The 57671-nt window shown below is 65.1% G+C and carries 50 protein-coding genes, 1 tRNA gene and 1 pseudogene (1 of these 52 running past the window's edge); 33 read left to right on the top strand and 19 right to left on the bottom strand.

Annotated features, from left to right (window positions below):
* The 3 genes from mnmG to DKM43_RS08790 form a co-directional block, all read right to left on the bottom strand.
* Positions 1-1456 carry the 5' portion of a tRNA uridine-5-carboxymethylaminomethyl(34) synthesis enzyme MnmG gene (gene mnmG, locus DKM43_RS08800; RefSeq protein WP_109798139.1) on the bottom strand. The gene continues 404 nt to the left of window position 1, outside the view, so the window shows 1456 of its 1860 coding nt (coding positions 1-1456); its start codon is at positions 1454-1456; its stop codon lies beyond the left edge, outside the window.
* 70 nt (positions 1457-1526) lie between these two features.
* A complete protein-coding gene (gene mnmE / locus DKM43_RS08795) occupies positions 1527-2861 on the bottom strand; it encodes a tRNA uridine-5-carboxymethylaminomethyl(34) synthesis GTPase MnmE (protein ID WP_109798138.1) in 1335 nt (444 codons plus the stop codon).
* A gap of 31 nt (positions 2862-2892) precedes the next feature.
* Positions 2893-3156 carry a DUF6489 family protein gene (locus tag DKM43_RS08790; protein ID WP_109798440.1) on the bottom strand — a complete coding sequence of 88 codons (264 nt, stop codon included), beginning with the start codon at positions 3154-3156 and terminating at the stop codon, positions 2893-2895.
* Between the two features lie 142 nt (positions 3157-3298).
* Between DKM43_RS08790 and DKM43_RS08785 the strand changes: the two genes are divergently transcribed.
* Both DKM43_RS08785 and DKM43_RS08780 read left to right on the top strand, forming a co-directional pair.
* A complete protein-coding gene (locus DKM43_RS08785; RefSeq protein ID WP_109798439.1) occupies positions 3299-3997 on the top strand; it encodes a dienelactone hydrolase family protein in 699 nt (232 codons plus the stop codon).
* A gap of 84 nt (positions 3998-4081) precedes the next feature.
* Entirely contained in the window at positions 4082-4465 is a 384-nt protein-coding gene (locus tag DKM43_RS08780; RefSeq protein WP_109798137.1) for a nuclear transport factor 2 family protein, read from the top strand.
* A 57-nt stretch (positions 4466-4522) separates the two neighbouring features.
* Here DKM43_RS08780 and rpoZ read toward each other — a convergent pair whose 3' ends face one another.
* A complete protein-coding gene (gene rpoZ / locus DKM43_RS08775) occupies positions 4523-4867 on the bottom strand; it encodes a DNA-directed RNA polymerase subunit omega (protein WP_109798136.1) in 345 nt (114 codons plus the stop codon).
* An 85-nt stretch (positions 4868-4952) separates the two neighbouring features.
* Positions 4953-6470: a replicative DNA helicase gene (locus DKM43_RS08770; protein ID WP_109798438.1), complete on the bottom strand. Its 1518-nt coding sequence runs from the start codon at positions 6468-6470 to the stop codon at positions 4953-4955.
* A 190-nt stretch (positions 6471-6660) separates the two neighbouring features.
* Between DKM43_RS08770 and DKM43_RS08765 the strand changes: the two genes are divergently transcribed.
* The 5 genes from DKM43_RS08765 to DKM43_RS08745 all read left to right on the top strand — a co-directional run bounded on the left by DKM43_RS08765 (position 6661) and on the right by DKM43_RS08745 (position 10199).
* The gene (locus DKM43_RS08765) at positions 6661-7143 is read left to right on the top strand and encodes a UPF0262 family protein (protein WP_109798135.1); all 483 of its coding nucleotides are present in this window, start codon (positions 6661-6663) and stop codon (positions 7141-7143) included.
* A gap of 37 nt (positions 7144-7180) precedes the next feature.
* Positions 7181-7894, top strand: coding sequence for a glycoside hydrolase family 25 protein (locus DKM43_RS08760; protein ID WP_109798134.1), 714 nt, complete (start codon positions 7181-7183; stop codon positions 7892-7894).
* Positions 7891-8328, top strand: coding sequence for a cytidine deaminase (locus tag DKM43_RS08755; RefSeq protein ID WP_109798133.1), 438 nt, complete (start codon positions 7891-7893; stop codon positions 8326-8328). The genes DKM43_RS08760 and DKM43_RS08755 overlap by 4 nt, the downstream gene beginning before the upstream one ends.
* Positions 8329-8349: 21 nt before the next feature.
* Complete coding sequence (gene dcd / locus DKM43_RS08750; RefSeq protein WP_109798132.1) at positions 8350-8919, top strand: dCTP deaminase; 570 nt, start codon at positions 8350-8352, stop codon at positions 8917-8919.
* 110 nt (positions 8920-9029) lie between these two features.
* Complete coding sequence (locus tag DKM43_RS08745; protein WP_109798131.1) at positions 9030-10199, top strand: saccharopine dehydrogenase family protein; 1170 nt, start codon at positions 9030-9032, stop codon at positions 10197-10199.
* Between the two features lie 17 nt (positions 10200-10216).
* Here the strand turns inward: DKM43_RS08745 and DKM43_RS08740 are convergent, their stop codons facing one another.
* The gene (locus tag DKM43_RS08740; protein WP_407938487.1) at positions 10217-10762 is read right to left on the bottom strand and encodes a hypothetical protein; all 546 of its coding nucleotides are present in this window, start codon (positions 10760-10762) and stop codon (positions 10217-10219) included.
* A gap of 82 nt (positions 10763-10844) precedes the next feature.
* Here DKM43_RS08740 and DKM43_RS08735 point away from each other — a divergent pair, with 82 nt between their 5' ends.
* From DKM43_RS08735 to DKM43_RS08710, 6 genes are all read left to right on the top strand, one after another.
* The gene (locus DKM43_RS08735; protein WP_109798130.1) at positions 10845-11843 is read left to right on the top strand and encodes an adenosine kinase; all 999 of its coding nucleotides are present in this window, start codon (positions 10845-10847) and stop codon (positions 11841-11843) included.
* A 90-nt stretch (positions 11844-11933) separates the two neighbouring features.
* On the top strand, positions 11934-14564 hold the full coding sequence (locus tag DKM43_RS08730) for a helicase-related protein (RefSeq protein WP_109798129.1): 2631 nt from the start codon (positions 11934-11936) through the stop codon (positions 14562-14564).
* Between the two features lie 59 nt (positions 14565-14623).
* Entirely contained in the window at positions 14624-14938 is a 315-nt protein-coding gene (locus DKM43_RS08725) for an RNA-binding S4 domain-containing protein (RefSeq protein WP_109798128.1), read from the top strand.
* Positions 14939-14952: 14 nt separating this feature from the next.
* The gene (fdxA, locus tag DKM43_RS08720; RefSeq protein WP_109798127.1) at positions 14953-15291 is read left to right on the top strand and encodes a ferredoxin FdxA; all 339 of its coding nucleotides are present in this window, start codon (positions 14953-14955) and stop codon (positions 15289-15291) included.
* A gap of 367 nt (positions 15292-15658) precedes the next feature.
* Complete coding sequence (locus DKM43_RS08715; protein WP_109798126.1) at positions 15659-16183, top strand: CarD family transcriptional regulator; 525 nt, start codon at positions 15659-15661, stop codon at positions 16181-16183.
* Positions 16184-16378: 195 nt separating this feature from the next.
* Positions 16379-17155 carry a head GIN domain-containing protein gene (locus DKM43_RS08710; RefSeq protein WP_109798125.1) on the top strand — a complete coding sequence of 259 codons (777 nt, stop codon included), beginning with the start codon at positions 16379-16381 and terminating at the stop codon, positions 17153-17155.
* A gap of 11 nt (positions 17156-17166) precedes the next feature.
* On the opposite strand, the gene DKM43_RS08705 is transcribed toward DKM43_RS08710, so the two are convergent.
* The gene (locus DKM43_RS08705; protein ID WP_109798124.1) at positions 17167-17595 is read right to left on the bottom strand and encodes a CBS domain-containing protein; all 429 of its coding nucleotides are present in this window, start codon (positions 17593-17595) and stop codon (positions 17167-17169) included.
* 176 nt (positions 17596-17771) lie between these two features.
* On the opposite strand from DKM43_RS08705, the gene DKM43_RS08700 reads away from it, so the two are divergent.
* From DKM43_RS08700 to dxs, 8 genes are all read left to right on the top strand, one after another.
* Positions 17772-18065, top strand: a complete 294-nt coding sequence (locus DKM43_RS08700; RefSeq protein ID WP_109798123.1) for a hypothetical protein — start codon at positions 17772-17774, stop codon at positions 18063-18065.
* A gap of 59 nt (positions 18066-18124) precedes the next feature.
* Complete coding sequence (locus DKM43_RS08695) at positions 18125-18469, top strand: HesB/IscA family protein (RefSeq protein ID WP_109798122.1); 345 nt, start codon at positions 18125-18127, stop codon at positions 18467-18469.
* A 63-nt stretch (positions 18470-18532) separates the two neighbouring features.
* Positions 18533-19312, top strand: coding sequence for an exodeoxyribonuclease III (gene xth, locus DKM43_RS08690; protein WP_109798121.1), 780 nt, complete (start codon positions 18533-18535; stop codon positions 19310-19312).
* 149 nt (positions 19313-19461) lie between these two features.
* Positions 19462-19605 (top strand): hypothetical protein, encoded by a 144-nt coding sequence (locus tag DKM43_RS16360; protein ID WP_161554060.1) that lies wholly within the window; start codon positions 19462-19464, stop codon positions 19603-19605.
* Position 19606: 1 nt separating this feature from the next.
* The gene (msrA, locus tag DKM43_RS08685; protein WP_109798120.1) at positions 19607-20299 is read left to right on the top strand and encodes a peptide-methionine (S)-S-oxide reductase MsrA; all 693 of its coding nucleotides are present in this window, start codon (positions 19607-19609) and stop codon (positions 20297-20299) included.
* 36 nt (positions 20300-20335) lie between these two features.
* On the top strand, positions 20336-20803 hold the full coding sequence (locus DKM43_RS08680; protein ID WP_109798119.1) for a Fur family transcriptional regulator: 468 nt from the start codon (positions 20336-20338) through the stop codon (positions 20801-20803).
* 96 nt (positions 20804-20899) lie between these two features.
* A complete protein-coding gene (locus tag DKM43_RS08675) occupies positions 20900-22165 on the top strand; it encodes an MFS transporter (protein WP_161554059.1) in 1266 nt (421 codons plus the stop codon).
* Positions 22166-22207: 42 nt separating this feature from the next.
* The gene (gene dxs, locus DKM43_RS08670; RefSeq protein WP_109798117.1) at positions 22208-24130 is read left to right on the top strand and encodes a 1-deoxy-D-xylulose-5-phosphate synthase; all 1923 of its coding nucleotides are present in this window, start codon (positions 22208-22210) and stop codon (positions 24128-24130) included.
* 87 nt (positions 24131-24217) lie between these two features.
* Here dxs and DKM43_RS08665 read toward each other — a convergent pair whose 3' ends face one another.
* Both DKM43_RS08665 and DKM43_RS08660 read right to left on the bottom strand, forming a co-directional pair.
* Positions 24218-24898 (bottom strand): NnrU family protein, encoded by a 681-nt coding sequence (locus DKM43_RS08665; protein ID WP_109798116.1) that lies wholly within the window; start codon positions 24896-24898, stop codon positions 24218-24220.
* A gap of 126 nt (positions 24899-25024) precedes the next feature.
* Positions 25025-27043: a peptide MFS transporter gene (locus DKM43_RS08660; protein ID WP_109798115.1), complete on the bottom strand. Its 2019-nt coding sequence runs from the start codon at positions 27041-27043 to the stop codon at positions 25025-25027.
* 230 nt (positions 27044-27273) lie between these two features.
* On the opposite strand from DKM43_RS08660, the gene DKM43_RS08655 reads away from it, so the two are divergent.
* From DKM43_RS08655 to DKM43_RS08645, 3 genes are all read left to right on the top strand, one after another.
* Positions 27274-27618, top strand: coding sequence for a GntR family transcriptional regulator (locus DKM43_RS08655; RefSeq protein WP_109798114.1), 345 nt, complete (start codon positions 27274-27276; stop codon positions 27616-27618).
* Between the two features lie 176 nt (positions 27619-27794).
* Positions 27795-28076 carry an integration host factor subunit beta gene (locus DKM43_RS08650; protein ID WP_109798113.1) on the top strand — a complete coding sequence of 94 codons (282 nt, stop codon included), beginning with the start codon at positions 27795-27797 and terminating at the stop codon, positions 28074-28076.
* A 142-nt stretch (positions 28077-28218) separates the two neighbouring features.
* A tRNA-Leu gene (locus tag DKM43_RS08645) sits at positions 28219-28303 on the top strand.
* Positions 28304-28354: 51 nt separating this feature from the next.
* Here DKM43_RS08645 and DKM43_RS08640 read toward each other — a convergent pair.
* On the bottom strand, positions 28355-30892 hold the full coding sequence (locus DKM43_RS08640) for a CHAT domain-containing protein (RefSeq protein WP_236632509.1): 2538 nt from the start codon (positions 30890-30892) through the stop codon (positions 28355-28357).
* A 225-nt stretch (positions 30893-31117) separates the two neighbouring features.
* Between DKM43_RS08640 and DKM43_RS08635 the strand changes: the two genes are divergently transcribed.
* The 7 genes from DKM43_RS08635 to DKM43_RS08605 all read left to right on the top strand — a co-directional run bounded on the left by DKM43_RS08635 (position 31118) and on the right by DKM43_RS08605 (position 42241).
* A complete protein-coding gene (locus DKM43_RS08635; RefSeq protein WP_109798111.1) occupies positions 31118-33367 on the top strand; it encodes an autotransporter domain-containing protein in 2250 nt (749 codons plus the stop codon).
* A gap of 230 nt (positions 33368-33597) precedes the next feature.
* Positions 33598-36417: a TonB-dependent receptor gene (locus DKM43_RS08630; protein ID WP_109798110.1), complete on the top strand. Its 2820-nt coding sequence runs from the start codon at positions 33598-33600 to the stop codon at positions 36415-36417.
* Positions 36418-36455: 38 nt separating this feature from the next.
* On the top strand, positions 36456-37505 hold the full coding sequence (locus tag DKM43_RS08625) for a phytase (RefSeq protein WP_109798436.1): 1050 nt from the start codon (positions 36456-36458) through the stop codon (positions 37503-37505).
* A gap of 118 nt (positions 37506-37623) precedes the next feature.
* Positions 37624-38319 carry a PilZ domain-containing protein gene (locus DKM43_RS08620; protein WP_236632474.1) on the top strand — a complete coding sequence of 232 codons (696 nt, stop codon included), beginning with the start codon at positions 37624-37626 and terminating at the stop codon, positions 38317-38319.
* Between the two features lie 100 nt (positions 38320-38419).
* On the top strand, positions 38420-40048 hold the full coding sequence (locus tag DKM43_RS08615) for an NAD(P)/FAD-dependent oxidoreductase (protein ID WP_109798109.1): 1629 nt from the start codon (positions 38420-38422) through the stop codon (positions 40046-40048).
* Between the two features lie 28 nt (positions 40049-40076).
* Complete coding sequence (locus DKM43_RS08610; RefSeq protein ID WP_109798108.1) at positions 40077-40490, top strand: GtrA family protein; 414 nt, start codon at positions 40077-40079, stop codon at positions 40488-40490.
* Positions 40490-42241, top strand: coding sequence for a hypothetical protein (locus DKM43_RS08605; RefSeq protein ID WP_109798107.1), 1752 nt, complete (start codon positions 40490-40492; stop codon positions 42239-42241). The genes DKM43_RS08610 and DKM43_RS08605 overlap by 1 nt, the downstream gene beginning before the upstream one ends.
* Positions 42242-42406: 165 nt before the next feature.
* On the opposite strand, the gene DKM43_RS08600 is transcribed toward DKM43_RS08605, so the two are convergent.
* Positions 42407-45382 (bottom strand): TonB-dependent receptor domain-containing protein, encoded by a 2976-nt coding sequence (locus tag DKM43_RS08600; protein ID WP_109798106.1) that lies wholly within the window; start codon positions 45380-45382, stop codon positions 42407-42409.
* Between the two features lie 702 nt (positions 45383-46084).
* Here DKM43_RS08600 and DKM43_RS08595 point away from each other — a divergent pair.
* Positions 46085-48946 (top strand): TonB-dependent receptor domain-containing protein, encoded by a 2862-nt coding sequence (locus DKM43_RS08595; RefSeq protein ID WP_161554057.1) that lies wholly within the window; start codon positions 46085-46087, stop codon positions 48944-48946.
* 128 nt (positions 48947-49074) lie between these two features.
* Here the strand turns inward: DKM43_RS08595 and DKM43_RS08590 are convergent, their stop codons facing one another.
* The 5 genes from DKM43_RS08590 to xseA form a co-directional block, all read right to left on the bottom strand.
* Positions 49075-49362: a hypothetical protein gene (locus DKM43_RS08590; RefSeq protein WP_109798104.1), complete on the bottom strand. Its 288-nt coding sequence runs from the start codon at positions 49360-49362 to the stop codon at positions 49075-49077.
* A 75-nt stretch (positions 49363-49437) separates the two neighbouring features.
* Entirely contained in the window at positions 49438-49929 is a 492-nt protein-coding gene (locus tag DKM43_RS08585) for a hypothetical protein (RefSeq protein ID WP_145960490.1), read from the bottom strand.
* A gap of 53 nt (positions 49930-49982) precedes the next feature.
* A complete protein-coding gene (locus DKM43_RS08580; RefSeq protein ID WP_109798102.1) occupies positions 49983-50855 on the bottom strand; it encodes a M23 family metallopeptidase in 873 nt (290 codons plus the stop codon).
* 1 nt (position 50856) lies between these two features.
* Complete coding sequence (locus tag DKM43_RS08575; protein WP_109798101.1) at positions 50857-51057, bottom strand: DUF2093 domain-containing protein; 201 nt, start codon at positions 51055-51057, stop codon at positions 50857-50859.
* 26 nt (positions 51058-51083) lie between these two features.
* Positions 51084-52559: an exodeoxyribonuclease VII large subunit gene (xseA, locus tag DKM43_RS08570; RefSeq protein WP_109798100.1), complete on the bottom strand. Its 1476-nt coding sequence runs from the start codon at positions 52557-52559 to the stop codon at positions 51084-51086.
* Between xseA and purD the strand changes: the two genes are divergently transcribed.
* Positions 52558-53844 (top strand): phosphoribosylamine--glycine ligase, encoded by a 1287-nt coding sequence (purD, locus tag DKM43_RS08565; RefSeq protein ID WP_109798099.1) that lies wholly within the window; start codon positions 52558-52560, stop codon positions 53842-53844. The genes xseA and purD overlap by 2 nt on opposite strands.
* Before the next feature lie 28 nt (positions 53845-53872).
* On the opposite strand, the gene DKM43_RS08560 is transcribed toward purD, so the two are convergent.
* The 3 genes and pseudogenes from DKM43_RS08560 to DKM43_RS08550 all read right to left on the bottom strand — a co-directional run.
* The gene (locus tag DKM43_RS08560; RefSeq protein WP_407938490.1) at positions 53873-55069 is read right to left on the bottom strand and encodes a CaiB/BaiF CoA transferase family protein; all 1197 of its coding nucleotides are present in this window, start codon (positions 55067-55069) and stop codon (positions 53873-53875) included.
* A 2-nt stretch (positions 55070-55071) separates the two neighbouring features.
* Positions 55072-56958 (bottom strand): hydantoinase B/oxoprolinase family protein, encoded by a 1887-nt coding sequence (locus DKM43_RS08555; protein ID WP_109798098.1) that lies wholly within the window; start codon positions 56956-56958, stop codon positions 55072-55074.
* A gap of 11 nt (positions 56959-56969) precedes the next feature.
* Positions 56970-57671, bottom strand: a pseudogene (locus tag DKM43_RS08550) (hydantoinase/oxoprolinase family protein); the annotation flags it as partial.

Here is a 57671-nt window from a genome sequence, read left to right as displayed (position 1 = left end):
TGAGGTCGGTCGGTGTTGCCATCGTGGAAAGCGCGGTTTCCAGCCGCTCGCGCTGGGCGAGGCGCGCCTCGAACCAGCGTCTGCGCTCTTCGCCAATGCAGCCTACGGCAAGGCCGATGGGGGTCAGGCGCGACGAGGCATTGTTGGCGCGCAGACGCAGCCGATACTCCGCGCGTGCCGTCAACATCCGGTAGGGTTCGCTCACGCCGTGCAAGGTCAGGTCGTCGATCATCACCGCCATGTAGGAATTGGCACGATCCAGTTCGGGAGCGTCCCGCCCCAGAACCGCAGCGGCAGCATTCATGCCCGCGATCAGGCCCTGCGCCGCCGCTTCCTCATAGCCAGTGGTGCCATTGATCTGCCCCGCGCAGTAGAGGCCCGGAATGGCCTTGACTTCAAGACTGCGGCGCAGGGCGCGCGGATCGATATGATCGTATTCCACCGCATAGCCCGGCATGGTGATGACCGCCTGTTCCAGCCCCGCCATCGAGCGGATCATGGCGATCTGCACATCGGTGGGAAGCGAGGTGGATACGCCGTTGGGATAGACGGTGTGGTCGTCCAGCCCCTCCGGTTCCAGAAAGACCTGATGCCCGTCGCGATCCCCGAAGCGGTGGATCTTGTCTTCGATCGACGGGCAGTAGCGCGGACCTTGCGCCCCAATGGCGCCTGTAAACAGGGGGGAGCGGTCAAGCCCGTTGCGGATGATCTCGTGCGTTCGTTCGTTGGTGCGGGCAATCGCGCAGAAGACCTGGGGCAGCGGCCGCGCCGGGGTGAGCGGAGACATGGTCCACGCATCGGGGTCGCTGGGCTGTTCGGGCAGGCGCGCCCAGTCAATCGTCCGGCCATCAAGACGTGGCGGCGTGCCGGTCTTGAGCCGGGCCATTGGCAGATCGGCCGCGCGCAACTGTATGGCCAGCCTGTGAGCAGAGTTCTCGCCAATGCGGCCACCGTCCATGCGCTCCTCGCCCCGGAACAGCCGACCGCCGAGGAAGGTGCCCGTGCAAAGAACCACGGCCCTGCCGAGAAGGCGCGTGCCATCCGCAAGGTCGATCCCGGCAGCCCTGCCCTGCTCCATGTGGAGCGCGGCTGCTTCTCCGCCGATAACGGTCAGGTTCGGCTCTGCGGCGATCATCTGCTGGATCGCCACCTTGAACCGCTTGCGGTCAGCCTGCACGCGGGGGCCCTGGACCGCGCTGCCTTTGGAACGGTTGAGCATCCGGTAATGGATTGCTCCGGCATCGGCGGCACGCGCAATCAGGCCATCCAAGGCATCCACTTCGCGCACAAGATGGCCCTTGCCAAGACCGCCTATCGCGGGGTTGCAGCTCATGGCGCCGATGGTGGCAGGATCAAAGGAAACCAGCGCAGTGCGCGCGCCCATGCGCGCTGCCACGGCGGCGGCTTCGACGCCGGCGTGTCCGCCGCCGATCACGATCAGGTCGAACTGGTGCATGGGTGCCGCGTTACGCGAACTGGCGATTCCCGTCAAAGACTCAGCAGGGCGTGTTTCACGTGAAACACATCTACTTGCCGATGCAGAAGCGCCCGAAGAGCGTATCGAGCATGTCTTCGGTGCTGGTCCGGCCGATCAGGGCATCAAGCGCGCGGCGCGCCAAGCGCAGGTTTTCTGCAACCAGCAGCGGATCGGCCTCGCCCATCGCCTGATGCAGGCACTGCGCCACATCGCCCAGCAGCGCATGCTGGCGCTGGTTGAGAGCGGCCTGCCCCGGTGCGGGCAGAGACTGGCGGGCATGGGCAACGAGTGCGGCGCGCAGATCTGCCAAGCCCTTGCCTGTCCGCGCCGAAACGGAGATGGCTTTTGCCGACTTTCGCGGTGCCGCCGGATCATCAGACCGGGCAGAAACTTCCCAGACCGGGCAGCCTTGCGGCCCTTCGTCTTCGGGGCCGAGCCAGAGAACGAGGTCTGCCTTTTCGGCCGCGGCGCGCGCACGGGCTATGCCGATGCGCTCTATCTCGCCCGCGCCCTCATCGCGCAGACCTGCGGTGTCGACAAAGACGAAGGGCACGCCATCGAGCGCGCAGGCATGAACCAGCACATCGCGCGTGGTGCCGGGTTCCGCCGCGGTGATGGCGGCTTCCTGTTCAATGAGGGCATTGAACAGAGTGGACTTTCCGGCATTGGGCGGACCTGCAAGGACGACACGGAAGCCTTCCTTCAGCGGTTCGGCGCGCGGGCGGCCGAGCCACTGATCAAGACTGCACACAAGTGCTGCGCAACCTTTGGCAAAGCCATCGGGAAGTGCGCCTGCCCCTTCCCCGGCATCGCCCCCTTCCCCGGCATCGCCCCCTTCCCCGACATCATCCTCGTCCGAAAAGTCGAGTGCGGCTTCCAGCCGGGCGGAGAGCCGGAGCAGCGCGGTGCGCCAGTGTTCGGCCTCACGGGAAAGCGCGCCTTCGGCCATCGCCAGCGCAGCGCGGCGTTGCAGTTCGGTTTCGGCCGAAAGGAGATCGGCAAGACCTTCGGCTTCGGCGAGATCGATGCGGCCGTTGGCAAAGGCGCGGCGCGTGAACTCGCCCGCCTGGGCGCGGCGCAGGCCGGGCATTGCGGCAAGCGCGGATTCGACAGCGGCAACAACCGCGCGGCCTCCGTGCAGATGCAGTTCGGCGCAGTCCTCTCCGGTAGCGGTGCCGGGGCCGGGAAGCCACAGGACCATGGTGCGATCGAGGTGGGTTCCATCGCGCGGGTCGGCCAGTGTTGCCAGCATGGCGCGGCGCGGCGCGGGCAGTTTTCCGGCAAGCGCTGCAAGTGCCGTTCCGGCATCCGGGCCGCTGATGCGGATCACCGCGATGCCCGCAGGCGGCGGGCCGGAAGAAAGGGCGAAGATCGTATCGGTCACTGCGGCCGCTTACACGATCCGGCAGGCAACGTCAGTCCTTGGCCTTTTTTGAACCGGCGCCGCCCATTGCCCCCATCGCGCCCTGCTCCATGAAGTTCTGGAACAGCTTGAGGCCAAGCTCGCCCATCGGCGCGATCTGCTTGGCGAAGGATTGCAGCTGGTCGAGGCTGCTTGCGCCCTGCATGGCCTTGGCCACGGTATCGACATAGACATCGTTGGCGCGCGAGACATCGGGCAGGCCGAGAAAGCGTCGCGCTTCCTCCGGGGTGCAATCGACTTCGACGGTGACTTTCATCGGTTCTTCCCTTTGCGCCCCGGATTGGCGGGCGGATTTCATGGCCCGGCGGCTGCAAGACTGTCATGCGTGCTTGGCAAAGTCCATGGCCGAGGCCAACATGGGAATCGACCAACCCCTTTCAATTGCAGGATGAATGACGATGGGTGAGAAGATTACGTTTCCCGCGCTTGATGGCGAAGGCGACATTCCCGGCTTTCTGGCGACTCCCGAAGGGCCGGTGCGCGCGGCGATCATCGTGGTGCCGGAAATCTTCGGTGTGAATCCCGGCATTCGCCACAAGTGCAAGGTCTGGGCCGATCAGGGCTACATGGCGCTGGCGCCCGACATCTTCTGGCGCTTTGCGCCCGGTGTCGAACTTGATCCCGATGTGCCCGATCAGATGCAGGAAGCCTTCGGCTATTTCGGCCAGTATGATCCGGACAAGGGCGTGCAGGACATCGAGGCTGCGATCCGCTTTCTGCGCGGGTATGAAGGGATCGACAAGGTCGGGCTGGTCGGTTTCTGCCTTGGCGGGCGCATGGCCTACATGGCCGCAACGCGCACCGACATCGATGCTTCGGTCGGCTATTACGGGGTCATGATCGACCAGATGCTGAATGAAGCCCATGCCATCGCCAATCCGCTGATGCTGCACATTCCCACGGCCGACCATTTCGTGGGCCCGGAAGCGCAGAAGGCCATCCACGATGCACTTGATCCGCACCCCAAGGTGACGCTGTTCGATTACGAAGGGCTGGACCACGGCTTTGCCGCCGAGATGGGCCATCGCCGCGACGAGGCGGGTGCGGAACTGGCCGATCGGCGCACGCGCGATTTCTTTGCCCAGCATCTTGGCTGAGATTTGCATAGGGGAGTTGCGCCCGGTCAATGCCGGCGCGCGGCTCCCCTGCCCCATGCAGGGCATGAACAACGGGAGAATGCGATGAAACTCGGTCTGGCTGCCTGGCACCGATACATGTTGAGCGGCGATACGGCGCTGCTGGAGGAACTGGTGGCCGATGACGCGGTGTTTCATTCGCCCGTGGTCCATTCGCCGCAGGAGGGGCGCGAGAAGGTGCTGATGTATCTGACCGCGGCGGGTCAGGTCTTCGGCAATGGCACGTTCCGCTATGTCCGTGAACTGGTCGACGGGCCGGAGGCCTGCCTTGAGTTCGAATGCGAGATGGACGCGATCAAGGTCAACGGGATCGACCTGATCCGCTTCGATCTGGAAGGACGGATCGTGGACTTCAAGGTCATGGTGCGGCCGCTCAAAGCGATCAACAAGGTCTGGGAGCTGATGGCGATCCAGCTTGAGAATACCTGACACGAAAAAGCCCCGGTTTGTGGCCGGGGCTTTCAAGGTTTTGATTTCGTTTGAAAATCAGCCGTCGTAATCGGCTCCGAGCGAAGTGTTGCGCACAGGCGCCGCAGCGGTGATGCGCAGCGCTTCGGCCGACTGCGAGAGCGAGCCGATTTCATCGACTTCATCATCGTCGTCGGGCAGGACGCGCTGGAGCGACTGGATCAGGTTTTCCCGAAGAACTTCGGGACGCACGGTTTCTTCGGCGATTTCACGCAGCGCAACGACGGGGTTCTTGTCGCGGTCACGATCGATGGTGAGTTCGGCGCCGCCCGAAATCGCACGGGCGCGCTCAGCCGCCAGCAGCACGAGATCGAAACGGTTGGGAACCTTGTCGACGCAATCTTCGACGGTAACGCGCGCCATCAGGGCACTCCGATATGCAAAAGGGTGTGGAAAGTGCGGCAGCTAGGCCGGGGGTGTGGAAAAGTCAAGGATTCGTGGCTGCTGATTACTCATCCCCACCGCCATAGGCCGCGCGCAGATCATCAGGGGCGAGGTCGGAGAAGCGGGTGATGCGCGATTCGAAGCGCAGGCGCACCTTGCCGGTCGAGCCGTGGCGCTGCTTGGCCACGATCAGTTCGGCAAGGCCGAAGACGCGCTCCATTTCGGCCCGCCATGCGGCGTGGGCTTCCTGCACCTTGGGGTCGTCGTCGCTGCCCTGCGGCACCTTGGGTTCCTTGGCGGCGACGTAATAGTCTTCGCGGAACACGAACCAGACCATGTCGGCGTCCTGTTCGATCGAGCCGGATTCGCGCAGGTCCGAAAGCATCGGGCGCTTGTCGTCGCGCTGTTCGACCGCGCGGGAAAGCTGCGAGAGTGCGATCACCGGCACCGAGAGTTCCTTGGCCAGCGTCTTCAGCCCGCGCGAGATTTCGGAGATTTCGTTGACGCGGTTGTCGCTGCGCCCCGATCCCTGAAGAAGCTGGAGATAGTCGACGATGATGAGGCCGATGTCATGGCGGCGCTTGAGCCTGCGCGCGCGGGCGCGCAGTGCGCCGATCGTCAGTGCGGGGGTATCGTCGATATAGAGCGGAAGCTCGGCCAGGCGCTGGCTGGCGAAGGACAGCTGCTGGAACTCGTCACGGCTGATGCGCCCCATGCGCAGCGATTCGGAGCTGATGCCCGACTGTTCGGCAAGGATGCGCGTGGCAAGCTGGTCGGCGCTCATTTCGAGGCTGAAGAAGGCGACCGCGGCGCCCACCGAATCCTTTGCGGCGATGCCATCGGCCATGTCGCGGCGCAGGCGGTCGGCGGCGTTGAAGGCGATATTGGTGACGAGCGAGGTCTTGCCCATGCCGGGACGCCCGGCAAGGATGATGAGGTCGGAATCGTGCAGGCCGCCGATCTTCTCGTTGACCGAGGTGAGACCCGTCGTCTTGCCGGAGATGTGGCCGCCCGAAAGCAGCGCCTTCTCGATCATTTCGAGCGAGGCGCGGGTGGCCTGCGCGAAAGTCTGCGCCTCGCTGCCGGTCTGTGCACCCTCGGCCACGGCATAGAGCGCGGCTTCGGCCTTCTCGACCTGTTCGAGCGGGGCCACGGCCTCGCTGGTGTCGAGCGCGCCTTCGACGAGATTGCGGCCGACCGATATCAGTTCGCGCAGCAGCGCAAGGTCATAGATCTGCTGGGCCAGTTCGCGCGGGGCGAGCAGGCCCTGCCCATCCGCGGTAAGCCGGGCAAGATAGGCCGTGCCGCCCAGTTCCTTCAGCCCTTCGTCGGTTTCGAAGTAGGGCTTGAGAGTGACGGGCGTGACCACTGCCTTGCGATCGATCAGGGTCTGGATGCGGTCGAACACGCGGCCGTGGACGGCGGCAAAGAAATGCTCTGCCTTGAGTGGGGTCTGCAATTCTTCAAGGATGCGGTTGTCGATCAGCACCGCCCCCAGAAAGGCGGCTTCGGCCTCGACGTTGGAGGGCAGGGCGCGGATCTCTGCAGGTTCGCGGGTGAGGATGGCTTCGCTGGCGGACATGGCGCGCATAGTGCCCCACCCGGCGCGCGGCGGCAATGGACAGGCCCTGTGGATAGCGGGGAGTGGATAGCGGGGAGTGGATGGCGGGGTGGCGTTCTCGCGGATTGCCCCGCCTTGCCTGCTTCTTGCCCACTTCACCGGCCCCGCCCCCTTGCCTGCCCCGCCTGCGTCTGCAAGACAGGGCTTTCCTATGGCCGACCCGCGCATCTCCCATATCGAACTGGACGAAGCGACGATCATCTGGCGCAATGCCGATATCGAGCAGGAACGCCGCATCGCGATCTTCGACCTGATCGAGGAGAATACCTTCAAGCCCTTGCGCGCGTTCGAGGCCGGGCACGAGGGGCCGTATCGCCTGCGGCTTTCGGTGGATGACGGGCGGCTGGTGCTGGCGGTTTCGGATGAGGCGGGCAACCCGCTGGAAACGGTGATTCTGGGCCTTGGCCGGTTCCGCCGCCCGATCCGCGAGTATTTTGCCATCTGCGACAGCTATTATCAGGCGATCCGCAAGGCGACGGCAATGGAGATCGAGACCATCGACATGGCCCGGCGCGGCATTCACAACGACGCTGCCGACATGCTGCTGGAACGGCTTGAGGGCAAGATCGAGACCGATTTTCCCACTGCCCGCCGCCTCTTTACCCTGATCTGCGTGCTGCATATCAGGGGCTGAACCTTTCGATTCTCACCGGGGCGCGATCTTTTCGGACATGGCCAGAAAACGCACGCGATCACGCCAGCCCAATGTGCTGCGTCGGCGTCTGCTGGCGGCGCTGCTGCTGGCCGTGCTGATCGGGGCGGGGGTGGCATGGTGGAAGGCGCGCACCTGGCAGCCCGACCGCCGCGACTATCCTGTGCAGGGCCTCTGGCTGAGCGATGACGATGGCCCGGTCGACTGGCGGCTGCTGCGCGCGGCCGGTGCGGACTTTGCCTATCTCACCGCGAGCGAGGGCACCGACACCCGCGACCGGGCCTTTGCCGAGGGCGTGGAAGCCGCGCGGGCGCGGGGCATGAAGGTGGGCGCGGTCCACGTTTACGACCTGTGCGCCCCGGCCGATGCACAGGCCGCCAATTTCGTGACCGTGGTGCCGCGCGACAAGCGCTTCCTGCCGCCTGCGATCCGGCTCGACATCCAGTCGCGCACCTGCCCCGAAGTGCCCGGCGAGGCCCAGATGCAGAGCGAGCTGACCACGTTCCTCAATCAGGTGGAAAAGCACACCGAACAGCCGGTGATCCTGATGGTTTCGGCAGCGCTGGAAAAGCGGTTCCACCTTGCCGCGCGGATCGACCGCAATATCTGGCTGGAGCAGGATTTCATTGCGCCCGCCTATGCCGGGCGGCCGTGGGTGATGTGGACGGCGACGCGGCGGCTGCGGCTCGACGGGGCGAGCGGGCCTGTGCACTGGGTGGTGGTGATGCCATGAAGGAAGATCTGATCGCCGCCAAGCGCGATGCGCTGATTGCGGCGGCGCGCCAGGCCATGGGCACGGCCTATGCCCCATATTCCGGCTTTCATGTGGGCGCGGCGCTGCTGTTCGACGATGGCGCGATCCTGACCGGCGCCAATTTCGAGAATGCAAGCTATGGCCTTTCGCTGTGCGCGGAGACGGTGGCCTGTTCCATCGCGGCCCATGCCGGAAGGCGCGGCGGTCTGGTGGCGGTGGCGGTGATCGGCGGGCCGGCGGGCGCGGTGGAAGCCGCCATCAGCCCTTGCGGACGGTGCCGCCAGGTGGTGAACGAACTGGCCGCGCTTGGCGGGACGGACCCGCTCATCCTGTGTGTGGGGGCGCACGAAGTGGTGGAAATGCCGCTTTCGGTGCTCTTGCCCAATGCCTTCGGGCCAGCCAATCTGGCCTGACGTTTTTCGGGGACTTTCGATTTGGCCATACTTTCCGACAAGTGGATCCGCGACAAGGCGCTTAACGAGGGCATGATCGAGCCGTTCATCGACGGGCAGTGCCGCACCCATGACAATGGCGAGCGCTGCATCAGCTATGGCCTTTCATCGTATGGCTATGACGCGCGCGTTGCCCCGGAGTTCAAGATCTTCACCAATGTCGATTCGGCCATTGTCGATCCCAAGAACTTCGACGGCGCCAGCCTTGTCGACCGGGAGACCGATGTCTGCGTGATCCCGCCCAATTCCTTTGCGCTGGCCCGGACGGTGGAATATTTCCGCGTGCCGCGCGATGTGCTGGTGATCTGCCTTGGCAAGAGCACTTATGCACGCTGCGGGATCATCGTGAACGTGACGCCGCTGGAGCCGGGCTGGGAAGGCCATGTGACGCTGGAGTTTTCCAACACCACTCCCCTGCCCGCGCGGATCTATGCCAATGAAGGCGCGTGCCAGTTCCTGTTCCTGCAAGGAAACGAGCCGTGCGAGGTCAGCTATGCCGACCGCGCCGGCAAATACATGGGCCAGCGCGGGGTGACGCTGCCCCGCCTGTAAGCCCGTGCCAGCGCCGCATGGCACGCATTTAACCCCGCGCTTAAACCGGGTTGCAATCGACGGCGAACTCGCCAACCATGGCGCCGCAACGAGAACATGCGGAGAGGTTCATGGAAAAGGCGCAAAGGCCCTATGACATCGTCGTTTATGGCGCGACGGGGTTCACCGGGCGGCTGGTGGCGGAATATCTTGCGCGCCATTACGGACAGGAAGGGCCGCGCTGGGCCATGGCAGGGCGTTCGGCCGCCAAGCTGGCCGAGGTGCGCGAACTGATCGATGCGCCCAAGAACACGCCGCTCATCGTGGCGGACGCGGCCGATCCGGCCAGCCTTGCCGCTATGGTCGGACAGACGCGGGTGGTGGTGACGACGGTCGGGCCTTACCAGCTTTATGGTGAACCGCTGCTGGCCGCCTGCATTGCGGCGGGAACCGATTATGCCGACCTGTGCGGCGAGCCGGTTTGGATGCGCCAGATGATCGACCGCCATGGCGAAGAGGCAAAGCGGACGGGCGCGCGCATCTGCTTTTCATCGGGCTTCGATTCGATTCCCTTCGATCTGGGCGTGCTCATGCTCCAGAAGGAAGCGGTGGCGCGCTTTGGCCGCCCTGCCCCGCGCGTGAAAGGCCGGGTGCGCGGCATGAAGGGCGGCGCTTCGGGCGGGACGGCGGCCAGCCTCAAGGCGACGCTGGCGGCGCTGGGGCGCGATCCTTCGCTGATCCCGCTGATGCAGAGCGCGTTCTGCCTCACGCCCGGCTTTGAAGGTCCGCCCCAGCCTGCGGGCGACGCGGTTCAGCACGACGATGCGCTGGAGAGCTGGGAAGCACCGTTCATCATGGCTGCGATCAACACCAAGAACGTGCATCGCACCAATGCCCTGCTGGGGCATCCCTGGGGGACGGACTTCGTCTATGACGAGATGGTGCTGACCGGGCCGGGCGAACAAGGCAAGGCCATTGCCGAACACATGGCCAGAACCCCCATGATCGGTCGGCCTGACGATCCGCAGCCGGGCGAAGGCCCTTCGAAGGAGGAGCGCGAGACGGGCTTTTACGATGTGCTTTTCGTGGGCGAGATGCCGGACGGGCAGGTGGTGCGCTATGGCGTGAAGGGGCGCTATGATCCCGGCTATGGATCGACCAGCAGGATGCTGGCCGAGACCGGAATTGCCCTGCTTTCAGCCAAGGCCGGTGGCGGCATCGGCACGCCGGGGGCCATTCTGGGCGAGGCGCTGGTGGAGCGGCTGCGCGCCCATGCGGAAATCAGCCTCGCGCCGGAATAGACGCGCGGCCCTGGCGGTCAATGACCCTTCCTGAGCGCGGCCACGCAGGCAGCGCGGTCCACGTCGCGGCCGTCGCCGCGGCGGGCGTCGACATACGTTGCGGTCGGCTTGCCGCCGCCGGGGGGCGGGTAGAGATAGACATCGAGGATGCAGGCCGTGCCGCTCCATTGCAGCTTGCGCGTGTCGTCCTCGATCACGTCGAGCCGGGGCGTGCCGAACTGGCGGCCAAGCTGGAGCGCATCGGCGCCGATCACCCCTTCAAGGCCGGGGATCATCTGCACCTGCGCGGTGGGGCGCTGGATCTGGCCGGGGCGCGGCTGGGCAACCCGGCCCGGCGGCGGGGTGGAACGGACCTGCGAGGTCTTGCCCATGGGCGCGGCCCCGCCCGCACCGCAGGCCGCCAGAAACAGGGCGGGGACGAGGGCGAGGGCGGAGAAAGGGACGGGGAAATGGCGCAAGGTCATGGCTGCGGGGATGCCGCCGCGCGGCCCGACGGTCAACCGGTCAGGATGCGGCATCACGCGGCGTGACGCCGAGCCGGGGCGTCCGGGCGCATCGGCCACCCTTTGCCTCGCGGCGCTTGCTGCACTGCGGCCAAACCGCTAGGCCCGCGCAACGTCTGATCGATAACGGAGCCATCCCCGAATGTCCGAGCCGCTTTACGATGTGATTGCCATTGGCAACGCGATTGTCGATGTCATGGCCCCTTGCGAGGATGCCGACATCGAGAAGCTGGGTCTGGCCAAGGGCGGGATGACACTGGTCGATACGGCGCGGGCGCACGAACTTTACGATGCCATGGGCCCCGCGCGCGAGATTTCGGGCGGATCGGCGGCCAATACGCTGGCCGGTCTGGCGGCGCTAGGCGCGAAGTGCGCCTTCATCGGACAGGTGGCTGACGATCAGCTTGGCGAGGTTTTCGCCCATGACATCCGTGCTGGCGGCATTGCCTTTGCCACGCCCGCCCGCGCCGACGAGCCGCCGACGGCGCGCTGCCTGATCTTTGTGACGCCCGATGGCCAGCGCACGATGAACACGTTCCTTGGCGCCTCGCAGTTCCTGCCTGCCGAAGCACTGGATGAAGGCGCGATTGCGGCTGCGCAGGTGCTGTATCTCGAAGGCTATCTGTGGGACCCGGAAGAGCCGCGCAAGGCCATGCGCCGTGCGATTGCCGCTGCGCGCAATGCGGGCCGCAAGGTGGCCTTCACGCTTTCCGATGCTTTCGTGATTTCGCGCCATGGCGATGATTTCCGGGCGCTGATCGCCGATGGCCAGATCGACATCCTCTTCGCCAACGAGCACGAACTGGCCGCGCTGACAGGGAACGACGATTTCGAGAGGGGTCTGGCGGAACTGTCCGCCAAGGTGCCGACGGTGGTGGTCACGCGCAGCGAAAAGGGCGCCCACGCGGTGAGCGGGGGCGAACATGCGCAGGTTCCCGCCGAACCGGTGGCCAAGGTGGTGGATACGACCGGCGCTGGCGATCTGTTTGCCGCCGGGTTCCTGTTCGGCTTCGTGCGCGGCAAGCCTTTGGCGGAATGCCTCAGGCTGGGCGCAGTCTGCGCGGCGGAGGTCATCTCGCACTATGGCGCGCGGCCGGAAGCCGATCTGAAGGAACTGGTGGCGGAGCGCCTCGGCGCCTGAGGGCAGCCGATGGCGATGCCCCTTTCGGGCAGGGGATAAATCGGCGGCGCTCGCTTGTCTCGCCCTGCCCTCGCCGCCACATTGCACGCCATGGCCAACCGCCCGCCTGCGCGCCCCCGGCAGACCGCTCCGACCGGAGTGGTCAAGGCCGTGCTTGGCCCGACCAATACCGGCAAGACTCATCTGGCGATCGAGCGGCTCTGCGCCCATTCATCGGGCGCCATCGGGTTTCCGCTGCGCCTGCTGGCGCGCGAGGTCTATGACCGGGTCTGTGCGATCAAGGGGGCAGAGCGGGTTGCGCTGATTACCGGCGAGGAACGGATCGAGCCGAAGGACGCGCGATGGCTGCTGTGCACTGCCGAGGCCATGCCCGCCCGGCCCGATCTGGCCTTCGTGGCGCTGGATGAGGCGCAGCTTTCGGCCGACCCCGAACGCGGCCATGTCTTCACTGATCGCCTGCTCCACACCCGCGGGCGAGAGGAGACGATGCTGCTCGGCTCATCCAGCCTTGAGCCCATGGTCAGGGCGCTGGTGCCCGAAGCCGAGATCGTGACGCGCCCGCGCTTTTCCACGCTCAGCCACGTGGGCGCAAAGAAGCTTTCGCGCATTCCGCCGCGCAGCGCCATCGTGGCCTTCAGTGCCGAACAGGTCTATGTCATGGCGGAAATGCTGCGCCGCTTCCGCGGCGGGGCGGCGGTGGTGATGGGCGCGCTTTCGCCCCAGACGCGCAATGCCCAGGTGGCGATGTATCAGGCGGGCGAGGTCGATTACCTTGTCGCCACCGACGCGGTGGGCATGGGGCTGAACCTTGATGTGCATCATGTGGCCTTCGCCGGGCTTGCGAAATACGACGGATACCGCCAGCGCCGTCTGACGCCTGCCGAAATGGCCCAGATCGCCGGGCGCGCCGGGCGTCATCAGCGCGACGGGACTTTCGGCACGCTGGCGGGCACCGGCGGGCGCGATCCGGCATTCACGCCGGAAGAAATCCACGCGATCGAAGAGCACCGGTTTGCCCCCCTCACGCGCCTGTTCTGGCGCGAAGCGGAGCCGCGCTGCGACAGTCTGGCGACGCTGATCGAGGATCTGGAATGCCCCCCTCCCCGGCCCGAACTGGCGATGCCCCCGCAGGCCATCGATCTGGCCGTGCTGAAACTTCTGGCCGAGGATGCCGAAGTGGCGGCCAGCGTGCGCGGGCCACGCGCGGTGCAGCGCTTCTGGGAGGTGTGCCGCCTGCCCGATTTCCGGCAGCAGGGTGCCGAAACCCACGCCCGCTTTGTCGGCCGGTTATGGCAGGATCTGCGCGGCGGCTATCTGGGGGCCGATTATGTGGCGCAGGCGATTGCCCAGCTCGACAATCCTTCGGGCGATATCGACACGCTTCAGGCGCGCATCGCGGCGATCCGTTCATGGGCCTATATCGCCCAGCGGCCCGACTGGGTGCTGGCAAAGGACGAGATGTCGGCCCGCGCGCGAGCGGTGGAGGCCCGGCTTTCGGATGCCCTGCACGCCAGGCTGACCGAACGCTTCGTCAACCGCCGCACCTCGGTGCTGATGCGCAAGGCCGGGGCGGACGCAGGGCTGCTGCCTGTGCGTCTATCGGATGAGGGCGCGCTGCTGGTGGACGAGGAGGCGATCGGCCATATCGAGGGATTTCGCTTCATCGTCGATCCGCTGGCGCGGGCGGCCGACCGCAAGCTGCTGCTGGCGGCGGCCGAGCGTCACCTTCCCGCTCTGCTTGAGGCGCGCGCAGCGGGACTGATCGCCGCAGCGCAAGGCGATGAAGGGCTGGTATTCGAGGATACCGCGCTGGTCTGGCAGGAAGGCGTGGTGGCGCGGCTCGAACGGGGGCGGCGGATGCTTGAGCCTCGCCTTCGGCTCGATCCGGCGCTTGACCGGCTGGCGCCTGCCGTCAGGGCGCGGGTGGTGCAGGCGCTCGATGCGTGGCTCGATATCCAGCACCGGCGCCACATCGCGAGCCTGCTCGCGCTGGACGAGCAGAGCCGTGAACCCGACGCCGGACCGGAACTGCGCGCACTGCTGCTGCATCTGGTCGAAGCGGGCGGCGTTCTGTCGCGCGAGGATTCGGGGCTGGAACGGCTCGACCCGGTGCAGCGGTCACGGCTGAAGGCGCTGGGTGTGCGCATCGGGGCGCTCGATCTTTATGTTCCGGCCGCATTGCGGCCGGCGGCCATCCATGCCTGGCACCGGCTGGCGCGGCTGTGGTGCGGCGCAGCCAGCCCGCCACCCCCATTGCCGCCCGAAGCGATGCAGCCCGTGGTGCATGGCACGATTGCGCCCGCCGGTTATCGCCGCTTCGGCAAGGAAGCCCTGCGGGTCGATCTGGCGGAAAAGCTGCTTCAGGCCGCGCACCGGGTCAGGCTGGGCACCAAGGCGCGGCGGGTGGCGCTTGATCCGGGCATGGCGCGTTCGATGAACCTTTCAACGGCTGGCTATGCCGCCCTGCTGCGCGCGGGCGGCTTTCGCGTGCGTGTGGCCCCTGCCCTGCCCGAACGCGCATACGGACCGCCGCTCCCGCCGCTGTGGGAATGGCGGCCGCGGCGCGCGGCACGAGGCGTGACAGGAAACGGGGCAGAAAGCGGGGCCGGTGATCGGGTGGGGCCGGCACGCAACAATGCAGGCAAACGGCCGCCCGCGCAGGCGGAGCGAAAGGCCCCGGATGGCGCCTTTGCCGCGCTGGCTGGGCTGCTTGTGCGCTAGGGCGGATCGGGCCGGATACCGCATGGGGCGGGTCTGGCGGTAGAGGAGGAAGACGGCCTTTGCGGATCGACAAGTTCCTTTGGTTCACGCGCTTTGCCGGCAGCCGCGGTCTGGCGCAGGACTGGGTGGGCGCGGGCCATATCCGCATCAATGGCAGGCGGATCGAGCGGTGCAGCGCAGGCGTGAAGACGGGCGACGTCCTGGTCCTGCCGATGCGCAGCCGGGTGACGGTAATCGAGGTGCTGGCGATCCCGGCACGGCGCGGACCGGCGCTGGAAGCGCAAGCCTGCTACCGTGTGCTCGACCCGACCAGTGATGATGCGCTTGACCTTCCCGCCCAAGTGCCTCTAGCACGGCCTCAAACAGACACCTGAGGGATCAATTCGCCATGACGTATGTTGTCACCGACGCCTGCATCCGCTGCAAGTTCATGGATTGCGTCGAGGTCTGCCCCGTTGACTGCTTCTACGAGGGCGAGAACATGCTGGTGATCAACCCCAGCGAATGCATCGACTGCGGCGTCTGCGAGCCGGAGTGCCCGGCAGAGGCGATTCTCCCCGATACCGAATCCGGTCTGGAGCAGTGGCTTGAGCTGAATGCCAAGTATTCGGCGGAATGGCCCAATATCACTGCCAAGAAGGACCCGCCCGCCGATGCCGACGAGCACAAGGGCGAAGAGGGCAAGTTCGAGAAGTATTTCTCGGCAGAACCTGGTGAAGGCGACTGATTCGCCCCGCTTTTCCTGACCTCCGCCGGGGCGCTCCGCAATGGCGCCGGGCAATGCCGCCTTCGCTGCCACGGCGCGCCTGATGCATCCGGTCCGGAGGCATGTGCCGCCTCATGCTGCGCTGCCGCGCGATCAGGGGTGGCAATTTTGTTGCTGAACTGCTATATGATCGGCCAAGCGCCGGTGGGCTTTCGCCTGTCCGGCGTCTTTTCACCACGAAAACGGCAGGACAAAACAGGCAATCGGATCGCAAGCCCTGCATGACCGACCTCATGGCGCGCGATTGCCATGGCGTTTGCCCCATGCATTTCCCCCAAGGTCTTGCCCTTCCTTGTCGCCCGTCCTGCCTGCGTCGAAAGGATTACCAATGGCAGCCAAGGCTCTTGCCTTCGATGTTGGGGACTACGTCGTTTATCCGAAGCATGGTGTCGGCCGGGTGGTCGAACTTCAGGACGAAGAAATTGCCGGCATGAAGTTGCAGCTCTATGTGCTGCGCTTCGAAAAGGAGCGCATGACGCTGCGCGTTCCGGTCAACAAGGTTGAAGCCATCGGCATGCGCAAGCTGTCTTCGGACAAGACGCTGCGCGAGGCACTCGACACCCTCAAGGGCAAGCCCAAGGTGAAGCGCACCATGTGGTCGCGCCGCGCGCAGGAATACGAAGCGAAGATCAATTCGGGCGATCTGGTCTCGATCGCGGAGGTGACCCGCGACCTGTTCCGCGCCGACGACCAGCCCGAACAGTCCTATTCCGAACGCCAGATTTTCGAAGCGGCATCCTCGCGCCTTGCCCGCGAGCTGGCGGCGATGGAAAAGACCGACGAGCCGACCGCGCTCAAGAAGATCCTGGCAATCCTCAACGAACACGCGCCCAAGTATTACGAAACCGCCTGATCGGGCGGTTTCGGCTCTGGCGCCGCAAAGGGGCCTCCGGGAAACCGGGGGCCTTTTTTGTGCCCCGGACGACCGACAACAGGCTGGTTGGGACGTCCGACAGGCGCATCATGACAATCGACTGGCGACATGGCCCGAATCATCGTCGCGTGTTATCTGGATAACACACCAAGGATTGCGGGGAGAAAGCACACCATGTTCCGGAATGTCGTCCGTGCCGTCACCACCGTTGCCGCCCTGGGGCTGACGGCGACGCTTGCCGCCTGCGATTCAGGCTCGGTTTCCTTCAATGGCGAAAAGGGTGTGCCGCTGGACAAGCTCGACCAGAGCGGCCCCGCGCCAACCGCGATTGCCCTGCTTGGGCCAGACAACGTGCGCGTGGTTCGCGGCGACAGTCTTGCGATCAGCGTCGAGGGCGAGGGTGCCGACCGCCTGCGCTTCGCGCTGGGCAAAGGGCAGCTTGGCATTGCCCGCGAGGGCTGGAAGATCGGCCAGGAGGCGCGTCCGGCGACGATCACGGTCACGCTGCCCATGCTGAAGGATCTGGTCCTGGCCGGATCGGGCGAGATCATTGCCGATGAGCTGCGCGGCGAGGAAGCGAAGATCGTTATTGCCGGAACCGGCCTCGTCGAAGCGCGCGCGATCGATGCCGGAAAGCTTGGCGTCGATGTGGTCGGATCGGGCACGCTGCGCGCGGCGGGCAAGGCCAGGACGCTGGACATGACCGTGGCCGGCAGCGGCGATGCGGAAATGGACGGACTGAACGTGGATGAAGCGAAAGTGGATGTGGCCGGTTCGGGCCGCTCGCGTTTTGCTTCGAACGGCACGGTCAAGGCCAACATCATGGGATCGGGCGAAGTGCGCGTGTTCGGCCGCGCCACCTGCAAGATCAGCGCCATGGGATCGGGCAAGCTGATCTGCGAGAATGGCGTTGCCGATGAAGCCTCCGCCACCCCTGCAACCGGGAAATAGGCCTGAAGCGATCAGGCCTGCTGGATGTAGACACGCATCGCGTGGGCTTCGGCCTCGATCCTGTCGAGCCGGTGCTTCACCAGATCGCCGATCGAGACGAAGGCGACCATCTGGCCGCCTTCCACCACGGGCAGGTGGCGGAAGCGGCGCTGCGTCATCAGCGCAAGGGCTTCCATCACCGAGGTCTGCGGGGACACGGTGACGACCGGCGCAGTCATCATGTCGCGCACCTTCATGTGCAGGGCCGCTTCGCCGTGCCTGTGTAGCGAACGGATCATGTCGCGTTCGGAGAAGATCCCGGCCACCGCGCTGCTGCCATCTTCCACCGGAAGCGCGCCGATGCGATGGCGGGCCAGCATGTCTATCGCCTCGGAAACCTGTGCGTCGGCGTGGACGCTCCACACTTCGCCGCGTCCGGCAATGACTTGCGCAATCGTCATGGCATCCTCCTCTGGTGGAATGCGGACCTTGCGCCTTCGGGCGTCTTTTCGGGCCGCCTGATCTCCACTAGGGATCATGCCAGTTTGTGGCCGGTTGTCAAAGCGGATGCCGGTCCCCATTGGGTTCCGGCCCGTTTCATGGCGGGCAAGGGATTCGATCATGCAGGGATTCGATCATGCACGGCCGTTCACCGCTCGATGATCCGCACAATGCCGCCTTCGCCTGGGCGCGCTATCGCCTCATCATGAAGGGCATGGCATGGTTCAGCACGGCCGTGGTGGCGGTGGTTCTGGCCGTGCTCCATGCGCTGATCGGCTTTGTCTCGATCCACCTCTACATTGCCAGCGCGCTGGGTGTGTGGCTTACGATCATGCTGATGGCCGCGCTCATGGGGCTGATGTTCCTGTCGAGCGGAACCGGCCATGACGAGAGCATCGAAGACCGTCTGGAGACCGAACGCAACCGCTGAAAGGCACCGTGCAGGTTGGGACATTGAGGTTTCGGCCCTTCGCGCCTATCTTTGCGCCGATGACCGACACCGCCCTCACTTCACCTGTCTCGCTTGCTCCCAGTGCCGCCGCACGCGTCGCCGCGATCGCGGCAAGGCAGGGAAAGCCTGCGATCCTGCGTCTTTCGGTCGAGGGCGGAGGCTGTTCGGGCTTCCAGTACAAGTTCGGGCTGGCCGATGCGCCTGAAGAGGGCGACACGATTGCCGAGACCGACGGGGTGCGGCTGGTTGTGGACGAAGTGAGCCTTGGCCTCCTGGAAGGCAGTGTGGTGGAATATGTCGAATCGCTGGGCGGTGCGGCCTTCCGGGTCACCAATCCGCAGGCGGCATCCGGCTGCGGCTGCGGCGCCTCCTTTGCCATCTGATGGCTGGTCTGGCGTTGCGGCTGCTGCCATAGGCGGTCCTGCCACTGCGGAAATGCCGGACAAATGACGATCAAGGTTGCCAGCTTCAACATCAACGGGATCAAGGCCCGCCTGCCGCGGCTGCTGGAGTGGCTTGAGGAAACCCGGCCTGCGGTGGCCTGCCTTCAGGAAATCAAGACCCAGGACGAAGGCTTTCCCGCCGCCGAGTTCGAGAAGATCGGCTATCAGGCGATCTGGCATGGCCAGAAGGGTTTCAACGGCGTTGCCATCCTCGCCGACGGGGAAACCCCCGTCGAAGTGCAGCGTGGCCTTGCCGGAGAGCCTGAAGACGAGCATTCGCGCTATCTCGAAGCCGATGTGAAGGGCTTGCGCGTGGTGTGCATCTACCTGCCCAACGGCAACCCGCAGCCCGGACCCAAGTTCGATTACAAGCTGCGCTGGATGGAGCGGCTGCGTGCGCGGATGCGCCAGATTTCCGCCGAGGAAGTGCCCGCGCTGGTGATCGGCGATTACAACGTCATTCCTGAAGACAAGGACACTTTTTCGGTGAAGGCCATGGCCGACGACGCGCTCATGCAGCCCGAATCGCGCGATGCCTACCGGCGCCTCATCAACGATGGCTGGACCGATGCGATCGACCTGCACCATCCGCAGGGCGGGATCTGGACCTTCTGGGACTATCAGGCGGGTGCATGGCAGCGCGACCATGGTTTTCGCATCGACCATGCGCTGCTTTCGCCCGAACTGGCCGACCGCCTGGTGGCCGCAGGCGTGGACAAGGCCTATCGCGGGCGCGAAAAGGCCAGCGACCACGCGCCGGTCTGGGTTGAACTGCGCACCTGACAGACCGGTGCCGCCATCCTTTTGTCGCAGCTAGGGAACGGTTGGCAGAATTGCCCGTGTGGCGCGCGAAAGCCTGTGCAGGGCGTCACCGCGTGTTAAGGTGTTTTTCGGCATGGGCCGGAACATCGACAAGTGGTGAAAGCTATCCGATGGGCCTGTTCAAGCCTGATCTGTTCCGTTCACTGGCCCTGGGCTTCCTACTGGGCGCCGCTGTCATGGCGGTGACGGCCGGGACAACCGCGCTGGCAACGCCGGACGCGGAAACCACGCTGACGCACACTGTCGCGGACTGACATGCCCCGCCCCGGCCTGCACGCAATTCTGGCGGCGGGAATCGGGATCATCTTTGCGCCGCAGGCACCACAGGCAAAGGAAAGCCTTCCCGAAGGCGCAATGGCAACGCCGCCCGCCGCAGTCGAGGCGCGCGAGGCACCCGGCCGCAAGCAGGCGATCTTCGCGGGCGGATGCTTCTGGGGCATCGAGGCGGTGTTCAGCCATCTGAAGGGCGTGACCAGCGTTGTTTCAGGCTATCACGGCGGCGAGAAGCGGGACGCCATCTATGATGTGGTCGGAACCGGGCGCACCGGCCATGCCGAGGCGGTGCGCGTCACCTATGACCCGGCGGTGATCCGCTATGACCAGTTGCTGCGCGTGTTCTTCGCGGTTGGCGCAAACCCCACCCAGCTCAACTATCAGGGACCGGACAAGGGCCCGCAATACCGCAATGCGCTGGTGCCGCTTGGAGTGGAGCAGAAGCGCGTCGCGGCAGGCTATCTGGCGCAGTTGCGGCGGCTGGACCTGTGGAAGAAGCCGATCGTGACCGGGGTGGAGCCTTACCGGGCGTTCTACCCGGCCGAGGCCTATCATCAGGACTTTGCCGACCGGAACCCCGATCACGGCTATATCAAGCGCTGGGACGTGCCCAAGCTGCGCGCGTTGAAGGCGCTGTTTCCCGATCTCTACAAACCGGACTTCACGCGCAACTGATTTGCGCAATGCGCCCGATCTGCCTATCAGGTGGCAATGTCCGGCCACAACCATCACGATTTTGCAGGCGAACGGTTGATCGCCGCCGCGCGCGAGGCGCTGGTGGCATCGGGCGAACAATGGACCGAGATGCGCGCCGACGTGTTCGAGGCGCTTGCCGGGCGCGAACGTCCGGCCTCTGCCTATGACATCGCCGAAGCGGTGGGCGCGCGGCGCGGCAAGCGCGTGGCGGCCAATTCGGTCTATCGCATCCTTGACCTGTTCGTGCGGAGCAATCTGGCCCGCCGGGTGGAAAGCGCCAATGCCTATGTCGCCAACAGCCATCCCGGCTGCCGCCATGACTGCATTTTCCTTATCTGCGACTTGTGCGGCAAGGCCGTGCACAGCGATGACGATGCCCTGACGGGGGCCTTGCGCCTGGCGGCGCAGGCGGCAGGCTTTGCCGAAGTCCGGCCGGTGGTGGAAATCCGCGGCCACTGCGCGGATTGCGCGGCAGGCGACTAGGCAATCGGGGCGCACGGCCGGTATCTTGCCCGTCGGGCCGGAAACCTGCCTATGGGGGAGGGCAGCTTGCACGATCAGAGCCACGCGCCGCACCAGATGCCGACGCGCAAGCAGTTTGTCGCGGTGATTTCCGGCAATGCGCTGGAGTTCTACGATTTCCTGAGCTTCAGCTTCTTTGCGGTGAATCTTTCGCGGGTGATGTTTCCCGCAGACGGCGCGCATACCGCCTTGCTGCTGACCTTGATGACCGCAGGCGCGGGATTTGGCGCAAGGCCGCTGGGCGCGATCCTGTTCGGACTGCTGGGTGACCGGATCGGGCGGCGGCCGACCATGCTGGCAACCTTTGCGCTGATGGGAGTGAGTGCGCTGGGGCTGGCGCTGACACCCGGCCATGCGGCCATCGGCATCTGGGCGCCGGTTCTGGTGGTGGCGTTCCGCCTGCTGCAAGGGCTGGCTGCGGGCGGTGACGTGGGGCCGACAACTGCTTTCCTTGCCGAAAGCGCACCGCCTGAACGGCGCGGCCTGCTGATCGCGCTGCAACTGGTGGCCATGCGCATCGGCGTGCTGGCCAGCGGCATGGTGGGGCTGGTGCTGGCCAGTCTGCTGACCCCGGCGCAGCTTGATGCCTATGGCTGGCGCATTGCCTTTGCGCTGGGCGCGGCCATCGTTCCGCTGGCATTTATCCTGCGGCGCAGACTGGGCGAGACCCTGCACCTGCCGGAACAGGGTGCGCATGTGGTGCGCGAACTGGATCTGCGGGCCTATGTGGCCGCCATGCTGGGGGTGTTCGGGTTCCTTCTGGCAGGCGCGACCGGCGATTTCCTGTTTGTCTATGCCGTCACCTTTCTCAAGCTGCCCGTTACCAACAGCTACCTGTTGCAGATGGCGGCGGCGGCAACCCAGATCGTGGGGTTGCTGGCGGGCGGATGGCTGGGCGACCGGATCGGGCGGCAGCGGGTGAACCTTGCCGTGGCGCTGCTGGCGGCGGCGGTTTCGCTGCCGCTGTTCCGCTGGGGCATTGCCGCAGGCGCCGCGCCGGGCCAGCTTGCCCTGGCCGCGGCCCTGCTGCTGCTGCTTGCCACGGTATCGGCGGCGGTGGCCTATGCCGCCTTTGTCGAGATCACGCCAAAGCGCCACCGGGCCGGGCTGGTGGGCATCGGCTACGGCGTGGTTGTGGCGATTACCTTCGGGCTGACCCCCGTGCTGCTGACCCGCTACATGGCGCGCACCGGCGATCTGGCGGCGCCGGGATATGCCTTCGTGCTGGCGGCGGTGCTGCTGGTGATCTCGGCGCTGCTGATGCAGCGTTTCGGCCCCCGTCCGATGGGGCAGGGTGCAGGCGCGGGGCGCGGCGCTGCATGAACAGGTTCGACAGTGTCATTTCATCGGTGTAAGGGCAGTGGGATGAGTTCAGAACCGGCAACGCCGCTGCTAGACACGGTCAAGACCCCAGACGATCTTCGCAAGCTTGCGCCTTCGCAGCTTCGCCAGCTTTCCGACGAGCTGCGCGCCGAAATGATTTCCGCCGTAGGCACCACGGGCGGGCATCTCGGTTCGGGGCTGGGCGTGGTCGAACTGACCGTGGCGATCCACTATGTTTTCAACACGCCCGAAGACCGGCTGGTGTGGGACGTGGGCCATCAGGCCTATCCGCACAAGATCATAACCGGGCGGCGCGACCGTATCCGCACGCTGCGGCAGGGCGGCGGGCTTTCGGGCTTCACCAAGCGCAGCGAAAGCGAATACGATCCTTTCGGCACCGCGCATTCCAGCACGTCGATCTCGGCGGCGCTGGGTTTTGCCCTTGCCAACAAGATGCAGGACAAGCCGGGGCGCGGCATCGCGGTGATCGGCGATGGCGCGATGAGCGCGGGCATGGCCTACGAGGCGATGAACAATGCGGGCGAGGCGGGCAACCGGCTCGTCGTGATCCTTAACGACAACGACATGTCGATCGCGCCGCCAGTGGGCGGGCTTTCGGCCTATCTCGCTCGCCTTGTTTCGTCGCGTCAGTTCCTTGGCCTGCGGGAAATTGCCCGCAAGCTTTCACGCCATTTGCCGCGCCCGCTGCATCAGGCCGCCCGCAAGACCGACGAGTTCGCGCGCGGAATGGCCATGGGCGGCACCCTGTTCGAGGAACTGGGCTTCTACTATGTGGGGCCGCTTGACGGGCACAATCTCGACCAGCTCATCCCGGTGCTGGAGAACGTGCGCGATGCTGCCGAAGGGCCGTGCCTCGTCCACGTGGTGACGCAGAAGGGCAAGGGCTATGCCCCTGCCGAACAGGCCGCCGACAAGTATCACGGCGTGCAGAAGTTCGATGTCGTCACGGGCGAACAGGTCAAGGCCAAGGCTTCGGCCCCTGCCTATCAGAACGTCTTCGGCGAAACGCTGGCCAAGCTGGCCGAGAGCGACCCGAAGATCTGCGCGATTACCGCAGCGATGCCGAGCGGAACCGGCGTGGACAAGTTTGCCAAGGCCCATCCCGCGCGCACTTTCGATGTTGGCATTGCCGAACAGCACGCGGTGACATTCGCCGCCGGCCTCGCCGCCGAAGGCATGCGCCCGTTCTGCGCAATCTATTCCACCTTCCTGCAACGCGCCTTCGATCAGGTGGTGCATGACGTGGCGATCCAGAACCTGCCCGTGCGTTTCGCGATTGACCGCGCGGGGCTGGTGGGCGCCGATGGCGCAACCCATGCCGGTTCGTTCGACATCACTTATCTGGCAACCCTGCCGAACATGGTGGTCATGGCGGCGGCCGACGAAGCCGAACTGGTTCACATGACCTATACCGCCGCCTGCCACGACAGCGGCCCCATTGCCTTCCGCTATCCGCGCGGCAACGGCACCGGGGTGCCTCTGCCTGAAGAGCCGGAGCGTCTGGAGATCGGCAAGGGCCGCATCGTGCGTGCGGGCAGCAAGGTGGCGCTGCTTTCGCTGGGCACCCGGCTGGCCGAAGCGCTCAAGGCTGCGGACCAGCTTGAAGCCAAGGGTCTGTCCACGACCGTGGCGGACCTGCGCTTTGCCAAGCCGCTCGACGAGGCGCTGATCCGCCAGTTGATGACCACCCATGAAGTGGTCGTCACGATCGAGGAAGGATCGATCGGCGGGCTGGGCGCGCATGTGCTGACGATGGCGAGCGACGAGGGCCTGACCGATGGCGGTCTGAAGATTCGCACGATGCGCCTGCCCGACGTGTTTCAGGACCACGATACGCCTGAGCGGCAGTATGATGCGGCAGGTCTCAACGCGCCGCACATCGTTGATACCGTGCTAAAGGCGCTGCGTCACAACTCTGCCGGGGTCAGCGAAGCGCGGGCCTGAACCTGCGCGTCAGGCGGTGCAGGCAGGAAAAAGGCCGCCGGAGCATATCCGGCGGCCTTTTTCGTTCGCTGATCGGGCGGCTCGCTTTCAGCCGATCCACATCCACAACCCGGCGGGGATGCCGAAGAAGTGATAGTGCGCCCAGGTGATGAGGAACCACGCCACCAGCGCCAGCAGCCAGATTTCGCGCAGCGCGCCGAGCCGGTTCCACCGCGGCCAGAAGCTGGTGCGGCGCTGCCAGGGGGCGAACTCGCGGCTGTTGCCCGCCAGCTTGCGCTTGTCTTGCAGGTGTGATCCGACCAGCGCCAGCACGATCATCCCGGTCATGAAGATGATGACCCGGAATGTGGGTGCGGCAATGATGTGGCCCAGCGCCCAGAGCGCGATGCCCCACATCATCGGATGGCGCGTGATCGAATAGACCCCCATCGGGATGACGGTCCCAAGACCGGCGTTGTTCTGCCCCGGCAGGGCCGGATTGCGCACGAACGAGGGGAAGAGCAGCGCCATGGCAACGATCGTCAGCACGCTGGCGAGGATCCACGGGACAAGCGCGGTCCCATCCCACAGCGCAAGGCCGCTGGCCGAACGATCAAACGCAACCATGGCCCAGACGAACGTGCCGAGCGAAACGGCGGAGTAGAATATGAGAAAGCCCTGCGCCCCCATGGCCGAGGCCAGACTGCGCCGCAGCGGGCCAGACATGGCAAAGTGGCTGACAACAAAAATGGTTGTGGCCACCAGAAGGTGGATCAGCGCGTAGTCCATCGTTCTATTCTCTGCGACGTGCCCGTTCAAAGCGGGGTTTGTTTGGTTCCTTCCGCTAAACGAAAGTGAGGCGCCCGGCAACTTTCCCCAAGGACCAATTCTCTCCGTTCCGAAAGTTTCGAACCCTCACTCAACGCCGTGCATAAGCCTTTTCAGCGGGATCGCTATGAGCAGCAGCACAGCGCCGATGCCGACCGAAATCCAGCCGATGGTGCTGAACACGCCGACATAGGTTTCAAGGCTGACCTTGAGGTTGGTGACCTGACCGCCCACCGTCTCGACGCTGGCGACCTGGGCGACCATCCCGGCAACATATTGCGCCACGGCGATGGAGAGGAACCAGACACCCATCATCATCCCCACGATGCGCGCCATCGAAAGCTTGGTAATCATCGAGAGGCCCACCGGCGAAATGCACAGCTCTGCCATCGAATGAACCAGATAGAGCCCCGCCAGCCAGACCAGACCGACCTTGAACTGCGCATCTGCGAACTGCGCCCCCCAGACCAGCAGCAGGAAGCCGCCGCCCACGCCCATGAGCGCGATGGCGAACTTGACCGGGATCGATGGTTCGATCCCGCGCCGGGCCATGGCATTCCACATCAGGCTGAACAGCGGGGCCAGCGTGACGATGAACAGCGCGTTGAAGATCTGCGTCTGCCCGGCGGGCATGACATAGACCTCATCGTTGCCGAAGCCCTGGCTGCGGGCATAGACCATGCCGCCAAAGCCTGCCGCCATGACGATACCGAAGGCAAGGCCCATGCGCCGCTTCGTCTCGGCCGTTTCGCCATTGCCGAAAAAGCGGGTGAGCAGCCAGCCAAGACCGCCCAGCAGCACCGCGAAGAACAGGTAATAGCTCGCGGGCGCGCTGCGGAACAAGGCGAAGAGCGGCCGCGTCCAGCCCACTTCGAGCACGGTGTTGCGTTCGGCAAAGAGCGTGAGCGAGGAGCCGGCCTGTTCGAACAGGGTCCAGAACACGGTGTTGAACACGATCAGCACCATGGCCGCCAGCATCATCTGGAACTCCACCCGGCTGCCTGCGGCAAAGGCCCAGACGAGGATGGCAGGCACCGCCACCAGGAAGGTGCCGAACATCATCTTGCCCATGATCGGCAGGCCGAGGAAGTAGCCGATCAGACCTTCGCCCGCCTGCGGCGGCACATAGGCCATGAGGTTGGTGAACAGGAAGAAGAACAGCGGAATGCACACCATTGCTGCGCCGTAGATCAGCCAGTCCTTGCGCGGATCGGCCCCGGCTGGTCGCTCGCCATAGCCATCGAGGCGCCCGCCATCGAACTGGAACAGCAGCCACGAAAATGTCATGCCCAGCGCGGCAAGGCCGAAACCTGCCCACCAGCCCACGCTTTCGGCCAGGATCGGGCAGAAGAACTGCGAGATCAGCGAGCCGAGGTTGATGCCCATGTAGAAGATGGTGAAGCCTGCATCACGCCTCCGGTCGCCATCGGCATAGAGCGTGCCGACGATGGTGGAGATGTTGGGCTTGAAGAAGCCGTTGCCGATGGTGACGAGCGAAAGGCCGATCAGCAGGATGGCGATGTGCAGTTCGGAACGCTCGCCATCAGACTGGAAACCGCCGGGCGCAACGCGCTTGGCCTCTGTGCCGTCGGCGGCTTTCAGCGAGACCGACTTGTCCTCGTTGCCGACGATTTCGAGCTTCTGCCCCGCCATTTCGAGCGAGCGCACTTCCTTGCCGCCCGTTTCGGTGACGGTCACTTCATAGCGCTGGCCTTCGATCAGGGCATAGGGCTTGGCCGCCTCGCCGCCGAAGCACAGCATGAAATAGCCGATCGCCATCATGACCGCGCCGAACTTCACCGAACGCTTCGAGCCGAGATAGCGGTCGGCCACGAGCCCGCCGATCAGCGGGGTCAGATAGACCAGCGCGGTAAACCCGCCATAGATTCCGGTGCTGGTCCGGTCGTTGAACAGGAAATGCTTGGCCAGATAGAGCGTCAGGATCGCCCGCATTCCGTAATAGCCGAAGCGTTCCCACATCTCGGTGGTGAAGAGGCGCTTGAGCTGCGGCGGATGACCGAACCATTCTCCGGCGGCCCCTTGTTGAGGGAGCGGGCCACTGGCGTTGGTGGTGTTGGGGGCGGCTGACGTATTTTCCTGAGCCATGCGGGCGAGCGTTCTCGTCTTGGTGCGCGGGTTGATTGGCGCCCGCGCCTCTCCCGCGCGGACGTCCTCGATTACTGCGCTCTAAAGCGCTGTGCGGGCTTGGCAAGAAACTATTTTCAATCGTTACCAGTCTGGTGCGAACCGGAACATCTGTAGCGTGGCAAAAGGTGCAGGTTCCGGCACGAAGGAATGCCATTGTGCGGAAGGCTGTATTATGGCAGCAAAACACCATGAACGCGCCGAGGATTCAGCCCGCCCGCCCGGTCTATCTGCGTCTGCGCGACGAGATCTGCGCCGCGATCCTTGATGGGCGCTATGCCGAAGGCGACATGCTGCCCTCCGTCCGGGCGCTTGCCCGGCAGCACGGGGCCAATCCGCTCACCGTGGCCAAAGCCTACCAGCAGTTTCAGGAGGAAGGGCTGGTAACGGTCCAGCGCGGCATCGGCATGTTCGTGGTGTCGGGTGCGGCCGAAACCCTTCGCGCGCGCGAGCGTGAACGTTTCCTTCGGGAGGAGTGGCCGCAGATCGCGGCGCGAATGCGCCGACTTGGGCTGGTGGCGGCTGACCTTGTCTGAGGTGCGTGCAAGCGCCCGAACCGGACGGTATTTCGCGGCAAATTATCCTATCAACCGATTGTAATGATCCAATAACCATGGCAGGATCATCAATCGCGTCCTTACGGGGGTTCGGGCGCGGGGATCAGCGTAAGAATTGGGGGGTGTCCGGCCGGACACCTGGCGGAGGGATAAGCATGATCAGATCGGAGCTGCTGCAGGCGCTCGCCAAGGAAAGTCCCGGATTGCGCAGCGAGGAGATCGAGCGCGTGGTCGACGTTTTCTTCGACGAGATCGCAAAGCGGCTGGCCGAAGGCGGCCGGGTTGAACTGCGCGGCTTCGGCGCCTTCTCCACGCGCGAGCGCGATGCCCGCAAGGGGCGCAACCCGCGCACCGGCGAGACGGTCGAGGTTCCAGGCAAGCGCGTCCCCTATTTCAAGGCCGGCAAGGAAATGCGTCAGCGGCTGAACGCCGATTGAGCCTTTGCCCAGCCTCAAGCCATTGAAGCGTAGCCAGCGAAGATCGGCAAAGCCGGGCTGAACCGGTCTTCGCAGGTTTGGCATCGCTGGGCAGTGCCGCTTGCGCGATGGCCCCGGCCTGTGGCAGGCGCAGCTTGCGCAAGCGGACGTGGCGGAATGGTAGACGCCGGGGACTTAAAATCCCTTGAGCCTTGCTCGTGCGGGTTCGAGTCCCGCCGTCCGCACCATTGCCGTCATGGCGGGGCTGGCCGTTCCGGCAGTTGGCCAGGTCCGAGCCGTCAACGCTCGACGAGCGAGAAGGCGCCCCAGAGCGACGGGTCGGCGCCATCGGGAAACCGGCGATCCGCCATCATGCCGAGCATGGCCTTGCGCAGCGCCGCGGCACGGCCCAGCCCGCGGTCATGCGCCATGATCGTGGCGATGCTCAGGCGGCTTGCGGCATCGTCGCGCACGGGCCAGAGCGAAACAAGCAGATTGGCCGCGCCTGCCTGAAGAAAGGCGCGGGCAAGGCCGGAATAGGTTGCCGAGCCGGCTTCGCGTTCGGCGCCGCTGTTGCAGGCGGAAAGGATCACCCATTCGGCATCGATGCGCAGCGAAGCGATTTCCGATGCCGTCAGCAGCGCATCCTCGCCGCTGCCGGGCTGGGGGGTAAGCACCAGCGCCGGTTCGGCAAGGCCCGCAAACGCACCCGCCATGATCCCGTGCGTGGCAAAGACCATCGTGCGATAGCCGCCCAGATCGGCCGTCTTGAGCCGGGCTTCGGTGGCCTGCGCCCCGGTAAGCAGGAGCTGGCGTTCCCGTCCGAGCGTGCGGGCCAGTTCGCGCAGTTCCGTTTCGGCCCCGGCCAGCGGCGGCAGGGCGGCAATATCAAGCGCGGGCGCTGAAAGGCCGCGCAGGGCAGCATCCTTTCCGGCATTGCCCGAAAGCAGCGGCGCACCGATCCCGGCAAAGCCCCCCTTGCGCGGCGCCTGATATGCGGGCGCGATCATCGCGGGACGGAAACTGAAGGCGAAGCGGCGGACCAGATAAGGCAGTTTGCCAAGCGGCAGGCGGCCAAGCTGGGCATCGTCCATGGTCCCGTGCAGCAGGACCGCGGGCGGCACCGAAAGGATGGGACCGGCGCTGAGCAGTTCGATCTCTTCGATCCCGGCAAGTGCTGTCAGCGTTGCCGGGGGCAGAATGGCATTGCCCAGGACAAGCGCGGCCTTGCGATCGAAGGCGGGCCGGGATGGCCCCGGTGTCAGGCTGAGCCGCACTTGCGCGGCCGCGCGCTTCATGGCCGGGATCGAAAGATCGGCTTCGCCCCATGCGGTGCCATCGCGGCGCACGACAAGCGAAACGAGGCGGTTGTCGGTGGGGATGATGAGCAGGAGCGCACGGTTCGGGGCAAGCGATGCCTGCGCTTCGGCCAGCGTGCGCACTTCTGGTTCGCCCAGGTGTGCGGACTGCGCGCCGTCCCTTGCCAGTGCGGCGTAGATCGCGCGGAAACCCGCTTCGGCCCTTGCCAGTCGTGCGGCCAGCGCCTCGGCTTCGGGGCTTTCGTGTTCGCTCGCCAGATTGCGCGCGGTGCGCAGGGCTTCGGCCTCTTCGGCAAGGCGCTCTGCCTCGGCCAGACGTTCGGCAGTGGCCGGATCGCGCAGGGCAAGGCGGCGCGCCACGCTGGCCGCGCTGGCCGAAACATCGGACCAGGCCATATACTGGGCCGCAGCGAAGGCGCTTTGCGTGTCGCCCGCGCGCAGCGCAATGGCGGCATAGCGCGAAAGGTTGACGCGATTGCGCGAGATATAGTCGGCTCGCTCGGCCGGGGTGCGATCAGCGGCGTGCATCTGCCTGCGCATGGCAGCGAACACGGGATCGACCGCCGCCTTTGCCGCCGCCGCATCGGCAGGATCGAACGAGCGCAGCAAGGCCGTGACCAGTTCGCTGTTCTGCCGCACCCGCGATTCCACCGGCAGCTTGCGCGCGGCTTCAAGCCCGGCGTCAAGCTGTTCGCGTGCCTCGGCCCACCGTCCGGCATTGATGAGGACTGAAAGCCGCGCCTGCCGCACGATCTCGCGCGAGACACGGGCTGATGGACCGGCCGCGGCAAAGCGCTGGTCTGCTGCCCCAAGATGGCGCAGAGCCAGATCGAGCGCGCTGTTTTCGAACGCCTGCCGGGCCTGTTCAAGCGCGATGTTCCCGGCCAGTTCGGCATGGGCAGGTTGGGGCAGGGTGACGGCCAGCGCTTCGGCCTTGCCGATCAGGGCGGCAGCCTCTTCGCGCTGTTCCTGCTTGAAGACGATGCGCGCCAGTTCATAGAGCGTCTCGGCCACCTGCTCGTCGCGGGCCTTGCCCTGAAGCGCATGGCGCAGCACGGCCTCGGCCTGACCCAGCCGCAGCACGTCGACCAGTTCCTCGGCATAGGCAAGGGTGGCGCGGTGCACGACATCGGGGTTGTCGGGCGCATGTTCGAGGGCGATTTCGTGAGCGCGGCGGCTTGCTGCCAGTGCTTCGTCAAAGCGCCCGGCATAGGACAGAAGCGTGCTTTGCCGCGCCAGCGCCGCGACGAGGGCCGGTGCCGTCATGCCGTCGGGCCTCATCAGCAAAATGGCAGCGCTGAGCCGGTCAAGCGCGGCCGCCAGATCACCGCCGCGTTCTGCCGCTTGCGATGCGACGATGAGCGCTTCAGGCGATTGCGCTGTCTCTTCGGCAGGCTGCGCCGCGCTCTGGGCGGCAAGGGGCGCTCCGCACATGCCCGTCAACAAGGCAAGGGCAGGTGCGCCCTTCATCAGCGCGCGCGCCATCCATTCTGCCCGGCGCCCGCCAGCGACCTTCATCACGCTTGATCCCCCGTTTGCCCGCCGCCAGCGGGCTGTCGATCCCGATGCCTGCCTGCCGCATCGAACCGCCTGCGGTAAAGATGCAATCTTGCGTGAAGGCACCCCAATACTGAACAAGGTGACAATTGCCGTTAGCCCAGACATGGCAATCCTTGTCACTTGAGCGTGCCCGGCGCGATGCGCAATCGAGGCGGACCATTTCCACATCGGGGGTCCGAACTCATGAAAATCCGCCGTCCGGCCATTCAGCAACTGGCTCTGGAGGCAGGCAGGATCGCGCTGTTCAGCGCGCCATGCGCCGTGCTGTCCATGCCTGCTCCGGCCTTTGCGCAGAGTGCCGGCATTACCGGCGATGCGGCCATTGCAGGCAGACCCGCGCAGCTTCTGGGGGTGGGCTTCGAGGATCTTTCCGGCGACGGCAACACCATCGCTGCCACCGTCCGCATGGATGCGACGACCTATCGCGCCTATCGCGTCACGGCCACGGGGTTCGAGGCTTTGCCGGGCGTCAGCGGCGATGCCTATGTCCTGGCGCGCGGCGTTTCAGACAATGGCAGCGTCATCGTCGGCTCGTCGGCGGCCACCTTTTCGAGCCGTGGCAGCGCGGTTGTCTGGGAGGGCACCACGCTCACGGTGCTCGACCATCTGTCGAGCGCCGCGGCAACGCAGAACAGCGTGGCCTACGCTGTTTCCGGCAATGGCCGGGTGATCGTGGGGGCCAGCGCGGCGACTGGCGGAGGTCTGCGGGCAGTGCGGTGGACCGACAAGGGTGCGCCGCAAGACCTTCAGGGCACGGCGAACTTCTCCAGCTCTTCCGCCCGCAGCACCAGCCGCGATGGCAGCGTGATCGTGGGCGAGGCCAACAGCACCCGGCTGGCCAACGAGGCCTTCGTCTGGACGGCCGAGGGCGGCATGGTCGGTCTTGGGGTCTTGCCGGGCGATGCCGGTGGGGCATTCCCGGCGAGCTTCGCCGCAGATGTATCGGCAGATGGTTCCACGGTCGTCGGGTTCTCCAAGGGTGGCAACGGCGACAACAGTCAGGCCATCAAGTGGACCCGCGCGGGCGGCATGACGGGGCTGGGCTTCCTGCCTTCCGGCCAGTCGAGCCGCGCGCTGGGCGTCAATGCCGATGGCAGCGTGATCGTGGGCTATTCCACCCGCCCGTCGAGCGTGGTGCCAAGCATTCAGGATACGGTTGCCGTGCGCTGGACGGCAAGCGGCATCCAGACCATTGCCGACTGGCTGAGCGCCAACAGCGTGGCCGTGGGATCGAACACCTTCACCGAAGCAACGGCCGTCAGCGACGATGGCCGCGTGGTGATCGGCGAAGGCCAGATCAACGGGACCACGCAGCAGTTCATCGCGCGCATCGTCGCCCCGGCCAGCGACGGAACGACAGATGGCGGATCGACCGGCGGCGGAAGCACGGGCGGCGGAACGACGGATGGGGGATCAAGCGGGGGAACGACCGATGGATCGACTGGCGGATCGACTGATGGATCGGCCGGGGGCGGTTCCACCGGCGGCGGGGGCTTCATCGGCATGCTCGATTATCTCCAGTCGGTCTCGCAGAGCGGCGGGGTGACGTTCCAGAACGTCATAAATGCCGCCAGCGTCACCCTTTTCGGGGCGCATCATCGCCCGCTGACGGATTTTGCGCAGGATGGCAGAACCTGCGCCTGGGCAACCGGCGACATCGCGGGCAGCAGCCGCAACAACCGGCGCAACTACAGCGCCGAGCTGGGCCTGTGCCACGATTTCGGCGAGACGGTGCGCGTGGGCATCGGCGGCGGCGCGGATCGCACCGAACTTGATCTTGCGCTGGGCGGCCGCACCGTGATGGACGGCTGGCACATGGTTGGCGAGATCGACGTGAAGCCCGCAAATGGCCCGGTGGTGCTGAGCGTGCTGGGATATTACGGCGACTGGCGCGTGAACATCGACCGCGCCTATGCCAATGCCGCCACGATCGACCATTCGCGCGGGCGCACCAAGGCGCGCGTCTGGGCGGTGCGCGGAAGGATCGACTGGCAGGATGCGCTGTCGCTGGGCGAGGGGGCAGGCATTTCGCCCTATCTGGCCTATACCCACCTTGATGCCAGCATGGACGGCTATACCGAAACCGGTGGCGGCTTTCCGCTCACGCTTGGCAAGACCGGTGCCCGTCTTGACGAGACGCGGCTGGGGGCGGCGGCGGCCTTCCGTCTGGGCAAGATGACGCGCCTGCGCGCGGCAGGTGAATGGGTTCACCGCTTTGGCGAGGCGCGGCCCGCGCTTGCGGGGACAATTATCGGTGTCGGCGCCTTTGCAACGGTTGCGCCCGGTCAGCAACGCGATTGGGGGCGGCTTGGCCTTGACCTCGACTTTGCGCTGGGACGGGGCGTGCTGCTGAACCTTTCGGGGCATGTCATGGCCGGGCAGGGCGAGGACGCGCGTGCGGGTGGAAGCGTGAGCCTGCGTATTGCCTTCTGAGTGTCTCGCCTTCTGAGTGTCTGGCCTTCCGGGCGCAAGGCCAGACATTCCCCGACGCACTGGCCGTGGCGTGGGCTTGCCACGGCCTCGTGGCTTAAGGTTGCCTGAGGCGGGACTGTGTCACAATTCCGTCGCAGCTTTAATATTTCCGCCATCGAACTGTCGCTCCACCGTCAAACAATGCGCCTAGCGCGCCCCTAGACAAGGATTTTCCCAAGGGGGGCTTACCAATGCTTCGTTCGCTTCGTGCCGCTGATCGCGGCCAGACGTTCCTGCGCGCGCTTCTGCTGGGCACAACCGCGCTCGCCTTCACCGCAACCGCCAGCGCGCAGGAAGCGCCCGAAGGCGAGGAGGAGCAGCCCGGCATCGTGGTGACGGGACAGCGCCCGATCGCCGAATCCGAAGCCGCCGCGCTTCAGGTGCAGAAGAATTCCGATTCGCTCGTGACGGTGCTTTCGGCCGACAGCGCGGGCCGTCTGCCCGACCAGAACATCGCGCAGGCCACCGGCCGTCTGCCGGGCGTGGCGGTTGAGCGCGATCAGGGCCAGGCCCGCTACATCAGCCTGCGCGGCGCGCCGAACTACTGGACCACGCTGAGCTTCGACGGGATCAACGTCGTCAGTCCCGAAGGCCGCGATGCGCGCTTCGATTCGATCCCATCGGCCATTGCCAAGCAGGTGATCGTTTCAAAGGCGGTGACGCCCGACATGCCGGGCGAGACGGTTTCGGGCAACGTCAACGTCATCACCCGCTCTGCCTTCGATTTTCCGGGACTGCACGTTCAGGGCAAGGCCGGGATCGGCTATGCCGAACTGGGCGACCGCCGCGAATACGAAGGCTCGCTGGTGCTGTCCGACCGCTTCAAGGCAGGCGACGGCGAGATCGGCATTCTCGTTTCGGGCACGTTCTTCGAACGCAACATGATTACCGACAACTTCGAAACCGACTGGGAGCGCGTTTCGCAGGACCAGCGCCCCGGCAATGGCACCCGCTTCTGGGCGCGTGAAACCGAGAACAAGCTCTATCGCCTGACGCGGCGCAACTGGTCGGCATCGGGCCGTCTGGACTGGAAGCCCAACGACGATCACATGATTTCGGTGCGTTCGGTCTATACGATCTTCACCGACGACGAGGCGCGCGACAACTACATCTTCGATCTCGACGACCGGCAGAGCGATCTGGCCACCAGCTCGGCTGCCTGCCCGATCACGGTCAACACCACGCCCACCACCACGGGCTATGCCGATGTCTGCATCGGCAACACGCCGCTGACGGGCACAGTCTATGGCATCGACATCAACCAGCGTTCGACATTGCGCGCCTTCCGCCAGTCGATCTTCACCAACACGCTGGAAGGCACGCACGATTTCGGTGATGGCTGGAAGGTCAACTGGCTGGGCAACTACACCGAATCGAAGGATGACCGCTCGGTCGTGGGTGAGGCGCGTTGGGACAGCCCTTCGACCCGCACCCTGCGTCCGACGGTGGTCTATGATTTCACCAATCCGCTGCGCAGCACGCCGCAACTGTTCACCACGGTGCAGCTTTCCAGCCCGACCCGCTACACCGCCGGAACACCGGTCACGGCCATCGATACATTCACCAAGCCGCTGACCTCGCTGCGCGTGCTTGATGCGGTGGATACGACCAAGGCCTATACCGGACGCCTGATCGTTTCGAAGGATGCCGAGTTTCTTGGCAGCAACGCCACCTTCAAGGTCGGCTTCCAGTTCGACCAGCGCACCAAGGTGGCCGACGAGAACCAGATCCTCGTGAACACGGCTGCCGGCTTTACGGCCATCGGCATCCCCACGAACTACAACGATTTCTCGATCGATCAGGCCTTCCTCGGCAAGATTCCGATGGGTTACACCTTCCGCTACTTCGACACCGCGAAGATGCGCCAGGTTTCGGAAGCCGCGCGCGGCGCCTTTGCCTTCACGCCCAACACGGGCAACAACTACGACGTGCGCGAGCAGGTCTATGCCGGTTTTGCCATGGGCACCCTGCGCTATGACTGGGGCTCGATCGTCGGCGGGGTTCGCGTGGAACACCTGAAGAACCGTGGCATCGCGCAGGCAACCTTCGGCAATGCCGCCACGCTCGTGACCGCCGAGGCGAGCCAGACGCTTGCTTTCCCCAGTCTTCATGTGAACTACGACGTGGCCGACGACAAGAAGCTGCGCCTCTCGTTCAACAGCGGTGCCGCGCGCGCAGACTATGACCTGCTGCGTCCGAACGTGGTGGTGAACGATGCCAACCTCACGATTTCCGGCGGCAATCCGGCCGTGAAGCCGGAACGCGCCTATGGCGTGGACGCATACTTCGAATGGTATGTGAAGCCGCAGGGCTACCTGATGGCGGGTCTGTTCTACAAGGACGTGAAGGACGTGCTCTATACCCAGCGCCGCACCTTCAACTCGACTGCGCTGAACTTCGATGGCGTTGACCGTTCGCAGTATGCCTTCAGCGGCATCACCAATGGCGGCAACGGCCGCGTCTATGGCTTTGAACTGGCAGCCCAGCTCCAGATCGAACCCTGGACCGAACAGATTGGCCTGCCCGCGTGGATGGGCGGTTTCGGCATCAGCGCGAACCTGACCTACAACAACAGCGCTGTCACCAAGCCCGCCATCCTGAACGCGGCCGGGGCAATCGTGGTGCCAAACCGCAAGGTGCGCCTGCCCGGCACGTCCGACTGGGTTTACAACGCAGGCTTCTATTACGAGAAGTATGGCCTGACCCTGCGCCTCCAGTATCAGCGCCGCAGCGCATGGCTTGATGGCTATGCCGACGATCTGACCGATGCGGGCGATACCTACTGGGCGGCGGACGACGAGATGGATTTCTCGGCGCGCTATGCCGTGACGAAGAACTTCGAGGTGTTCTTCGATGCCTCGAACCTGCTCAACCAGCCGGGCCGTCGCTATTCCGAACCGGGCAACCTGCTGACGGCAACGGGAACGCCGACTCCGCACACCGACATCTACACCATCGAATATGAACGCTTCGGCCGTCGCTACATGGCCGGCGTGCGGTTCAACTTCTGATGCTGCGGGCGGTGTTGAACATGGCAGGACCGGGGGCAATGCTGCCGGTCCTCGCCCTCTCGCTGGCAGGCTGCGCCACCATGGCCGGGCAGCCCGGCCCGGTCTATCCGGCGGTGGACGTGCAGGCTTCGGGCGAAACCGTCCCGGTGGGCACTGGCGGGGCCGCCGATGCAGCCGATGATCCGGCGATCTGGCGCAATGCGGCAAACCCCGCAGCCAGCCTGATCGTGGGCACCGACAAGAAGGCCGGGCTTTACGTCTATGGTCTGGATGGCCGGGTGCGCGATTACAACGCGGCCGGGCTGCTGAACAATGTGGACCTGCGCGAAGTGGCGCCGGGGCGCATTCTGGTGGCCGCCAGCGACCGCACCGATCGCGCCGTGCCGAAAATTGCGCTGTTCCTGCTGGATGGCCAGACCGGCAAGCTGACCCCGCTGGGCGCGCAGGCGTTTCTGCCTGCGGGCCATGCTCCGGCCGAAGCCTATGGCTTCTGCATGGGCAAGGGGCTGGCAGAAGGCGAACTGGCGCGGGCCTATGTCGTGCTCAAGGACGGCGAAGTGGCGGAAAGCCGCCTGATCGATGCGGATGGCGCACTTCGCGCGCAGTATGTGCGTTCGGTCAGGTTCGCCACGCAGTCCGAAGGCTGCGTGGTGGATGATCGCACGGGCACGCTGTTCGTTGCCGAAGAGGACGTCGGCATCTGGAAGGTCGATCTGAAGGCGCCGACGCTCGCCGCCGAGGCATTTGCCATGGTCGGCGCGGACAAGGGGCTGGCGGCCGATGTCGAAGGGCTGGCCCTGGCGCCCGATGGCGCAAGCGGGGGCTATCTCGTGGCGTCGAGCCAGGGCGATAATGCCTATGTCCTGCTCGATCTGGGAACCGGTGCGCTCAAGGGTCGCTTCCGCATTGCCGCGGGCCGGTTCGGCGCGACAAGCGAGACCGATGGCATCGAACTGGCCCTGGGCGATTTCGGCCCCGATTTTCCGGCCGGGCTGTTCGTTGCGCAGGATGGCGATAATGCTCCTGCCGCGCAGAACTTCAAGCTGGTGCGCTGGGACGAAGTTCTCGATCGTATTAGCAGGAAGTAATACGCTTAAATTGTTGTCAATCCCCTTGTGGTAACTCCCCGGTAGGGCTTGGTTATTAGGATCAGGTCCGCCGGGGAATCGCATTCAGGCCCGGCTGGCTTGACGGCACATCAAGGGGATGAAGGGCTTGGCCCACGACGACGAAACGCGAGGCGCCGGACAGGACGGGGCCGGAAATGGCGGCGAAAAACGCGCCGCGCCGCGCTTTACCCTGCTGATCCGTGCCGCCAAGCTGATTGTCGACGACAGCGCCGAGTTCCTTTGCGTGATTCGCGATGCTTCGGCCACAGGACTGAAGATCCGCATGTTCACCCCGCTCCCGCCCTATCGCTCGCTGGCCGTTGAAATGAGCAATGGCGAGCGTTTCCCTGTGGAACTGGTCTGGACGCAGGACGAGTTCGCGGGCTTCCGTTTCACCCGCGAGGTCGACATCGAGCGCCTGCTGGATGAAGCGCACGGTGCCTATCCCAAGCGGCAGGTGCGGCTGCGGGTTCAGCTTGATGCCCTGCTGCATTCGGGCGGCGAAGTGGTGCGCGTGGCCTTTCAGGACATTTCACAGCAGGGCGCCTGCATCGAGTGCGACAAGTGGCTCTTGATGAACGAACTGGTCCGCATCGAGACCAGCCTGCTGCCGCCGATCTACGCAAAGGTGCGCTGGCGCAGCCACCCGCGCTATGGCCTGCTGTTCGAGCAGACCTTCAAGCTCGACGAACTGGCCCGGATCGCCGCGCCGCTGCAAGGCGGCGAGCACGGCGGCGATATCCTCACCCCGCCGGACCCGCACCTGCCCGGAAAACGTTTCGGCGAGGGCTGATTGCGTTTTCACGGCTGCCGGAGCGCGCGTTAACCGTGTCTTAGCCAATTTCCTTCACCTCCCTGCAAAGACGAAAATGCCTTTGTGATGGGGGGTTTCGATGGTTAACGCGACCGGTTCAGTCAGTGGTGATTCTGGTGCAACGCCCGCGGGTTCGCCCAACCGCAAGGTTGATGTGGCAATCATCGGTGCCGGTCCTGCTGGCCTGACGGCTGGCTACCTGCTGACGCAGCGCGGCTTTTCGGTGGCGATCATCGAGAAAGACCCGATCTATGTTGGCGGGATCAGCCGCACGGTCGAGCACGAGGGCTATCGCTTCGACATTGGCGGGCATCGCTTCTTCTCGAAATCGCAGCAGGTAGTGGACCTCTGGAACGAGATTCTGCCGGATGACTTTATCCAGCGCCCGCGCATGAGCCGCATCTATTACGAGGGCAAGTTCTATTCCTATCCCTTGCGCGCCTTCGAGGCCCTGTGGAATCTCGGTGTCGTGCGTTCGGCCCTGTGCATGGCCAGCTTTGCCAAGGCCAAGGCCTTTCCCAATCGTAATGTGAAAAGCTTCGAGGACTGGACCGTCAACCAGTTCGGGCACAAGCTCTATTCGATCTTCTTCAAGACCTATACCGAGAAGGTCTGGGGGATGCCCTGCGACGAGATGAGCGCCGACTGGGCCGCGCAGCGCATCAAGGGGCTTTCGCTGTGGGGCGCGGTGGTTGACGGGCTGAAGCGAAGCCTTGGCCTCAACAAGCGCCCGAACGACGGCATGCAGACCAAGACCTTGCTGGAAACCTTCCGCTATCCCCGCCTTGGGCCAGGCATGATGTGGGACGCCGCGCGCGACAAGATCGTGGCTACCGGCAAGGGCGAGGTGCTGATGGGCCATGCCATGAGGCAGCTTGCCGCGGACGGCAAGGGCGGGTGGCGGCTTTCCGCGACCGGGCCGCAGGGCGATGTGGTGATCGAGGCGTCCCATGCCATAAGCTCTGCGCCGATGCGGGAACTGGCCGCGCGGCTCCATCCCCTGCCGCAGGCCACGCTTGAGGCGAGCCGCCTGAAATACCGCGATTTCCTTACCGTAGCACTGAAGATCCGTTCAGAAGAGCTGTTCCCCGATAACTGGATCTACATTCACGACAGCAAGGTCAGGGTTGGCCGCATCCAGAACTTCCGGTCATGGTCGCCCGAAATGGTCCCCGATCCGAGTGTGGCCTGCGTGGGGCTGGAATACTTCTGCTTCGAAGGCGACGACCTGTGGGATTGCTCCGACGATGATCTGGTCGAACTGGCGAAGAGGGAAATGGCCATTCTTGGCCTTGTCAGCCCCGAAAGGGTGATCGGCGGCGTGGTCGTGCGGCAGGAAAAGGCCTATCCGGTCTATGACGACGAATATGCCGCCAATGTTGCGGCGATGCGTGCCGAACTTGAAGCCGCACACCCGACCCTGCACATGGTGGGGCGCAACGGGATGCATCGCTACAACAATCAGGATCACGCGATGATGACCGCGATGCTGACGGTGGAGAACATCGCGGCGGGCGCACGCATCTATGACACCTGGTGCGTGAACGAGGATGCCGAGTATCACGAGGCTGGCGATGAAGGTTCGCAGCGAGCCATCCCGGCACGGGCTGCGCTGAGCGAGGATCAGGCCGCTGCCCTCGCGTCGGTTCGCGCTGTTCCGGAACGCATCGTGCCAGACAAGCCGCAAGCCTCCTCGAAGGCGGCATAGACCGCCCGCATAACCGGATGCGCCTGCCATGCCTGAGATGATCCTGCCGATGATCGACCGTCTGCGCCGCGTGATGATCCTGCGCTATCTTGTGGCCAGTGTCGGCGCGCTGGCGGTTGATATGGGTGCGTTCCTGATCCTGCTGGCCGCAGGCATGATGCCGGCACTGGCATCGGCTTTCGCCTATGGGCTGGGCATCGGCGCGCACTGGCTCCTGTCGAGCCGCGCCGTGTTCTCGGCAAGCGTTGCGGCAGATCGCGGCGCGCGCAACCGCCAGAAGGCACTGTTCGTCGGCTCGGCCCTCGTTGGTCTGGCGCTCACGACCATGATTGTCGGCGCCGGTTCCGCGCTGGGACTGGACTCGCGGCTGGCGAAGATCGTGGCGATCGGCGCCAGCTTCGTGGCGACGTGGCTGCTACGCAAACAGGTGGTGTTCCGGTGATGACCGCGCCAAACGGGCGCGCGGTGCCGTGGTCCGGCGTTCTGGTGATCTGGCTTGTCACGTCGCTTGCGATGCTGGGTATCTTGTGGGGCAGACTTGACGTGGCCTCCTTCAGCGATGCCGACGATGCCCTTCGCCTTCAGCAGGTGCGCGATTGGCTGGCCGGGCAAAGCTGGTTCGATGTAACCCAATACCGCGTCGCGCCTCCGGCGGGCGTTCCGATGCACTGGACCCGCATCGTCGATCTGCCGATTGCGGCGCTGATCGTTATGTTGCGCCCCCTCCTCGGAACCGCGCAGGCCGAAGTCATCGCCAGTATTGCGGTTCCGTTGCTGACGCTGCTTGCCACCATGATGCTGGCCGCAAACCTTGCGGCCCGGCGCTTCGGCCCGCAGGCCGGCCTGGTGGCGGCGCTGCTGGTCACGTTCGCCTTGCCCGTGTCGATCCGGATGATGCCGCTGCGCATCGATCATCATGCCTGGCAGTATTTTCTGGCTTTGGCCGCATTCGGGTCGATCACGGGCGGACGGCCCGGCCGGGGCGGCGCGCTGGCAGGACTGGCGCTTGCCGCCTCGCTGGCCATCTCGCTGGAGGCGCTGCCCCTAGCGATGGTTTTTGCCGGTGTCTGCACACTGCGCCTGTGGCGCGGCGATGGGCGATGGCTTGGCGCGTTCATGGCCGGTCTTGCCCTTGGTGCTGTCGCCCTTTTCCTTGGCACGCGCGGCCTGAACGATCTTGCCGATCATTGCGATGCCCTTTCGCCCGTTCATCTGGCGGTGCTGTTGTGGGCGGCGGCTGGCTGCGCTCTGGTTTTGCCGCGTCTTCGCCGTCATCCGCCGATGCTGTCCCTGCTGGTGCTCGGCCTGTTCGGCGCGGGCGCTGCGGCCATAATGGGCCTGCGCGCACCCCAGTGTCTGGGAGCCGATGCCTTTGCCGCACTTGATCCTATCGTGAGAAGCGTGTGGCTCGATGCCATCACCGAAGGTTTGCCGGTGTGGCGACAAAGTGCGGCAGTCGCGTTCACGGCCTTGCTGCCGCCGCTGCTGGGATTGATCGCCTGCTGGCGGTTGTGGCGGCGCGCCCCGGATGCAGTGGCCCGCCAGGAAATGATCGACATGGCTCTGCTGCTTGCCGGGGCCACGCTTATCGGCACGCTGGTGCTGCGCGTATCAGGCGTCGCGTGCCTGTTCGCGGCAGTTCCCGCCGCCTGGCAGGTGCAGGAGCAGCTTGCCCGATGGTCGGCAGAGAGACTGCTGCTGCGCCGGATGCTGAGGGTGCCGCTGATCGTGGGGCTGCTGATGCCCTGGGCTTATGCAATCGCGCCTTACGCCGTTACGCGTCCATCGCCCCCTGCGCGGGACAAGGCGCCGATGCCCTGCAATTTTCGTGCGCTCGCCCCGACGATGGCCGCAATGCCCCGAACGACGGTTCTGGCTGGCCTCGATCTGGGCCCGGCCCTGCTTGCAACAAGCCCGCACAATGTCGTGGCAACCGGCCACCATCGCGGCAATGCAGCGATGCGTGATCTCATCATTGCGTTCCTTGGGCCTGATCATGGCGCAAGACGCATCATGCAGAAATATGGCGCGACGCTAGTGCTGACCTGTCCGGCTGGCCGGGAGACCCAGCGCTACATCAAGATGGCCCCCGATGGCTTCATGGCGCATCTTGCGCAGGACAAGGCGCCGCAATGGCTGGTGCCGGTTGATGTGCCCCCGGCCAGCGGCATCAGGGTATGGCGTCTGCGCTGATCGGCCCCGCGGCCGTCCGGAACTGAGCCAGAGGCAGGCCCGATAACCCGCGACTGCGGCGCCCGCGTCTGGCGGTGGTTGTTCGGTCTGCGGAGCCTTGCCTGAGAAAAAGAAAGGGCGGGGTTCGTGAGAACCCCGCCCGATCTGTTGCCCGGATCTGCGCTATCAGAAGCGCATGCGAGCCGACATCGTGAAGCGACGACCGATCGCGTCGTAGAGCGACGGGAACGTGTTGCCGCTGTTGAACGAGGTCGAACCGATCGTGTTGCCCACTTCCGGCGGCTTCTTGTCGAACAGGTTCTCGACGAGGACCGCGAAGCGGATGTCCTTGGTCACATCGAAGCCAATGTTCAGATCGAAGTAGTCGAACGCATCGATCGAACGGTAGGCCGGAACGATGATGCGCGGATCGGTCGATCCGAAGCTGCCCACGGTGCCGGCGGTCGGCGGCGTGGTCGGCGTCGCACCGGTGCGCGGTTCGTAGTTGACCGCACCGATGTGGCGCCACAGCAGCGAGACGTCGATCTGCTTGTAGGCACCGGTCAGGCGCGTGTTCCAGGTCCACTCAGGCAGCACCGGGTCGCACGAGACGCTGTAGAAGCCGACGCATTCACGGATGAACGAGTTCGGGTTCGACTGGAAGCGGCTCTTGTCGGTGTAGTTGCCGGTGACGCCCAGACCCAGACGGAAGTCGCCGAACTGGCGGTCATAGGTGAGGGTGAAGTCGTAGCCTTCGGTTTCCAGGAAGCCTTGGTTGGTCGAAAGCAGGACGACACCGCCGGTGGTGGCCGGCGAACCCGACAGACCGCCGGTGAGCGGGTTGCGGCGGATCAGCTGGCAGCGCGGATCGGCAGGGTTGGACTGACCGAAGCAGCCGTTCAGGATGTCACCCACGGTCGGCGAGGTGATCGCGCCCGTAACGCGGATGCGATACCAGTCGATCGTGGCGCTGAGGCCCGGAACGAACGACGGCGTGAACACCGCACCGAGGGTGAGCGTGCGTGCACGTTCGGGCGCGAGGTTCGGGTTGCCGGTGGTCGTCACGTTGATCTGGCCAGCGATCGGAGCGGGGATGTTGCCCAGCGTTGCTGCGGTCAGACCGACAGCCTGAAGCTGTGCGGTGCAGAGCGCGACCGTGGTCGGATTGGTGACAGCGCCCTGGCAGGGGTCGGCTGCAAGGTTGTTCAGCACCACGTTCTGCGGGGTGAACAGTTCACCGATGTTCGGAGCGCGAACGGCGCGGGTGTAGGCGCCGCGGAACTTGATGTCGCGCACCGGCGCCCAGCTACCGCCAACCTTCCACGTGGTATTGCCACCGGTGGTCGAATAGTCGGCATAACGGATGCCGGCTTCGAGCGTCAGGTTGTGGAAGAAGGGACGTTCGGTGACGAGCGGGGCGATCAGTTCGCCGAAGAACTCGGTCGAGTGGAAGCCACCGTCGACGGTCAGGAACGCACCGCCAGCGCCGAGGATTTCACCTGCCTGCTGGTTGGGAAGGTCGCCCAGCTGGCGTCCGGCATAACGGCGGTATTCCACACCGGCCGCGATGCCGATCGGGCTGTCGGAGAACGGGCTGCTGAAGCCGAGATCACCCGACACGAGGCCCTGTGCCGAAGCAAATTCGGTGTTCGTGGTCTGCGTGGTGGGAACGCCGACGAAGGCGAGCATCTGCGGCGTGATCGAGCCGGCAGCACCGAACAGGTTGATCGGGGTGCAGCCGGTTGCCGAACCGGCGGGGCAGCCACGCAGGGCCTGCTGCACGCGGCTGCGCAGCGCGGTGCCGGTGTTGACGGCCTTGCGCTCTGCTTCGCCATACTGGCCGAATACATCCCAGTTCAGGGTGTCGGTCAGCTTGCCGCGGACGCCAGCGGTGACCTGGAACAGGTTCGTGGTGAAGGTGCCGACACGCGGACCGGTTTCCACGAAGCGGCGGGCGACGATTGCAGTGATTTCCTGACCCGCGGCAACGGCGGCGCCGCAATCGGCGATGCCTGCGAACGAGCAGAGCTGCGTGCGCTGCGTGGGCGTCAGGAACTGGTTGTTCAGCGGAAGCTGGAACTGTTCGGTGAAAGTGCCGGTCGGAGCGAGGTTCTGCACCACCTTCGAGCGGGTGAACATCGCTTCGCTGTAGACTTCGATGTTGTCCGCCACTTCGTAGTGGGCAGCCGCATAGACGCTCCACCGATCCAGCGGGGTCTGGTAGTAGTTCAGCGGGTTGAAGTTGTAGTCCGCAAGGCCGGGCGCGATCGTGCCGGTTGCCGGATCGAACTGGGCACCGCCCGAACGGGTGGGATCCTGGGCGGTGGTGGGCAGCGGGAAGAACAGCGATGCCGGGACAGCCGTGGCCGAACCCTGCGGCAGACCGCGAACGGCCGAGGCATTGCACTCGCCGTTGGTGCGCTGGCTGGTCGGGCAGGTCGACGCACGCGAAACGGTGCCGATGTCGCGCGAACCCTGGAGCACGGGCTTGGTGTTGGTGTAGCTGATGCCAAGCACCGCGTTGCCCGCGCCGCCGCCGAGATCGGCGCCGGTGGTAAGGTCGATGCGGTAGCTCTGGCCATCGCCGCGTTCGCTCACGCCATACTGGCCTGCAACTTCGAAGCCGGTGAAGTCACGGCGCGTGACGAAGTTGACGACGCCCGCGATGGCGTCGGCACCATAGTTCGTCACCGCGCCGCCGGTCAGCACGTCGGTGCGCTGGACGAGCGCCACGGGCACTACGTTGAGGTCGACCACGTTGCCCAGCGTCGAGGGAACCACGCGGCGGCCATTGAGCAGGACGAGGTTGCGGTTGGTGCCAAGGCCACGCAGGTTGAAGCTGGCGATGCCGTTGGCGCCGTTGTTAACGCCGGGGTTGATGCCCGCGGTGGTGCCGGGAAGCTGGCGCAGCACCTGCTCGACCGAAATCGCGCCGCGGCGGCTGATTTCTTCGGCGCCGATCACGGCGACGGGGCTGGACTGTTCCAGATCCGGACGGTTGATGCGCGAACCTGTAACGACGATGGTTGCGGTGGCGGAGGCTTCCGCGGTGGCGTCATCGGCCTGCGCTTCCTGCGCAAACGACGGCGCGGCGGCAATGGCCACGCCCAGCGCGAGCGTGGCAGTGCCAAGCCGCAGAGCTTGCTGTTGGAGTTTCTTCACGTGTCAGTCCCTCTGTTTTGGCAGGATCGGCTGCCTGCTTTCAGATCGCTTTCGGATGGCGGGGTTGCTCGCGCTTGCCTGCCCCTGGCAGTAGACCGCGCGGCCGACATCCTACTCGGATAGGGCTGCATGGCGGATTTCCGCGCGGTAATGAAAGGGCAATTCAACGCGCGATTATAATTCCGGGACAGGGTGTAACCATGATGCAACATGCGCCCGAAAGGGCATGCTGCGCCCCGGAATCCCAAGGAATTGGCGCACGAAAAGTTGTTGCGAAAAAGTCGCTCTGGAGTTGCCAATACTTTCAGTTGAAACGGCTTTGGTGAAACGGGCTTGCTGAATCGCGCGGTTGGCCCGCGCCAAGTCGGAAACGGCGGAGCATCGGTCCGGCAATGGCCGTGCCCGTGCGGTCGTTGTGAGATGACCTGCGCAGTGCGGTCCTTGACCTGCCAAGGCGCGATATGTCTGTGGCAGAATGGTTACACATCAAACGAAACTACTTACTTAAGATATAGACAGTATTGCTTGATTGTGTCCGGGTGGCATTAGGACTGCACGAACTCCGCGAAGCCTTCCAGTTTGCGTCCGATTTCCGAATCGCCGCGCAGGTGCTGGCAAAACAGGGGCTGGAGTGCGGAAGGACAGCCATGCCCCGCGCCTGTCTGCCTTCGACCGGTACAATCGGAACAGGGACTGAAAACTGTGAAATCCAGCAAGACCACCATTCGCGCCGGAGGTATTTCGGCGCGGGCACTCGCCCTTGCAGGCAGTGCTGTTGCCGTGCTCGGCGCAACCTCTGCGGCAGCGCAGGACGCCGCGGCCGACGCTTCCGCGAACGAAACCATTGTCGTGACCGGTTCGCGCATCGTCCAGCCAAACCTGAAGTCGACCTCGCCAATCGCGGTGACGTCGGCCGAGGAGATCAACGAAACCGGCTTCACCCGTCTGGAAGACGTGCTGGTCCAGTTGCCGCAGATCGAAGCCTCGCAGAATGCGTTCATCTCGAACGGCGCAACGGGCACGGCCACGCTTGACCTGCGTGGTCTGGGCTCGGTCCGCACGCTGGTGCTGGTCAACGGCCGTCGTCTCCAGCCCGGTTCGACCAACTCGGTCGCTGCCGACATCAACCAGATCCCGGCCGCGCTCGTGCAGCGGGTCGATGTACTTACTGGCGGCGCCTCGTCGGTTTACGGCGCAGATGCCGTGGCCGGTGTGGTCAACTTCATCATGGACGACAAGTTCGAGGGCTTCCAGCTCGATGTCGGCCAGTCCTACTACATGCACAACAATGGCGATACCTTCGTCACCGATCGCGCCAAGGCGCGCGGTTTCGCCGTGCCGACTGATACCACCTTCGACGGACGTCAGATCAACATCGACATGACCATCGGCGGCAAGTTTGCCGAAGGCCGCGGCCATGCCGTTGCCTACGCCACCTATCGCAAGATCGATCCGATCCTTCAGGGTTCGCGCGATCACTCCGCCTGTGCGCTCAATGCCGCTGGCACGGCCTGCGGCGGCTCATTCACGACGCCGGTGGCCAACTTCGACCTCTACCCCCGCATCGGCGGCGACACCGATTTCTCCTACAATGCGTTCCTCACGCCCAGCGCGAACGGCACCTTGGTAGATGCTTCGGACAACATCTACAACTTCGCCCCGGTCAACTACTTCCAGCGTCCCGATGAGCGCTACTCGCTCGGCGCCTTCGTCAACTACGAAGTTTCGCCCGCGTTCAAGCCCTATGCGGAAGTCATGTTCATGAGCAACCGCTCGGTTGCCCAGATCGCCGAATCCGGCACGTTCTACGTCGATCAATACGATTTCTCGTGCGCGACCGGAAACCCGGCGATCACCGCAGCCCAGCTTGCCCAGCTCTGCAATCCGGCCACCTACACCAATGGCGCCGGCGCTTCGCCGGCTTCGATCGACGGCTTCTCGGCCTACATCGGCAAGCGCAACAGCGAAGGCGGCGGTCGCCAGAACATCATCCAGCACGATTCGTTCCGTTTCGTGGGTGGTGCGCGCGGTGAGATCAGCAGCAACTGGAGCTATGACGCCTACATCCAGTATGGCCAGTCGTCGCTTTCGGACAGCTATCTGAATGACTTCCTGCTGTCCAAGGTGGAAGACGCGATCTACGCGGGCACCTACAAGGTGTGGCAGCAGGGTGCGGTGACGCCGGAGTTCGCCCAGACGCTGAGCGCAACGGCAACCCGCACGGGCGTGACCAAGGAGTTCCTCGCCTCGGCCTATGTCACCGGCAATCTCGGTTTCGGCATCGCCAACGATCCGATTTCGACCGTCTTCGGTGCGGAATACCGCAACAACATCTACCGCACGGTTTCCGACCAGCTCTACGAGGAAGGTCTGCTTGCCGGTCAGGGTGGTCCAACTCCGTCGATTTCGGGCAAGTTCGATGTCGTCGAACTGTTTACCGAAGCCAACGTGCCGCTGCTGCAGGATCTGTCGTTCGCCCGCGATCTGCGCGCCGAACTGGGCTACCGCTTCTCGCAGTATTCCGTTGCTGGCGGCGGCTCGTTCGACACGCACACCTTCAAGGCTCAGTTGAACTGGGAAGTGAACGATTTCCTGCGTCTGCGTGGTGGTTTCAACCGTGCCGTTCGCGCGCCGAACGCACCGGAACTGTTCACCCCCGTTAGCCTGGGGCTGTGGTCGGGCACCGATCCTTGCGCCGGTTCGGCCCCGGTCTTCACGGCCGCCCAGTGTGCCAATACGGGTGTTTCGGCTGCACAGTATGGGAACATTTCGGCCAACGCGGCGGCGCAGTATAACGCCCAGTATGCCGGGAACCTCAACCTGCGCCCTGAAAAGGCGGACAGCTACACCGCCGGTTTCGTGGTGACGCCTGCCCGCAACATCAGCTTTGCGGTCGACTACTACCGGATCAAGATGTCCGATGTGATCGGGATCTATCCGCCGGAGCAGCTCCTGCGTGATTGCGCCCTCACTGGCGATCAGGCGCTGTGCAGCCGCATCGTGCGCAATGCCGCAGGCAACCTGTGGCAGGGCCAGCAGGGCTATGTCATCTCGCCCAACGTCAACCTTGCCGGGCGTGACTTCCAGGGTCTCGACGTCGCCGCCACCTCGCGGTTCAATGTCGGTAACGGATCGATCACGGTCGGGCTGACCGGTTCCTACGTGCTCAAGAAGCAGTTCCAGGATGCGCCGACGACGACGCCTTATGACTGCAAGGGCACGTTCAGCGCGGTCTGCTTCGTCTCGCCCCGCTGGCGGCACACGCTGCGCGTCTCCTACAAGGCGCCGGAAGTGTTCACCGTAACCGGCAAGTGGCGTTTCATGAGCGAAGTGCAGGGTCCGGCTGCCAACGGCAAGAGCAGCATTCCGGCCTACAGCTGGTTCGACCTCTCGGTCGCCGCCGATGTTACCGACAATCTGTCGCTGTCGCTTGCGGCCAACAACATCTTCGACCGCAATCCGCCGCTCGTGGGCAGTGCTTACTCGTCGAACGGCAATACCTTTGCCGGCTTCTACGACACGCTCGGTCGCTACGTGTCGATCAACGCCTCCCTGCGCTTCTGATCCAGGGATTGGCGCAGTCCAGAACGGAGGAGGCGGTAGCAACGCTACCGCCTCCTTTGTTTATGCGCTGATGCCGCTATGGCTGCGCTGAGGGGCGATCAGGCGCCTGTCTGAATAAGGCGCGGTCTTCAGCCGCCGCTGTTGCCCGGTTGCGGACCACCCGCAGCCCCGCGCTGCTGGCGGATGATCTCGCCGTTGGCGACGCGCTCGTCATCCCACTCCTTTTGCGTCTTGCACACGCGCCGGGTCGAAAGGCGCGAGCCTGTCACCTTGAAATACTTGCAGATCATCTCCCCCTCGTCCTGCTTTGCAGGGGGAAGATCGCGCTCTTCAGGCGGTGTGGCACAAAGAGCGCCCGAACTGGTTATGAGCAGCAGGGCAATGGCGGATCTGAGCATGATCGTGGTCCTGTCCATGAAAATTGCGGCAAGGTGGAAAGTCCGGCCCGATCCGGGTAGCGCCGCGCATCCCCGAAGTGTCTGTTCCGGACCCTATTTCACGCGTGTGACTGCCTGAAAGCCCGTTCTTCCTTCGATCCGCAGACGATAGCCGAACATGCCGCCGTCACGGATGGTCACAGCCTGCCCTTCTCGCAGGCGGCCAGCCAGAGTGCCGTTCGAGGATGTCTGCCAGACTTGCCCGTTGTCGAGTGTCAGCGTGGCAAAGCCGAGCTTGGGATCGAAGCTGGTTGCGACGACGGTCGCACTGATCGACGCGCGATCCTCCGGCCTGATGCGTTGCGGCTTGCCGAAGGTATCGGTGCTGGCTGCCGCGGGGGAAGAGGCATCAGCGGCCATGGCTGCCGAGCCTTGCTCCGCTGAAGGGGCAATTGCATCATAGCAGGCCAGCCGTGCGCCCGGATCGGCAATCGCGCGGCAGCGAGCAAGCGGATCGGCCGCCACCGCCTGCGTTTGTGGAAGAAGGATCGCCGCGAACAGCACCAGGCCCGGTCCTGTCCTGAAGGGCAATCGTGCGTGAAACATCCTCAATCTCCCTGTGCGTCAATCCGCCCGTGCATTGCGCATCGGTTTGGTATTCAACCCGTTCCCTCGCCACCGGCACTGCCAAGCAGCAGCAGCGGGTCCAGCCGGGCTTCGCGCCATTTGACCGACCAGTGCAGATGCGGGCCGGTGGCGCGGCCGGTGCTGCCGATGCGCCCCAGGGGATCGCCGCGGCGCACCGTGTCGCCTTCTTTCACCAGCAGCGCGGAACTGTGCAGGAAGGCGCTGTTCAGCCCCATGCCGTGATCGAGCATGAGCAGATGGCCTTCGAGGCTGAACGGCTTGTCGGCGGCGGCAAGGATCACGAGGCCATCGGCCGGGGCAACATAGACGGTGCCGGCGCCGCCTGCGATATCGAGCCCGGAATGATAGGCCGCCGGCTCGCCCCTGTAGATGCGCTGCGCGCCGAAGCGACCGGAAAAGCGCCCCGGTGCGGGCCGGATGAAATCCTGTCGCCATCCTTCGGCCGCCGTCTCGCGGCTGCGCGCCGCGCCGATGCGGGCAAGTTCGGCCTGCCGCAGGCGCAGATAGTCCTCGTCGGTCACGCCGCCGGGCTTGCGCGCCACGTTGATGTGTTCGATCTGCCATGCGCGCGGGGCGATGGCGAGTTCGCGAATCACGCTGCGCCCGTCTGCCATGGTGAGGGAAAGCGCGTGGGTGGCGCCAGCGTCACGGTCAAACGCGGCGATGAAGCTGCCATCGGGCGCAAACGGCAGCGCCTTGCCGCCGAGGGCAAGCGCGCGCACGCCTGACTGCACCTTTCCGCGCATCCAGCCGCCCTGCGTCAACCGGCTGGCCGGATCGATGGTGACGGGGGCGGCGGGAGCCGCCGCGCCTGATTTCCCTCGCAGGGCGGATGTGGCCAGTGCCGCCGCCGAGCCGCCCAGAAAGGCGCGGCGCTCCATCATTTCAGCCTTCAAGATGGCGGCGGGTGGATATCTCCGCCGTGGCATAGGCTTCCTGCCTGCGGGCGCACCAGTAGCGCAGCGCATCGAGCGGGATCTGAACGCCCGAAACGGCGCAGATCACGTGATCCCCGGCAGAAAGCTGCCGGAAGCCGCCGGGTAGATAATGGAGCCGCGCAAGACGGCCTGAATGGGACATGAGCATGACTTCAATGTAGCAACCGGGCGCGTTCAGAACAATTCCTGCTGGCCTGCGGCAGGTGCTGCGGTGCGCGATTTTGCGGCAGGGCGTGGCGGCGGTGCGCTTGCGGTGCTGACATCCAGCAGGCCATCGGCAAACTCCAGCCGCAAGGCGGCGTGCGATGCCGCTGCCGCGCGCGTGCGCATGACCTGTCCATCGGGCGCGGTGACGAGGACATAGCCGCGTTGCAGCGGCGCTCTGGGATCGAGCGAGCGGCGCAGCCGGTCGAGCGCATCGACCTTGCCGCGCGCATGTTCGATGCGCTGGAGCAGAACTTCCGGGCGCAGGCGGCGCGCGGCAAGGCGTTCGGCCTCCCGTTCAAGCCGCGCGGAAAGCAGGGCGGGGCGCAAGGCTCCGGCATGGCGGGCAAGCAGCGATGCGGCAATTTCGGTGCGATGGATCAGCGCGCGGCGCAGGCGATCGGCCAGATCATCGACGCGCTGGGCCTGGGCCTGGAGCAGGCTTTGCGGCGGGGGCAGGCGCTGGCTGCGCGCTTCGAGACGTTCCCTGGCCTGCGCCAGCTGGCGCGCAAGGGCGCGGCGCTGGCGGGCGTTGAGATCGGCAACGAAGGTGGCCAGCTCGGCATGGACGGGCACAGCCAGTTCGGCCGCGGCGGTGGGCGTGGGTGCGCGCAGGTCTGCGGCGAAATCGCACAGGGTGGTGTCGGTTTCGTGCCCCACGGCACTGATGATCGGGATGGTGCATTCGGCGACCGCGCGCACCACCTCTTCCTCGTTGAAGCACCAAAGATCCTCGATCGAACCGCCTCCGCGCGCGACGATCACCAGATCGGGGCGGGGAATGGGGCCGCCCGGCGCAATGGCGGAAAAGCCGCGCACCGCATTGGCGATCTGCGCGCCCGCGCCTTGCCCCTGCACCAGCACCGGCCAGACCACGACACGGGTGGGAAAGCGGTCGGAAAGGCGATGCAGGATGTCGCGGATCACCGCGCCGGTGGGCGAGGTGACGACGCCGATGACGCGCGGCAGGAAGGGCAGGGGCTGCTTGCGGCCTGCATCGAACAGCCCTTCTGCCTCCAGCCGCGCCTTGAGCTTTGCCAGCAGTGCCAGCAGCGCCCCTTCGCCCGCAATTTCCATGCGGTCGATCACGATCTGGTAGTTGGAGCGGCCGGGATAGGTGGTAAGCTTGCCCGTGGCGATCACTTCCACGCCATCTTCGGGGCGGAAGTTCAGCCGCTGTGCATTGCCGCGCCACATCACGCCATCCAGGCGTGCGTTCTCGTCCTTGAGGCTGCAATAGAGGTGGCCCGATGCCGCGCGCTTCACGCCCGAAAGTTCGCCGCGCACCCGCACGAAGCCGAAGCGGTCCTCGACCGTGCGCTTGAGCAGCGCCGAAATCTCGGAGATGGACAGGGCCGGAGCGTTGTCGCCGGCCGATTCCCTCGCTAGGAGCCCGCCCGAACCATCGCTGTCATCGTCGTCATAGGGCGCGGAAGGGAATGCCATGAATATCCTGCTGCTGGGATCGGGTGGGCGCGAACATGCCCTTAGCTGGAAACTGGCGCAATCGCCGCGTTGCACCGCGCTGTGGGCTTCGCCGGGAAATCCGGGCATTGCCGAACACGCAAGGCTTGTGGCGCTTGACCTGACCGACCATGCCGCCGTGGTGAGTTTCTGCGAGGCGCAGCATATCGGTCTTGTCGTGGTTGGCCCGGAAGCCCCGCTGGTGGATGGCCTTGCGGATTCGCTGCGCGCAGCGGGCTTTGCCGTGTTCGGGCCGAGCCGTGCGGCCGCCCAGCTTGAAGGATCGAAGGGCTTCACCAAGGATCTGTGCGCCCGCGCCGGCATCCCGACGGCAGGCTATGTGCGGGCAAAGTCGCTTGAAGAAGCACGCGCGGCGCTGGCCGATTTCGGCGCGCCGGTGGTCATAAAGGCCGATGGGCTGGCGGCGGGCAAGGGCGTGGTCGTGGCCATGACCATGGCCGAGGCCGAAGCCGCGGTGGATCACATGTTCGACGGGGCCTTCGGCGCGGCGGGCACCGAAGTGGTGATCGAGGAGTTCCTGACCGGCGAGGAGGCAAGCTTCTTTGCGCTCACCGATGGGGCCACCATCGTGCCGTTCGGTTCGGCACAGGATCACAAGCGCGTGGGCGATGGCGATACCGGCCCCAATACCGGCGGCATGGGCGCCTACAGCCCGGCGCGGGTCTTGACGCCAGAGCTTGAGGCGGCCGCCATGACGCAGATCATCGCGCCCACGGTGAAGGCCATGGCGGATCAGGGAACGCCCTATTCCGGTGTGCTCTATGCGGGCCTGATGCTGACCGCGCAGGGGCCGAAGCTGATCGAATACAACGCCCGCTTCGGCGATCCGGAATGCCAGGTGCTGATGATGCGCCTCGAAAGCGATCTGGTGGAACTGCTCCATGCCTGTGCCGACAACCGGCTTTCCGGCATCCAGCCGCCGCGCTTTTCCGCCGACGTGGCCATGACCGTGGTCATGGCCGCCGAGGGCTATCCCGGAACGCCGAAGAAGGGCGGGCGGATAGATCATATTCCCGCCGCCGAAGCGGGCGGGGCCAAGGTGTTCCACGCGGGCACCGCGCTTTCGGCCGATGGGGTGCTCACCGCCAGTGGCGGGCGCGTGCTCAACGTGACGGCGCGCGGGCCAAGCGTGAAGGCGGCGCGCGATGCCGCCTATGCCGCGGTCGATGCCATCAGCTTTCCCGAAGGCTTCTGCCGCCGCGACATCGGCTGGCGCGAGATCGAGCGCGAGGAGGCGGGGGCATAGCCGCCTTCCCCCTCGCGTATCGCATCCTTCAGATCACGCCTTTCTGGGCCATCTCGGCCAGTTCCGCCTCGCCAAGGCCCAGAAGATCGCCGTAGATCTCGGCATTGTGCTGGCCTACCTTTGAGGGCGCGGGGCGGCGCACCGATCCGGGGGTCGCCGAGAACTTGGGAAAGCTGGACTGCATTTTCAGCTTGCCGAAGCGTTCGGTTTCCACCTCGATGATCGCCTCGCGCGCCTGAAAGTGCGGGTCGGCGATCATGTCGGGCGCGCGATAGACGCGGCCAGCGGGAATCGAGTATTCGATCATCAGCGCATCGACTTCATCCACCGTCAGCGTGGCCGTCCAGCGGTTGATAAGCTCGTCGAGCTCCTCCTGGTGCTCGCCGCGCGCCAGATGCGTGGCATAGCGCGGATCATCTCCCAGTTCGGGGCGGCCCATGGCCTCGGCCAGCCGCTTCCACAGCGAATCCTTGTTGGCGCCGATCATGAATTCGCCGTCCTTGCACTTGTAGACGTTGGACGGCGCAATGCCCTTGAGCACCGAGCCTGAGCGTTCCCGGATGTAGCCGGTGCGGTCATATTCGGGCACCAGCCCTTCCATGACCTGAAGCACCGATTCGTAAAGCGCGGCGTCGATCACCTGCCCGCGCCCGCTGCGGCTGCGTTCGTGCAGCGCCGCCAGCACGCCCATGCAGCCATAGGTGGCGGTCAGCGTATCCCCGATGGAAATGCCCATGCGCGAAGGCGCGCGGTCAGGCTCGCCCACGATATAGCGCCAACCGCCCATGGCCTCGCCGATGCCGCCGAACCCGGCGCGGTTCGAATAGGGACCGGTCTGGCCATAGCCCGACATGCGCGCGATGATGAGGCCGGGGTGCTCTGCCAGCAGCACGTCGGGACCAAGACCCCACTTTTCCATCGTGCCGGGCTTGAAGTTCTCGATCACCACATCGGCGTGGGCAATCAGCCGCTTCACCAGCGCCTGTCCTTCGGGAATGCGCAGGTTGGCGCTGACCGAACGCTTGTTGCGCGCGATCACTTCCCACTGCACCTTCTCGCTGCCCTGGCCCCAGTCGCGCATGGGGTCGCCAGTTACCGGCGGTTCGACCTTGATGACATCCGCGCCCATGTCGCCCAGCAACTGACCGCAGAACGGGCCGGCCAGAAGCTGGCCCAGTTCAACCACGCGAATGTCGCGCAAGGGTCCGGGGTTTGCTGTTTCCATGGTCATTCTGCGGCCTCCAGCAGCGGCCATTCGGGCTGGATTGGCGCGGGCAGGCCGGTTTCGGCAAGGCAGTTGGCGCGCAGCGTCTCGATACCGGGGCCATAGTTGAACAGCGGCAGTTCGCCGCGCGCGGCGCGCAGTTCTTCCCGCAGGGCTTCGGTTGCAGCGGCATCGACCATGCCCGCCCCATCGGCGACGACGCCATAGGCGCGCGCGCCTGCGGGCGTGACGAGCCCCTGCACGATTTCCTTGCCCACAAGAGCCGGATCGCGCGCAAGCGGATCGCCCCAGCCGCCGCCGCCCCAGGTGATGAAGTGCAGCATGTCGCCCGCTTCCACCTCAAGGTCTTCCACCTTGTTGCCGACGATGGTCTGGCTGCCATCGGGCTTTTCCAGAATCTTGCGCGCGCGCGCACCCGGCTCGCCGCCGTTCACGCCCCATGGCGGCACGAACCAGCGATCATCGTGAATGGCGATCACGCCCTTCGACAGGAAGCGATAGGTCATGCGGATGCCGTTGCCACCGCGATGAAGACCCGCGCCGCCCGAATCCGGCTCGCATTCGTAGCGTTCGATCACCATCGGGAAGTAGCGCTCCAGAAACTCGTTGGGCACATTGGTGAAGCCCGGCCAGAGCGAGTGGCCATCCGGCCCGTCGCCCATCGGGCGACCGGGGATGCCGCCGAAGCCGATCTGGAAAAGCTGGAACCATTCCCCGCCCTTGCCCGGACGCTCATCGTTGCCCGCGTAGAACAGGTGGGGGCTGGACGAAAATCCGGCGGCGTTGAGGAACTCCGGCGTCTTCTGCCCCAGAAGGCCGCCGAGGATGTCGAAGATGCGGCCCAGCGCATGAGTGCGGCCCGAAAGCGCGGCGGGGAACTTCGGCTTGAGCAGCGATCCTTCGGGGATGCGAACATCGATCAGGTCATAGAACCCGTCGTTGAACAGGATCTGCGGGTCGAAGACCATGATCATGTAGATGCCGAAGAACATCTTGAACATGTTTTCGTTGAGGAAGAAGTTGATCGAGGCGACCGACTGCGGATCGGTGCCCGCGAAATCAAGGACGACCTTCTCGCCCTCGCGCCACATGGTGCACTTGATCCTGTAGGGGCCGAAGCCCATGCCGTCGTCGCAGATGTAATCCTCGAAGCTGACCGGTTCTTCGGCAATGGCCATGCCGATCAGCGCCTTCATCGCGCGGTGGTTGCGGGCCAGCAGTTCCTGCGTGGCCGAAACATAGACATCGTCGCCAAAGCGTTCCGCCATTTCGATCACGCGGCGTGCGGCCACGCGGCACGAGGCGATCAGCGCGTTGAGGTCGGCCGCGCACCAGTCGGGCTTGCGGGTCTGGTGCATGACGAGGCGGATGAGATCGGCGTTGTATTCGCCCTTCTTCCAGATCTTCACGGGCGGGATGCGCACGCCTTCCTCGAAGATCGAGCGCGCGTTGATCGGCATCGAGCCGACGACCTTCCCGCCGATGTCGGACTGGTGGCCGAACATCGAGGTATAGGCGATGAGGCGTCCGTCCTTGAACACGGGCAGCAGCACCAGCCAGTCGTTCGAATGGCTGATCGCGCCGCCCACCGAATAGGGATCGGACAGGAAGATCATGTCGCCGTCTTCAAGGGTGCCTTCGTAGTTTTCCAGAAAGCCGCCGATGAAGCTGCCGAACTGGCCGACGATCATCTTGCCGGTGTGATCGGCAATGAGCGGGAAGGCATCGCCCTGTTCGCGGATGCCGGGAGACATCGCGGTGCGCACGAGGGTTGCGTCCATCTCGATGCGCGCGTTCCTCAGCGCGTTCTCGATGATGTCGAGCGTGACCGGATCGATGGGAACGCGGTTGAAAGGGGTGGTATTGGTCTGGACGATGGTTGCAGGCATGTCTCGCTCCCTCAGGCCAGATTGATCAGGATGTTGCCGACATGGTCGACGGTGCCGACGCAGCCCGCCTCGATCAGCGTGGTCGAATCCATTTCACAGACGATGGCGGGGCCGGGGATCACGTCTCCGGCGCGCAGTTTGGCTCTGTCATAGATGACGGCGGCCTGTTCGCGCCCGTCCATCCACAAGGTGTGATCGCGCATCTTGGCGGCGGCAGGGTTGCCATCGCCCTTTTCCAGTTCGGCGGCCGGCAGATCAAGCGCGCGGCCCATGGCCACTGCGCGCAGGTTCACGATCTCGTGCGGGGTGTCCATGTTGAAGGTGAACAGGCGCTTGTGCTCGGCATCGAAGCGGGCAAGGATTCCGGCGATGCCATCCGCGTTCAGCACATCGGCGGTGATCGTCAGTGGCACTTCGAACGCCTGCCCGGCATAGCGCACGTCAACCTCGAAAGTTGTGGTGATTTCGTCTGCGGGCACGCCGTCTGCCAGCAGTTCGGCGCGGGTTTGCGCGGCCATTTCATCAAGAATGGCGATGAGATCAGCCGCTTCGGTCTGCGTGGCAAGGCGGCTGAACGAGCGGGCGGTTTCGGTGCGCATGCGGGTGGTGGCATCGCCCAGCGCGCAGAGCACGCCGGGACTGACCGGCGAGATCGCGGGCCATGATCCCATGAGGCGCGCCACTGCATTGACGTGGAGCGGCCCCGCCCCGCC

Source organism: Novosphingobium meiothermophilum (genome assembly GCF_003171715.1).
In the GTDB taxonomy this organism is placed as follows: domain Bacteria; phylum Pseudomonadota; class Alphaproteobacteria; order Sphingomonadales; family Sphingomonadaceae; genus Novosphingobium; species Novosphingobium meiothermophilum.
The sequence above is the reverse complement of the archived record's forward strand: the minus strand, read 5'-3'. Positions and strand labels throughout refer to the sequence as shown.

Coding starts and splice junctions, on each gene's coding strand:
- DKM43_RS08680 (WP_109798119.1), top strand. CDS start 20,336: ATGTCCGGCCACAACCATCACGATTTTGCAGGCGAACGGTTGATCGCC.
- DKM43_RS08615 (WP_109798109.1), top strand. CDS start 38,420: ATGGTTAACGCGACCGGTTCAGTCAGTGGTGATTCTGGTGCAACGCCC.
- purD (WP_109798099.1), top strand. CDS start 52,558: ATGAATATCCTGCTGCTGGGATCGGGTGGGCGCGAACATGCCCTTAGC.
- DKM43_RS08590 (WP_109798104.1), bottom strand. CDS start 49,362: ATGGACAGGACCACGATCATGCTCAGATCCGCCATTGCCCTGCTGCTC.
- DKM43_RS08610 (WP_109798108.1), top strand. CDS start 40,077: ATGCCTGAGATGATCCTGCCGATGATCGACCGTCTGCGCCGCGTGATG.
- DKM43_RS08780 (WP_109798137.1), top strand. CDS start 4,082: ATGAAACTCGGTCTGGCTGCCTGGCACCGATACATGTTGAGCGGCGAT.
- DKM43_RS08560 (WP_407938490.1), bottom strand. CDS start 55,069: ATGGAAACAGCAAACCCCGGACCCTTGCGCGACATTCGCGTGGTTGAA.
- DKM43_RS08710 (WP_109798125.1), top strand. CDS start 16,379: ATGTTCCGGAATGTCGTCCGTGCCGTCACCACCGTTGCCGCCCTGGGG.
- DKM43_RS08715 (WP_109798126.1), top strand. CDS start 15,659: ATGGCAGCCAAGGCTCTTGCCTTCGATGTTGGGGACTACGTCGTTTAT.
- DKM43_RS08630 (WP_109798110.1), top strand. CDS start 33,598: ATGCTTCGTTCGCTTCGTGCCGCTGATCGCGGCCAGACGTTCCTGCGC.
- xth (WP_109798121.1), top strand. CDS start 18,533: ATGACGATCAAGGTTGCCAGCTTCAACATCAACGGGATCAAGGCCCGC.
- DKM43_RS08785 (WP_109798439.1), top strand. CDS start 3,299: ATGGGTGAGAAGATTACGTTTCCCGCGCTTGATGGCGAAGGCGACATT.
- DKM43_RS08640 (WP_236632509.1), bottom strand. CDS start 30,892: ATGAAGGTCGCTGGCGGGCGCCGGGCAGAATGGATGGCGCGCGCGCTG.
- DKM43_RS08765 (WP_109798135.1), top strand. CDS start 6,661: ATGGCCGACCCGCGCATCTCCCATATCGAACTGGACGAAGCGACGATC.
- DKM43_RS08555 (WP_109798098.1), bottom strand. CDS start 56,958: ATGCCTGCAACCATCGTCCAGACCAATACCACCCCTTTCAACCGCGTT.
- rpoZ (WP_109798136.1), bottom strand. CDS start 4,867: ATGGCGCGCGTTACCGTCGAAGATTGCGTCGACAAGGTTCCCAACCGT.
- DKM43_RS08655 (WP_109798114.1), top strand. CDS start 27,274: ATGAACGCGCCGAGGATTCAGCCCGCCCGCCCGGTCTATCTGCGTCTG.
- dxs (WP_109798117.1), top strand. CDS start 22,208: ATGAGTTCAGAACCGGCAACGCCGCTGCTAGACACGGTCAAGACCCCA.
- DKM43_RS08650 (WP_109798113.1), top strand. CDS start 27,795: ATGATCAGATCGGAGCTGCTGCAGGCGCTCGCCAAGGAAAGTCCCGGA.
- DKM43_RS08575 (WP_109798101.1), bottom strand. CDS start 51,057: ATGCTCATGTCCCATTCAGGCCGTCTTGCGCGGCTCCATTATCTACCC.
- DKM43_RS08695 (WP_109798122.1), top strand. CDS start 18,125: ATGACCGACACCGCCCTCACTTCACCTGTCTCGCTTGCTCCCAGTGCC.
- DKM43_RS08790 (WP_109798440.1), bottom strand. CDS start 3,156: ATGAAAGTCACCGTCGAAGTCGATTGCACCCCGGAGGAAGCGCGACGC.
- msrA (WP_109798120.1), top strand. CDS start 19,607: ATGCCCCGCCCCGGCCTGCACGCAATTCTGGCGGCGGGAATCGGGATC.
- DKM43_RS08760 (WP_109798134.1), top strand. CDS start 7,181: ATGGCCAGAAAACGCACGCGATCACGCCAGCCCAATGTGCTGCGTCGG.
- DKM43_RS08660 (WP_109798115.1), bottom strand. CDS start 27,043: ATGGCTCAGGAAAATACGTCAGCCGCCCCCAACACCACCAACGCCAGT.
- DKM43_RS08625 (WP_109798436.1), top strand. CDS start 36,456: ATGCTGCCGGTCCTCGCCCTCTCGCTGGCAGGCTGCGCCACCATGGCC.
- DKM43_RS08605 (WP_109798107.1), top strand. CDS start 40,490: ATGACCGCGCCAAACGGGCGCGCGGTGCCGTGGTCCGGCGTTCTGGTG.
- DKM43_RS08580 (WP_109798102.1), bottom strand. CDS start 50,855: ATGATGGAGCGCCGCGCCTTTCTGGGCGGCTCGGCGGCGGCACTGGCC.
- DKM43_RS08735 (WP_109798130.1), top strand. CDS start 10,845: ATGTCCGAGCCGCTTTACGATGTGATTGCCATTGGCAACGCGATTGTC.
- DKM43_RS08745 (WP_109798131.1), top strand. CDS start 9,030: ATGGAAAAGGCGCAAAGGCCCTATGACATCGTCGTTTATGGCGCGACG.
- DKM43_RS08730 (WP_109798129.1), top strand. CDS start 11,934: ATGGCCAACCGCCCGCCTGCGCGCCCCCGGCAGACCGCTCCGACCGGA.
- DKM43_RS16360 (WP_161554060.1), top strand. CDS start 19,462: ATGGGCCTGTTCAAGCCTGATCTGTTCCGTTCACTGGCCCTGGGCTTC.
- DKM43_RS08700 (WP_109798123.1), top strand. CDS start 17,772: ATGCACGGCCGTTCACCGCTCGATGATCCGCACAATGCCGCCTTCGCC.
- DKM43_RS08620 (WP_236632474.1), top strand. CDS start 37,624: ATGAAGGGCTTGGCCCACGACGACGAAACGCGAGGCGCCGGACAGGAC.
- xseA (WP_109798100.1), bottom strand. CDS start 52,559: ATGGCATTCCCTTCCGCGCCCTATGACGACGATGACAGCGATGGTTCG.
- DKM43_RS08585 (WP_145960490.1), bottom strand. CDS start 49,929: ATGTTTCACGCACGATTGCCCTTCAGGACAGGACCGGGCCTGGTGCTG.
- DKM43_RS08675 (WP_161554059.1), top strand. CDS start 20,900: ATGCCGACGCGCAAGCAGTTTGTCGCGGTGATTTCCGGCAATGCGCTG.
- DKM43_RS08705 (WP_109798124.1), bottom strand. CDS start 17,595: ATGACGATTGCGCAAGTCATTGCCGGACGCGGCGAAGTGTGGAGCGTC.
- DKM43_RS08665 (WP_109798116.1), bottom strand. CDS start 24,898: ATGGACTACGCGCTGATCCACCTTCTGGTGGCCACAACCATTTTTGTT.
- fdxA (WP_109798127.1), top strand. CDS start 14,953: ATGACGTATGTTGTCACCGACGCCTGCATCCGCTGCAAGTTCATGGAT.
- DKM43_RS08755 (WP_109798133.1), top strand. CDS start 7,891: ATGAAGGAAGATCTGATCGCCGCCAAGCGCGATGCGCTGATTGCGGCG.
- DKM43_RS08635 (WP_109798111.1), top strand. CDS start 31,118: ATGAAAATCCGCCGTCCGGCCATTCAGCAACTGGCTCTGGAGGCAGGC.
- DKM43_RS08770 (WP_109798438.1), bottom strand. CDS start 6,470: ATGTCCGCCAGCGAAGCCATCCTCACCCGCGAACCTGCAGAGATCCGC.